Source organism: Micromonospora sp. RTGN7 (assembly GCF_033804645.1).
Taxonomy (GTDB): Bacteria; Actinomycetota; Actinomycetes; order Mycobacteriales; family Micromonosporaceae; genus Micromonospora.
In genome coordinates, this window is the sequence record NZ_JAPZLF010000008.1 from 1 (window position 1) to 57054 (window position 57054).

The window sequence follows — 57054 nt, forward strand, 5'->3', positions numbered from 1 at the left end:
GCCGGCGGCATCGTCAACAACGACGGCAAAGTCCGCCTCGACGACGAAACCATCGTCATCGACAACGACCCCACCAACTGCACCGGCCACATCCCCAACTGCTTCGCCTGACGGCAGGTAGGGCTGGTAGCCGGCAACGGTGACACCTGCCAACGGGGTAGTCCGCCGGCCGTCGCGGTGCGGACGGGCTGGACACCGGCCGGCCCCCTTCCGCCAGTGGCGGAAGGGGGCCGGCCGGTCGACGGCTACCTCTGGACGAAGACCGCCACGCTGCGCGCCGGAACGGTGAACGTGCCGGTGCTCGGGTCGAACGAGGCGGTGCGCAGCACCGGGTCGGCCGAGTCGCGCAGCACCGGGTGCAGCGCCACGTCCGCACCGCGCAGCCCGGTTACCCGCTGCTCCGCCGTCTGCGGGCTGGCGTTGAAGACGACGGTCACCGACTTCCACGTCCCGTCGAGCCCGTGGGCGTCGAGGGCCATGGTGAGCACGCCCGGGGTCTCGGCGGTGCCGGAGAGCGGGAAGGTCACCCGCTTCTGCACCTGTTCGGCGCTGCTCAGCCCGAACACCGGCGAGGAGCCGCGGATCCGCAGCAACTCCGCGTACCGGGCGTTCGCCAGGTCGATCGCCGTGCAGTCCGGCACCAGCTTCGGGTCGGCCAGCAGCGGCTTCGCGTACGACCACTTGTCCTGGTTGTCCGTCGCCGGCGGGAGGCCGGCGCCAAAGCCGTTGCCCCGGGCGCAGTCCCAGCGGATCTGGTTGAACCAGTCACCGGAGTTGTACGAGTTGCGGTCCAGCGACTTGGAGCGCAGCCGCTCCGAGCCGGCCGTCACGAACCCGGCCCCCTGGCCCATCACCACCGTGCTCAGCGCGAGCACCTGCATCCGGGCCCGGTCCGCCGCCGAGGTGGCCTGCGGCAGCTTGTACGCCAGCGCGTCGTAGAGGATCTCATTGTCGTGCGCGTCGACGTAGGTGACCGCCTCCCCCGGCGCGGCGGTGTAGCCGGCCGGCGAGCCGTTGTAGTCGACCTGCCCGCCGGTGACCTGCCGGCCGGACGAGTCGGTGAACCGGTAGCCGCGCAGGTTGCCGGTCAGCCCGACCTTGATCTGGTCGTGGGCGTGCAGCAGCCGGGCCTTCTGCTCGGCCGCCGACCCGTTCACCGCGTCACCGTTGGGGTCGGTGAAGAGGCCGGACGCGAAGCCCTGCACCCGCGGGTTGCCGTCGAACGGGCCGCCGCCGCGCACCGCGTCGCGGAGCCGGTCGTTGAACGTGCCGATCCCGGTGCCGGCCATGTTGGCCTGGGTGGCCTGGACGAACCGGGCGTCGTCGGCGACCTCGCCGAAGTTCCAGCCCTCGCCGTACAGCAGGATCTTTCTGCCGTCGACGCCGTCGCGGGCGACGGTGAGCCTGTCCAGCGCGGCCCGCACGGCCAGGATGTTCGCCTTCGGGTGGTGGCCCATCAGGTCGAACCGGAACCCGTCCACCTTGTACTGCTTGGCCCAGGTGACCAGGGAGTCCACCACCAGCTTGCCCATCATGGCGTGCTCGGGGGCGGTGTTGGCGCAGCAGGTGGAGTTGGCGACCGCTCCGTCGTCGAGCAGCCGGTGGTAGTAGCCGGGCACCACCTGGTCGAGCACCGACTTCGCGTCCGTGCCGGCGGCCGAGGTGTGGTTGTAGACCACGTCCATGACCACCCGCAGGCCGGCGTCGTTGACCCCGGCGACCATCTGCCGGAACTCGGTGGTGCGCTTCGCCCCGGCCGGGTCGACGGCGTAGCCGCCCTCCGGCACGGTGTAGTGCAGCGGGTCGTACCCCCAGTTGTAGCCGTCGGACTCCGCCACCGCCGCGACGCACTTCTGCTGCTCCTCCGAGTCCGGCGGCAGCTTGGCCAGGTCGCAGGCCGGCTGCTTCTGGTCGGCGCGGCGCTCGGGGATGGTGGCGAAGTCGAACACCGGCAGCAGGTGCAGGTAGTTCACGCCGGCGGCGCCGAGTGCCCTGAGGTGCCGCATGCCTGCGGTGTTCGGGTCGGTGAAGGCGAGGTAGGTGCCCCGCCGCTCGGCCGACACGGTGGTGTCGGCGATGGAGAAGTCCCGGACGGAGACCTCCTGGATCTGCGCCTTCGACGCCGACGGGGCGGCCGGCTTGCGCAGGTTCGCCCAGCCCTTCGGCGCGAGCGCCGGGTCGGCCAGGTCGACGATCTGACTGTGCGTGGAGTCAGGCGCGAGCGCCACCGAGTACGGGTCGGTAACCGAGGCGGTGACCACCTTCTGCGCGGCCGGCTGCCACGCCTCGACCCGGTACCGGTAGTACTTCCCGGTCCAGCCCCGCGCGCCGCGCACCGACCAGACTCCGGTGCGGTCGTCGCGGCGCATGGTCACCGCGCGCGGCACGGCGGTCGGGGAGTCGAACAGCTCCAACGACACGCTGCGCGCCGTGGGGGCCCAGACCGCGAGGGTGGGCGTTGCACCGGCGAAGGTCGCGCCGAGCAGCGCGCCGGTGGCGGCGCGGTAGACGTCGTCGAGCACGCCCGGGATCTGCACCCCGGTCGCGCCGAGCAGCGCACCCCGCGCGTCCCGCGCGGTCACCACGAGCTGCCCGCGCAGCGCCGCCGGCACCTTCGCCAGGTCGTCGAGGGCGAATGCCTGGTACGCCCACAGGTGCGGGTGCTTCGCGCGCTGGGCCTCGGTGAGCCCGTTGCGCCGCGCCCGCAGCGGCAGCGTGGTGTACGTCCCGGACAGCTCCCCGTCGACGACGCTCAGCCCGCCGGCCGGGGCGGCCACCAGGGCGTACGTCCGGCCGTCGGTGGCGCCGACCTGCCAGGCGACGGTGGACCGGTCGATCCACTGTGCCTTCTGTGTGGTGATGTCCAGGTCCCTGGACACCCCGGACGAGGTCGACGGCAGCAACCGGCCCGGGGTGGCGGCGAGCAGCCACACCTCCCGGCCTGCGGTGGCGAAGTCGAGGCGCTGGTCGTCCGGCAGGTCTTTGGCGTCTGCCTTGTGGATGATGTAGTTCAGCCCGGTCGCCCCGGCGGCCAGCGGCACCCGGAAGACCGCGCCGAAGGAGTCGACCCGCTCCGGCCTCAGCGGGGCGGACCAGTCGGTCGGGTTGGCCGCACCGTCCCACAGGTGCAGGCCCCAGCCGTCGTAGTCGTTGTCGGCCTTGCGCCAGTGGATGAGCGCGGTGGCCTCGTCGACCGGCGGGTCCGGCTCGCCGGTGGCTGCCTGCCGGGTCGGATAGAGCGCGGCGTCGCCCTGCTTCACCCACACCTCGCCGGTCTGCGTCACGTCGATGGTGCGGTCGTTCGCCACGTCCTTGTTCCCGTCGGAGTCCACGATCAGGAAGCCGACCGACGTCGCGCCCGGCTTCAGTTTCACCCAGGCGAACCGGCCGAAGGAGTCCTCGCCGGCGAACGGCTGCCCCTGCGGCCACTCGGTGGCGTACGCGGGGTCGATGTCGCCCCAGGCGTAGAGGCCCCAGTCGTCGTACCCGCCGGCCGGGCGCTGGTAGTGCACCACCGCCCAGTCCCGCGACGCGCCCTGCGCCGGGGTGCCGACGGTGGCGGTGGAGCGGGTGCTCGCGGTGCGCCCCCGGCCGTCGCGGACGACCGCCTTGTACTCGACCCGCGTTCCGCCGGCCAGGCCGGCCAGGTCGTGGTGCACGGTGTACGGCGCGGCGTGGGCGCTGCCCAGCAGGGTCCACTTCCCGCCGGCGACCCGGGCGGCGACGGTGACGGTGGCCAGCGGGTCGCCGGTGACCCGGGCGGTGACGGCAGCGCGGGTGGCGACCGGGACGTCCGGGGCGGGGGCGGTGATGCCGATCGACGGCTTCGCGTCGGCCTGCGGGATCGCCCGACCGGCCCGGTACACCACGGCGGACATCGCCGGCACTGTCACGGCCAGCTTGCCGTCCGCCCCGGCGGTCGCGGTCGCCGCGCCGCCGTAGATCCCGGCGAAGGTCGCGCCGGGTGACCAGGTGTCCACTTCGACGGTCTGCGCGGTGCCGGCGTTGTTGACCGCGACGACGTACTCGGTGCGCCGCTTCGGGTCGATCCGGGAGAAGGCGAAGACCCCGGCGGCGTCGGCCGCGTACCGGGTGACCTGGATGCCGTCGCGCAGCGCCGGGTGGGCCCGGCGCAGCGCGCCCAGCTCGGCGATCGTGCGGTAGAGCGGGTGCCGGGTGTCGTACTGGGCGTCGGCGTGGGTGCGGTCGGTGCCGATCAGGTCGTCGTCGAGGTAGTCGGGGACCTTGGAGGGGAACATGTCCTGACGGGCGTCCTTGTCACCGCCGGGGCCGGTGAAGCCCTGCTCGTCGCCGGAGTACACCACCGGCTGTCCCCGGGTGAGGAACATCAGCTGGTGGGCGAGCTGGTCGCGGCGCAGCTGGGTGGCGTCGTCCCCGCCCGCGGCGGCGATGAACGAGCCGATCCGGCCCATGTCGTGGTTGCCGAGGAAGGTGGTCAGCCGGTTGGCGTCGGTGTCCCGGGCGGCGTACAGGTCGTCGCGGGCGTACACGTCGGCGAGGGCCTTGGCGGAGCCGCCGGCGGCGGTGAAGCCGCGGGCGGCCTCCTGGAACGCGAAGTCGAGGGTGGCTGGCAGGCCGCCGCGCCGCACGTAGCTGGAGGTGATCTCCGGGTCGGCGCTGTAGACCTCGCCGAACATGAAGAAGTCCTTCTTTCCGGCCTTCTCGGCGGCGCGTTCGATGCCCCGGCTGAACTGCGGCCAGAACTCCAGGTTGGTGTGCTTGACGGTGTCCAGCCGGAACCCGTCGACGCCGGTGCCGCCGATCCAGTCGCCGTAGACCTTGGTCAGGCCCTCGACCACCTCGGGGCGCTCGGTCCACAGGTCGTCCAGGCCGTAGAAGTCGCCGTACTCGCTGTTCTCACCGGAGAAGGTCGAGTCGCCCCGGTTGTGGTAGAGGGTGGCGTCGTTGAGCCACGCCGGGACCTTTGCCTTCGCGTCGGCCGGGGTGTCGAAGGTCGGGGTGTACGGGAAGGAGCCCGCGTTCACCGTCGGGAAGTCCCGGCTGCCGTCGGCGTAGTTGCGGTCCTCGAACTCCCGCCCCTGCGCGTCGGTGTACGGCGCGGTCTTCTTGTCGATGTACGCGTACTTGCCCTCGGCGTACTTGATGACGTCGGCGGTGTGGTTGACGATGACGTCGAGGTACACCTTGATGCCCCGCTGGTGCGAGAGCTGGACCAGTCTCTTCAGCTCCTCATTGGTGCCGAAGTGCGGGTCGACCTGGGTGAAGTCGGTGATCCAGTACCCGTGGTACCCGGCCGAGACGTCCGCGCCGGTGCCCTGCACCGGCCGGTTCTTGAAGATCGGGGCGAGCCAGATGGCCGTGGTGCCGAGCCCCTGGATGTAGTCGAGCTTGTCGAGGACGCCCTTGAGGTCGCCGCCGTGGTAGAAGCCCTTGTCCAACGGGTCGAGGCCGGTGGCCAGCCGGTCCCCGGCGAGCCCACCGGAGTCGTTGCGCGGGTTGCCGTTGGCGAACCGGTCCGGCAGGACGAAGTAGAACTGCTCCGCGCGGGCGTCGCCGGAGCCCGCCTTCAGCAGGGCCTCGACGGAGGGTTCGGAGCGCCACTGCACCGCGCCGGCGGCGGCGAGGGGATCGGTGTCGGCGGTGCGTCCGGCGGCCCCGGCGGGCTGTTGGACGGCGACGGGGGCTCCGACGAGGGTGAGGGTGAGGGTGGAGACCAAGGCGAGCAACGCCTTACGGGACATCGGCGGGGGTTTCATCGACGGCCTTCCTCTGGTCGTGATTCGCCCGCACGCTAGCCCTTGCCGAAACATTCTGCAATGCCTTGCAAACCAAGCCGCAACAAGGCAGCTGCCTTGCAAGAAGCCGATCAGACGATGTGGACGGCCGCACCGATGGCGGGGCCGGTCAGCGTTGCGGGATGTGCACCTCGATCTCGGTGCCGAGCTGGGCGCCGGCTGCCAGGCCGAGGTCGTCGCCGCTCCAGAACCGGCCCGGGTCGTACCAGTTCGGCCGGCGGCCGGCGGGCAGCAGGCCCATCGCCTCGTAGGTCACCGCGACCACCTCGGCGCAGTACGCCGTCTCCAGCGCCCGGTCCCGCACGGCGGGCCCGCCCGTCGGTTGCCGGGTGGCGTCGTCCGGCCGCTCTCCCCGGGCGTCGTCCGGCCGCGCGACCAACCGACGCAGGCCGGGCAGCCGCACCTGCGGCACCCGGCCCTGCGCCCACCGCAGGGCGAGCTGGGCGGTGGACGGGAAGGGGGTGCCGTCGAGGCGGGCGACGGTGCGCAGCACCGCCTTCTCCATCTCCGCCTCGGCGGACGGTTCGAGCTGGCGCAGCCAGGCCCGCTGGCCGTACCGGTTGGCCCAGACGCAGACCGCGTCCCGCAGGTCGTGCAGCTGCACCCCGCGCTGGTGGGTGCCGGTCCACATGTCCCGCAACGACCGGCCCAGCTCTGCGTGCCACATCAACGGCGGCATGTCGTCCAGCACCACCGCCATGCCCACGTGGTTGACGGGGCTGTTGGTGGTGAACTGGATGGCGCGGTCGGGTGCGCTGCGGCCACGGAACACCCACACGTCACCGGTGCGGGTCAATTCCACGGCCTCGTCCAGGCCGATACTCATGCCCTCACCCCGTCGCCGCCGACGCTCTGCTCGCTCATGGGGGTCTACCCTAGGCGGATGCGGCAACGGATGCGGTGGTGGAAGGTGCTCGGGCTGGCCGGTCTCGCGGGGGTGGCCGCGACCGGGGTGGTCGTCGCCCGGGCCGAACGGCGACGGCGGGCGTACACCCCGGAGGAGATCCGGGCCCGACTGCGCGACCGGCACGCGGAGGCCAGCACCCCCGGCCCCGACTCCCCCGCCTGAGCCCTCCGACCGGCGTTGCAGACCGCAGCGCGGCTGCCGGTGATCGGCGTCGACTTCGGCGAGTACCAGCGGTTCGATGCGCTCATCCCCCACCTCCGATCACCCCGGGCGGCACGCGAGGGCTCGCCGGAGCCGCCCCGCTCAGAACGTCGTCCGCGGCTTCTCGCCCGGGTGGGAGACGAGCGGCTGGAGTGGGAGCGAAGCCAGGAAGGCCACTGCCGCCAGGCAAGTGGCCTTCCTGGCTTCGCTGGGTTGCTTGTCCGTGTCGCCGAGAGCCCCGTGGTGAAGGAGAGCGTCAGTCGACGCGGCGACGGGGGGTGGGTTGGTGTCCGGTCTGGGGGCGGTGGGCGGTTTGGGATGGGGTGTCTGGTGGTCGGGGTCACTGCGGTGGTGGAATCGGTGGGGGGTCGGGGGCGTTGTACATAGTTCACCCGGGCGAGACCGGCCCGGGGTAGCGCCCGGAACCGAAGCTCCCGTGGAATGCGGGGCCGGCCGGGGTCGTTACACCCCCCGGACAACCCGAGCAGGTCCCCCGACCGCCGGGTTCGTCCCCCCCGATCTGATCCCCCCTTCGCGGCACACAACACTGCCGCGTGTCCCCCGACCAGAGGAGCACGCTCATGCGTACCGATCTGATCCGTAGGACCGCCCTCACCGCCGGCGTTCTCGCCGCCACCGCAGGCGGCATCGCCGCCCCCGCCATCGCCGCGCAGGCCGCACCCACCACCAGCACCCCCGTCGCGTCGGTGCAGGCCGACCGTAAGGCCGGCGGGGAGCGGCAGCTCGATGTGCGGTACGAGGCTCAGCCGAATTTCTACTTCTGTGGTCCGGCCGCCGCGCGTAACGCCCTATCGGTGCAGGGTAAGGCCATCAGCGTCGACGCCATGGCCAAGGAGATGGGCACCACCGAGGACGGCACCGATTCGATCAACGACATCACCCCCGTCCTGAACAAGGAGACCGGCAAGACTGACGCGTACCGCAGCGTCGAGATCAAGAGCAGCAAGGCCGACGACGGTCAGACCGACAAGCTGCGCGCCGACGTTGTGCGCACCGTCGACAACGGCCGGGCCGTCGTCGCCAACATCGCCGGCACCACTTCCGACATCGACGGCGCCGTCCACTCGTTCGAGGGTGGCCACTACATCAGCGTCGTCGGCTACCGCGACAACGGTGGCATCGTGAAGATCGCCGACTCCGCCAACCCCGACCAGGCCAGCTACGAGATCACTGTCGACAACCTCGCCGACTGGATCGCCACCCGCGGCTACGCCGCCTCCTGACCCGACAACGACAAGGGCCGGCCCTCACCGGGGCCGGCCCTTTCGTCGTACGAGGGGGACGTGGCCCCGGTCCAGGAGGGTCAGCGGTCGGTGCCCGCGCGGACCGGCTCGGCGGCGGCGTCCGCATCGGCCGGCCCCACCGGCTCCAGCCGCCGGGCCCGCCGCCGCAGCCACCAGGTGCTGCCCAGGCCGGCGAGGACCGCGAGGACCAGCCCGGCCCAGGAGATGTCCTTGAGCCAGTGCTCGGCGGCCCGGCCGACGCTGTACAGCAGGTAGGTGGTGCCGAAGGCCCAGACCAGGCCGCCGGCCGCGTTGGCCAGCAGGAACCGGCGGTACGGCACGTGCAGCGCACCGGCCAGGGGGCCGGCGAGGATCCGCAGCAGCGCCACGAACCGGCCGAAGAAGACCGCCCACACCCCGTGCCGGGCGAAGCTCTGCTCGGCGCGGGCGAGGTGTGCGGGGCCGAGGTGTTTGGGGAAGCGTCGGCCCAGCCGGGCCAGCAGCGGACGGCCGCCCCGGCGACCCACCGCGTACCCGATCGAGTCGCCCGCGATGGCGCCGAAGGCCGCGGCGGTGGCCACCCACTCCGGCTCCACCACACCGGTGGCCGCGAGCAGGGCGGAGCTGACCAGGACGATCTCGCCGGGCAGCGGGACGCCCATGCTCTCCACGCCGATCACCCCGGCGACGATCAGGTAGACCGCGACCGGGGGCAGCGCGGACAGCCAGTGCGACACATCGATCACGGCCCCCCCCTCTCAGGTCCGGGCCTCGAACCCTACCCGCGCCGCCGGGGCACCGCGCCCCCTCTCCGCCGGCACCACCCACTCGGGCGGCCCGGCGGCTGGTCAGAGCGGGGTGACGAACTCCAGACGGTTGCCGTGGGCGTCCTCGGTGTGGAAGCGCCGCATCCCGGGCAGCTCGTCCTCGCCGCCCCAGTCGACCGGGTGGCCGGCGGCGGCCAGCCGGGCGGCGAGGTCGTCGAGGTCGGGGCGGAGCAGGGCGACGTGGGCCTTGCGGGCGGGGCGGAAGTCGTCGGCGACGCCGAGGTGCAGCTCGGCGCCGTACCCGGTGAACCAGCAACCACCGCGGGCGGCGAGAACCGGGGGTTTGGGCTTCTCGGTCATGCCGAGCAGCCCGTCATAGAACGCCCGGGAAGCGGCCTCGGAGCCGGGTGGGCAGGCGAGCAGAACGTGATGGATCATGGCGGGACTCCTCGTCCCGGAGCCTGGCACGAGGTTGCGCCGATAGCAAGACGGACGTACGGTTTTGTAGGAAACGGGAATCACGGTAAGTGTCACCTAACCGGGGCGTCGTCCCGGCCGGTGCGACAGACTGCTCAGGACTACTCACGGTCGCTGGTGTGAAGGAGTACGACGTGGCGAGCCTCGACACCTTCGGTGCGAAGACCCAGCTACGCGTCGGAGACGCGAGCTACGAGATTTTCAAGATCAGTAAGGTGGAGGGGCAGGAGCGGCTGCCATACAGCCTCAAGATTCTGCTGGAGAACCTGCTGCGGACCGAGGACGGCGCGAACATCACCGCTGACCACATCCGCCAGCTCGGTGCCTGGGAGGCGACCGCCGTCCCGAGCGTGGAGATCCAGTTCACCCCGGCGCGGGTGCTCATGCAGGACTTCACCGGCGTGCCCTGCGTGGTCGACCTGGCCACTATGCGCGAGGCGGTCCGCCACCTCGGCGGCGACGCCACCAAGGTCAACCCACTCGCCCCGGCCGAGCTGGTCATCGACCACTCGGTGATCGCCGATCTGTTCGGCCGTGCGGACGCCTTCGAGCGCAACGTCGAGCTGGAGTACGAGCGCAACAAGGAGCGCTACCAGTTCCTGCGCTGGGGCCAGAGCGCGTTCAACGAGTTCAAGGTCGTCCCGCCGGGCACCGGTATCGTGCACCAGGTCAACATCGAGTACCTGGCCCGCACGATCATGGAACGCGAAGGACAGGCGTACCCGGACACCGTCGTCGGCACCGACTCACACACCACCATGGTCAACGGCCTGGGCGTGCTGGGCTGGGGCGTCGGCGGCATCGAGGCCGAGGCCGCGATGCTCGGCCAGCCGGTCAGCATGCTGATCCCCCGGGTCGTCGGCTTCAAGCTGCACGGCGAGATGCCGGCCGGCACCACCGCCACCGACCTGGTGCTCACCATCACCGAGATGCTGCGCAAGCACGGAGTGGTCGGCAAGTTCGTCGAGTTCTACGGCCCCGGCGTGGGCGCGGTGCCGCTGGCCAACCGGGCCACCATCGGCAACATGTCCCCGGAGTACGGCTCCACCGTCGCGATCTTCCCGATCGACGCCGAGACCATCCGCTACCTGGAGCTGACCGGCCGCGACTCCCAGCAGGTGGCGCTCGTCGAGGCGTACGCCAAGGAGCAGGGCCTCTGGCACGACCCGGCCGCCGAGCCGGAGTACTCCGAGCGCCTGGAGCTCGATCTGGGCACCATCGAGCCGTCCCTGGCCGGCCCGAAGCGCCCGCAGGACCGGGTGCCGCTGGGCAGCGCCAAGACGCTGTTCCGCGCCGCGCTGACCGACTACGTGGCCGACGACTCCGCCGTCAAGCGTGACCTCAAGCCGGGCGTCGCCCGCGAGCAGCTCCCCGTGGGCGCCAACGGCCCGGCCGACGAGGCCAGCGCCGAGTCCTTCCCGGCCAGCGACCCGCCGGCCAACGACTTCAGCGACCCGGCCGACGAGCCGCGCGACCTGGCGACCGCGGCCATGGGCTCCGGGGGCCGGGCCAGCAACCCCGTCCAGGTCACCGGCGCCGACGGCGTCTCCTACGAGCTGGACCACGGCGCCGTCGTGATCGCGGCGATCACCTCCTGCACCAACACCTCCAACCCGCAGGTGATGATCGGCGCGGCGCTGCTGGCCCGCAACGCCGTCGACAAGGGCCTGAACCGCAAGCCGTGGGTGAAGACCACCCTGGCACCGGGCTCCAAGGTCGTCATGGACTACTACGAGCGCGCCGGCCTCACGCCCTACCTGGACAAGCTCGGCTTCAACCTGGTCGGCTACGGCTGCACCACCTGCATCGGCAACTCCGGCCCGCTGCCGGAGGAGGTCTCCACCGCCGTCAACTCCGGCGACCTCGCCGTGGTCTCGGTGCTGTCGGGCAACCGGAACTTCGAGGGCCGGATCAACCCCGACGTCAAGATGAACTACCTGGCGTCCCCGCCGCTGGTGGTGGCGTACGCGCTCGCCGGCACGATGGACATCGACCTGGCCAACGAGCCCCTCGGCGAGGACGCCCAGGGCCAGCCCGTGTTCCTGCGTGACATCTGGCCGAACAGCGCCGAGATCCAGGACGTCATCGCCCAGGCGATCGGCGCCACCGGGTTCAGCGCCGCGTACGCCGACGTCTTCGCCGGCGACGAGCGGTGGCAGTCACTGCCCACCCCGACCGGCGACACCTTCGCCTGGGAGAACGACTCCACCTACGTGCGCAAGCCCCCGTACTTCGAGGGCATGCAGCGGGACCCCGCGCCGGTTTCCGACATCGGTCCGGCTCGGGTGCTGGCCAAGCTGGGTGACTCGGTGACCACCGACCACATCTCCCCGGCCGGCTCGATCAAGGCCGACTCCCCCGCCGGGGCGTACCTCGCCGAGCACGGCGTGCCGCGCCACGAATTCAACTCGTACGGCTCCCGCCGGGGCAACCACGAGGTGATGATCCGGGGCACGTTCGCCAACATCCGGCTGCGCAACCAGCTCGTCCCGGGCGTGGAGGGCGGCTTCACGGTCAACCACCTGACCGGCGAGCAGAGCTCGATCTACGACGCCTCCACCGCGTACCAGGAGGCGGGCATTCCGCTGGTCATCCTGGCCGGCAAGGAATACGGTTCCGGCTCGTCGCGGGACTGGGCGGCCAAGGGCACCATGCTGCTCGGCGTCCGGGCGGTCATCGCCGAGTCGTACGAGCGGATCCACCGGTCGAACCTGATCGGCATGGGCGTCCTGCCGTTGCAGTTCCCGGTCGACACCACCGCCGAGTCGCTCGGCCTCACCGGCACCGAGACCTTCTCGTTCACCGGGGTGACCGCGCTGAACGACGGCGAGACCCCGCGTACCGTGAAGGTCACCACCGACACCGGCGTGGAGTTCGACGCCGTGGTCCGGATCGACACTCCCGGCGAGGCGGACTACTACCGCCACGGCGGCATCCTGCAGTACGTCCTGCGTCGCATGATCGCCAACTGACGCAACACCCGGACGACGAGGGGCCCCCTGCCACGCAGGGGGCCCCTCGAGCGTTCGGTCAGCTGTTGTTGGAGCGGGCGCTGCGAATCTTCATGGCGTGCTCCATCAGCGTGATGAGCACCTCCTTGCTCGACTCCCGCTGCCGGGCGTCGCAGAGCAGCACCGGCACCCCCGGGTCGAGGTTGAGCGCAGCCTGCACCTCGTCGAGCCGGTACTTACGGGCGTCATCGAAGCAGTTCACCGCCACCACGAACGGGGTGCCCCGCCCCTCGAAGTAGTCGATCGAGGGGAAGCAGTCGGCGAGTCGGCGGGTGTCGGCGAGCACCACCGCGCCGAGCGCGCCGAGCGCCAACTCGTCCCAGACGAACCAGAAGCGATCCTGCCCGGGTGTGCCGAACAGGTAGAGCACCAGGTCGTCGCCGATGCTGATCCGGCCGAAGTCCATCGCCACGGTGGTGGTGGTCTTGCCCTCCACCCCGGAGAGGTCGTCGATCCCGATCCCCGTCTCGGTCAGCACCTCCTCGGTCCGCAGCGGCCGGGTCTCGCTGACGGCGCCGACCATGGTGGTCTTGCCGACGCCGAAACCGCCCGCGATCAGGATCTTGATCGCGGTGGGCAGCGGCACGGCTCCCGCCGGCCGCTCAGAGTGCCCGTAGTCCATTGATAACCGCCTCGAAAATACTGTCGTCGGGAAGTCCCGCGGTGACCCGCGGCTCGCGCACCTCGACCAGTTCGCGCGCCACCAGGTCGCCGAGGAGGACCCTGATGGTGCCCACCGGCAGGTCCAGGTGGGCGGCGACCTCGGCGACGGACTGGATCCGCTGGCAGAGCGCGACGATCGCCAGGTGCTCAGGGCCAAGCCCGACCTCCGGTGACGCCTCCACGCGGGTGGCCGTCACCAGGGAGATCAGGTCGAACGTGCCGGTGCCGGTGACGGGCCGGGCCCGGCCACGCGTCACCGCGTACGGGCGGACCACCGGGCCGGCGTGGTCGTCGACCCACTGTTCCTCCGCGGACTCCCCTGCGACCGTCATCGCGGCTACTTCTCGCCGACCGGCTGCTCGATGAGCCGGGTCGGGGAGGCCACGTACTTGCCCACCCGGGTGACCAACATGGCCATCTCATACGCGATGAGGCCGACGTCAGCATCCTCGGAGGCCAGCACCGCGAGACAGGCGTTGCGTCCAGCCGCTGTGACGAAGAGGAACGACGACTGCATCTCGATGATGGTCTGCTGGACCTGCCCGCCGCCGAACCGCTTCCCCGCGCCCCGGGCCAGGCTCTGGATCCCGGCCGCCATCGCCGCAAGGTGCTCGCCGTCGTCCTGGCACAGCCCCCGCGACGACGCCATCAGCAGGCCGTCTGTGGAGAGCGCGACAGCGTGCTCGGCCTGCTTCACCCGGCCGACCAGATCATCCAGCAACCACGTCAGGTCGGCACTCGATGCCGTCTTCTGCCCCACTCGTCGCCCTCTTCTTCCCGGCTGGTGTCGCCGTTGTCGTCTGGGACCTGCCGTCCCGCCATGGCCGCGGGTTCCTCCGCGCCACCTCTCAGGTCGCCTCGTGCTCGCCGATGTCAGTCCCGTCGCCGGTCTCCGTCCCGTCGGCACCGTCGAGCAACCGGGCCGCGTCGGTGCGGCCACGCTTGGTGCCGGTCTGGTAGGAGCTCATCATCCGGCGAACCTGCTCCGGCGGCCGGATGGCGTCCTCGTCGTGGTCCGCCTGCTGTGCCGCCGCCTCGTCGCGCAACTCGGGCACAATGTTGGCCTGCCGTACCCGCACGGGCAGCCCGGTACCGGTCCGCTGGACCGGTACCGGCGACGCCACCGGCGTCGGACCGGCCGGCGCGTCCGAAGCCGGCGCGTCGGCCGCAACGGTCTCCTGCGCGGTCGGTCGGGGCGCGGCCACCGGGAACCCGCTCGGCACCGTCGGCGCCTCCAGCGCAGACTGCCCGGCCGGGCGGCGAGGGCGTACCGGCAGCCCGGTGCCATCCCCGATCGGTGCGTTCGGGACCGAACGGGGGCGGCCCCTGGTCGGCAGGGCCGACACGCCGTCGCTCGCACCGGAGTCCGGGGTCGGTGCCGGCGCGGCGGGGGCCGCCCGGAGTTCCGCCAACGCGACCGGCGCGGACAGCGCGGCGGTCGGCTGGCCGGCGGTCGGCGGGGCCACCGCGACCGGGACGAGCGGAGCGGGGGCCGTCGGGGCACCCGGACTACGCGGGGTGTCCGCTCCGCCCGCGTCAGCGACCAGTTCCGTCGGGATCAGCACGACCGCGGTGGTGCCCCCGTACGCCGACTCCTTGAGCTGCACCCGGACGCCGTGCCGTTCGGTGAGCCGACTGACCACGTACAGGCCGAGCCGGGCGGCGTCGGCCAGGTTCAGCTCAGAACGGTCCACGATCCGGTGGTTGGCGGCGGCGAGGTCCTCCTCGCTCATCCCGAGGCCACGGTCCTCGACCTCGATGACGAAGCCGTTGGCCACCCGCTGGCCGCGGACCTCGACGCTGGTGTGCGGGGGCGAGAACGACAGGCCGTTCTCGATCAGCTCGGCCAGCAGGTGGATGACGTCACCGACGGCCCGACCAGCCAGCGACACCTCGCCCAGCGGCAGCACGTTGACCCGGGTGTAGTCCTCCACCTCGGCGACCGCGCCGCGCACCACGTCGACCATCGGGACGTTGCGTCGCCAGGCCCGACCCGGGGTGGAGCCGGAGAGCACGATCAGGTTCTCGGCGTTGCGCCGCATCCGGGTGGCAAGGTGGTCGACCCGGAACAGGTCCTCCAGCTCCTCGGCGTCGTGCTCGCGCCGTTCCATCGCGTCGAGCAGGGTGAGCTGGCGGTGCACCAGGGCCTGGGTGCGCCGGGCCAGGCTGAGGAAGACCTCGCGGACGCTGCGGCGCAGCTCCGCCTGCTCGACGGCGGTGCGCAGCGCGGTCTCCTGGACCGCGTTGAACGCCTTGCCCACTTGGCCGACCTCGTCGTCGCCGAACTCGAGCGGTGGAGCCTCGGTGGCGACGTCCACCTCCTCGCCGTGACCCAACCGCTCCACCACGCTGGGCAGCTGGTCGTTGGCGAGCGTGAAGGCCGCCTCGCGCAGCCGCTCCAGTTGCTGCAGCAGCCCGCGGGCGGTGGTGATCGACACGACGATCGCACCGACGACGGCGAGCAGGCCCAGGCCGGTGGCGAGCACCAGCCGGACGATCACCATGATCCCGATCGGGAGGGCCCGATCCAACAAGTCATCGCCCCCGGCGGAGACCACCTCGTTCCACCGGGCCAGCGCTGGCGTCACGGCCTGCTCCCACTCGGCGGGCTGGAAGCCCGGCCGGGGGTCGCTGGCCCGATTCTGGAGAATGCCGTCCTCCAGGGCGCGCAGCTTCTCGAACGCCTCGCTGCCCACCAGGGCGTCGTAGCGCTTGCGGTCGGCGTCGGGCAGCCGGCTCACCGCGAGGTCGGCGGCGAACCGCTGCGCGCCGATGAGCTGGGCGATCTGGGTCCGCTCCGCCGTGGTCACCCGACCGGCCGCGAGCACGCCGGTGATCAGGGAATCCTCCTGAGCGAGCAACTCACGGGCGCGGTTGAGCTCGATCAACGCGGTGGTGTCCTCGGCGACCTGCTCGTCGTCGAGCAGGCCAAGGGCGGTGAAGACGTTGAAGACGGAGCCCACCACCGCGTCGTACGCGGCGAAGGTGCTCGCCCGGTCCACGCTGCGGACGTCCACCTCGGAGCGAATCTGCCTCAACCGGTCGAGCTGGGCATACACCACATCGATGCGCCGGTTGAGGGTGTCGCTGGCGGCCAGGTCGGTGCGCCATTCGCTGGCGGAGCTGCGCAGTGTCGCCGCCATCTCGTCGGTGCTGCGGCGTTCCGCGCTGAGCGCGTCGCGCCGGGCCTCGTCCGGCCGGCCGAGATAGGCCAGCGACACCTTGCGTTCCCGCTGGAGCTGATGCACCAGCTTCTCGCTCGGCTCGGAGACCGACTCGTTGAGCTTCTGCACCCCGAGAAGGTTGTAGCCATCCCGAATCGTCACCCACGCGGCGAAGGCCCAGAGCGCGACGAGCGACGCCAGCAAAGCGACGATTTTGGTACGGAGATTCGTACTGCGGGAACGCATCACACCGTCCTGGCCGGGTGTTCGATAGGGTGCCGGAGCGCATGTGGCCGGTACACCGTCGACCACGGGCGCACGCTAGCAGCGTCGGATTGTTCACTCAAGCGACACTGATCAGGGGGGTTGTCCGGATCGCGGCCTCCTCGGTGACGTCACCCCCAAAACGGGCGCGGACTAGGTGGCGGGCGGCACAAACCGCCGCGCGGACGATCACATCCGGTCGGTACAGGTCCTTGTCGTGCCAGAGGGCGGGCTCGCCGTCGCGTCCCTCCATGGTGGCCAGGTAGCGCCGGGCGCGACCGAGCGCCGGGCGCACACCGGCCGGCGCGGCGGGCCCGGCGGCGCAGAGGGTCTGCACGGCGTACGCGGTCTCCTCGACCGTGCCGCCCCACCGGCCCCAGGAGCCGTCGGCGCGCTGCCCGGCCAGCACCCAGCCGGCCGCCCGAGCCACCGCCTGCGCGGCGCCCGGCCCCGGGCCGTAGCCGGTCAGGGCGAGCGTCGCGCAGCTCGTGGCGTAGTACGGCGAGGCGTGCCAGCGGTCGGACCATCGCCCGTCGGGTCGCTGCCGGTCGATAAGCCAACCGGTGAGCCGCCGCACCACCTCGGCGAGCCGGGCGTCGGACGGCGCGCGGTAGGTCCGGTGCCAGCCGAACGCGTCGAGCACGTGGGCGTTGGTGGTGACCGAGGCCCCGTCCTCCCCCTGCCAGGTGCAGAAGTGCTCGCCGGTGTCGTAGCCCCAGAGGCTCTCCGGGGTGACCGAACGGCCGAGCCGGGCCAGCGCGTACAGGGTCACCGCAGTGGTGTCGGCGTCGGGCGGCAGGCCCGGGGCGGTCGGCGTGCCGGCGGGCCCGACCGTCGCCACCAGGCCGGCCAGCAGCCGGGGCGGGACGGGCAGCGCCATACCGGCCCGGCTCATGGTGCTCAGCGCCCAGGCCCGCTCGAAGACGGTGATCCCGGTGGCGCAGGGCACCGGCCCGCCATGCCGGCGGGCCACCTCCTCCAGGTAGGCGACCGCTTCGGCGGCTCCCACCCCGGAATCGGGCTTGCCGAGCCAGGCTGCGGTGGCCGCCGGGGAGGCCCCGACGGTGCCCGGCCCCACCGGACGCACCCCGACGGCGCGGTGGGCGGCCGGACCGGCGACCTCCAGGGCGTGCAGCAGCTTCTCGGGCAGCGGCCGGCCGGCGGCGAGCAGCGCGCGGACCCGGTCCAGTCGGGTGCCGTCCATCCCGGCCGGCAGTGGCAGCGCGCGTGCCCCGAGCCACGGCGTCAGGCCGGGCAGCGGGTCGACGCGCAGCGCGTCGAGGTGCGCGTTGAGCGAGCCGACCAGCGCCGGGACGGTCAGGTCGGTGGCCGGCAGGTCGGGCAACGCCGGGCCGGTCGGGGCGGTGAGCCGGGCGTGCAGGAAGCGCAGTCCGGCGTCGACGGCACCGACCAGGCGCTCGGCGGCGCGGGCCTCGCCCGGCCGGACGGCGTCGCCCCGGCGCAGGGCGGTCAGCAGCGCCTCGGTGGCGCTCAGGGTGGGCACCAGGGCATACCCTTGCGGCCCGCCCCATGCGCCGTCCGGGCCCTGGGTGGCGAGCAGGTGCCCGATCCGCTCGGCGTGGTGGGTCAGCCACGGCGCGAGGGTGACCAGGCGGGCGGTCTCGTAGACCGACGCGGAGGACTGCCCCGAGGGGGTGAGGGTCATCGCGGCGACCAGCTCGCGGGCGTCGGCTGCGGACTCCGGGTCACGCCGGGGCCGCTGGACGACGCCGGTGGCCCGCGGCGACCGGGGGACGCAACCGGCCGACCCGCCGTCGCCGACGACCCGCTGGCGGACGGCCGTCACCGCTGCCCCCAGAAGTCCGTCGAGCGGTAGAAGCCACTACTGAAGCCGATCTGTCGGGCCAGGTACGCCGCCTGGAGCGAGCAGGTGCCGGCCAGCGGGGCGAGCAGTTCGGTGCACCGCTCGACCAGCTCGACGATGCGCTGGTCGACCTCGGCCCGGTCGGCGACGAGCAGCAGGGCGTTGAGGTCGCCCCATTCGAGGTCACGCTCGTGGGTGGCCAGGTCGTTGACCAGCCGCAGCACCCGCTGCACCTCGTCGCTGACCGTGACGAGCCGGTCGAGATGCCGGTGGGTCTCGGCGTCACCGGTCCAGATCCAGTGCGTCACGTTGACCACGGTGCAGGCGAGGTTGTCGGCGTTGTCGAGGTATTCGGGGAGGCCGGGCAGGGGTGCATCGTGCCGTTCCCGGGCGGTCTTCCAGTCCCACTCGCGGGCCATCGCGGTCACCGTCCGGCGTACCGCCGCCCGCCACGCCTCGCCCAGCTCGGCGAAGGCCGCCACGCCGGCAAGTTCGTCGCGGAGCTCGGCGAGCAGGCGGCCGAGCGGGTCGTCGGCGTCCGGCGCGGCGCCGTCGGCGACCGCGAGGGCGCCGGCGACGACGCGGTCCACGTCCGCCCGGGTCTTCGCCAGGTAGTCGACCTGCCAGTCCAGGGCGAACCCCCACAGCACCGCCCGGTTCGTCAGCCGCAACTGCTCGGGCGTGCACCAGGGCGCCCCGAACGCGATGGCCATCGCGATGTTGCCCAGGAGCGCGCCGTCGAAGGGTGGGCCGGTGAAGAGGTCGGGGTAGCGGGCGGCCTGCCGTTGCAGGTCCCGCTGCCCCTTCGCGGCGAGCGCGCAGATCCGGCCCTGTTCGGCGGCGGCGGACATCTGGTCGGGCAGCACCGAGGGGCGGGTGGAGACGTTCATGCGACGGCCACCTCGTGGGCGAGGCGCAGGTCCAGCTCCACCCGGTCCCGGGGGCGCAGCGCGGCGGCGAGTTGCAGGGCGGGTATCTCAGGGCGGCGCACCCGCATCCGGTAGCGGCTCAGCAGGTTGGCCACGACCAGTTGGGCCTCCAGATAGAACAGGTGCATCCCCAGGCACTGGTGCGGACCGCCGCCGAAGGGGAAGAACGCGTACCGGTGCCGGGAGCGGACCCGCTCCGGGGTGAACCGGTCGGGGTCGAAGACCTCGGGCTGGTCCCAGTAGCGGGGCAGGCGCTGGGTGATCAGCGGGCTGATTAGCACCGTTGCCCCGGCTTCCAGCTCCACCTCGCCGAGGGTGACCGGCCGGATGACCTGCCGGGGCACCAGCCAGCCCACCGGGTAGAGTCGGATCAGCTCGTCGAGCACCATCCGGGTGTAGCCCAGCCTCGGCAGGTGTTGCGGGCCGACCGGGCCGGCGCCCACCACCTCGTCGATTTCCTCCTGGAGCCGGGCGGCGACCGCAGGCGAGCGTTCCAGGTGCGGCCAGAGCCAGGTCAGCACGTTGACGGTCGTCTCGGTGCTCACCGCGACCATCGCGACGGTGTCGTTGCGGACCTGCCGCTCGTCGGTCGGCCGCCCGTCCCGGGTGGTGCCCCGCCACAGGGTCGAGATGACGTCGTCGCCCTGGGCGGCCGTGGCCCGGGCCGACCGGACGATGGGCACCAGCACCTCGTCGATGCGTCGGACGGCGTTGCGGAACGTTCGGTCGCCCGGCATGGGCAGCGCCAGCGGGACGTACGGCACCAGCACCCGGGGGATGACCGAGGTGGCGATCGACTCCTGGGCCTCGATGATGCGCAGCGCGTCGGCCACCGAAATGCGGTCCGCGAAGAACGCCTTCATGATCGCCTGGCAGATGATCCGGGTTTGCTCGGCACCGATGTCCACCGGCCGGCCGGCCCGGGCGGGGGCGTCCAACTCGGCGACCGCGTCGGCGATCGTCTCGGCGATCCCGCCCAGCATCGCCTCGACCCGCCGGGCGGTGAAGATCGGCTGGAGAACGCGCCGGCTGTCGGACCACACCGGACCGTCGCTGAGGATGCCGTCGCCGAAGAACCGGCGCAGCGGCCCCCAGAACGGGCCGTCGCCGGCGCGGCCGAAGTTGTCGGCCCGATCCCCGAGCACCTGCTGCACGTGGACGGGATCGGTCACCAGGTAGGGCCGGAACGAGCCGAGGTTGAGCCGGACGACCTCGCCGTCGGCCTGTTGGCCGAAGCCGATCAGGGCCCGGGCGGGGTCTCGGGCGAGGGCCGGCAGCACGTGCCACAGCGGAACGGTTTTCGCTCGGCGGGGGCGGGTCTGGGCGATGGGTGGGGTTACCACAGGCGGTTGAGCTCCCCTTATCGACAGTGCGTCGCGGGACGACTGTGCAAAGTCACGGTCAGCCCGAGCATGCCATTGAGCAGGTCAACTTCTCCAGAGGCAAGCGGAGGAAATTTCGCGAACGAAATTTGTAAATTCCACAAGGGATTTTCTCTGGGTCTCCCACCAGCGAAGATCCCGCCGGTGGCGCCACTGGCGGCCGGCCGGCCGGTAATCGAACTCGGCGTTGAGCCCGGACGTCGCGTCGTTGTCGGTGACGGCGTGGCGTAAACCGGCCGCCCGGAGCACCTCGACCGCGGCGACGGCGTCGGCGAACGGCCGGACGGTGGGCGTCATGGCGTCGCAACGTACCGGAGTCGGCCGGCGCGCCCGACGCTTTCCGCCGGCCCGGCCCACGGGAGAACCCGACGCGTGCCGGGCCGCTGTGCCAGGCTCAGGGGCATGGACGACAAGGCCATCCTGAACCGGATCTCCGAGCTGGTCGACGAGGAGCACCGACTCCGCTCGACCGCACAGGCCCACGAGTCCGGCACCGAGGACGAAGGGGACCGGCTGCGCACGCTGGAGGAGTCCCTGGACCAGTGCTGGGACCTGCTGCGTCGGCGGCGGGCCGCGCGTGAGACCCACGGCGACCCCGACGCCCAGGGCGAACGCCCCAGGCCTGCGGTGGAGCGTTACCTGCAATAGCCGGCGTCGGGGACGGGCCGCAGCCCGCCCGCCCCCCGACGCGCCGGTTCAGCGGATGCCCGCCTCGCGCAGCAGCATCCCGGTCAGGGCCTGCGGATCGGCCCGGTCGACCGGCAGGCCACGCGCCGTGAACCAGGCCGCCACCACCCGGACGTCCCGGGCCAGGAACTCCGGGCCCTGCGGGTTGGCCACCACGTCGACCACCTGCGGCAGGTCGATCATCACCAGCCGCCCGGAGTGCACCAGCAGGTTGTACGGGGACAGGTCTCCGTGGGCGTGGCCGGCCCGGGCCAGCACCACCAGGGCGTCGACCAACTGCTCCCACAGGGAGAGCAGCTCGGCCGGCTCGGGTCGGCACTGGGCCAGCCGGGGCGCGGCCAGCCCCTCGTCCGGGTCACCCACGAACTCCAGCATCAGCTCGGTGCCGAGCAACTGCACCGGGTACGGCACGGCGATCCGGCCGTGCGCCGCGCCGATCTCCCAGAGCCGGGACAGGGCGGCGAACTCGGCGGCGGCCCACTGCCCGGCGATCATCTGCTGGCCGAAGGCGGACCGCCCGGCCATCGCCCGGTTCTCCCGGGAGCGGCGCACCCGCCGGCCCTCCAGGTATCCGGCGTCGCGGTGGAACAGCCGGTGCTGGTCGTCCCGGTAGCGCTTGACCGCCAGCAGGCAGGACCGGTCAGTCTCCGGCACCCCCCGGCGGACCAGGTGGACGTCGGCCTCCTTGCCGGTCTTGAGCACGCCGAGCTCGGTGTCCCGGGCGGCCAACTCGGTGACCAGCCAGGCGGGGTACGGCTCGGGGCCGTGGACGGCCCGGCCCCAGCTGGACCAGGCGTCGCCGTTGGCGTCGCCCGGGTCGCGGTCGGGATCCGGATCGGTCAGGACCAGCCTGGCGGGCCGGCCACGCTTCAGGAACTGTGGTTCGTCGCCGCCGAAGCGGCCCTTGCCGCGGGTCCGGCGCTCGCGCGCCGGAAAGTCGTCGTCACGCACTGTGCTGGTGATCCTTTGATCGAGGCTGGTGAAGGCAGGTGGCAACGCCCTGCGAAAACGGCCATGACCGACCTCCTTTTCCTCGACCGGGAACGCCCGGTTACGCACTCGCGCGGCATCATGCTCTGCCGGCCCGGCCCGGTGCCGCAACCCATTTACCGCCCGGGGAGCTGGACGGTGACGGGTGGGGGTTCAGGCCGCGAGCACCGTGGCGACGGCCGCGATCAGGCCGTCGGCGGTGCGCGTCGGGGCGAACCGGGAATCGGTCCAGGCCCGACCCCGGTGCAGCCAGACGCTGGGCAGGCCCGCCGCCGCGGCCCCGCCGACGTCCGCCTCCGGGCCGTCCCCCACCACCCACGCCCCGTGCAACGGCATCCGGACCCGCTGGGCGGCCAGCGCGAAGATCCGCGCATCGGGCTTGCCGATCCCGGCCTCCTCGGAGATCACCCAGTCGGCGACGTAGCGGTCCAGGCCGGTGCGGCGGATCTTCGCGTCCTCCTGGCGCAGGATGCCGTTGCTGATCACCACCGGCATCCAGCCTGCGTTGTCGGCGATCCGTAGCGCGCAGGCCACCAGCGGGTCGAGCCGAGTGTTGGCCAGCACTCCCTCGTACAACTCCTCGACCAGGTCGAGCGAGGAGATGAGCAGCCCGTACCGGTCGCGGATCGCGTCCGCCACGTCCCAGCGGTCGGCCAGCCCGTCGGCGTCCATCGAGAGCAGCCAGTCGATGTCGGCGCCCTGGGCGCCGACATCGGCCAGGAAGCGCTCGCCCCAGGCACGGAACGGCCCGGCCCGGTCGAGCAGAGTGTTGTCCAAGTCCAGCAGGAGCAACGGCACTCGGGAACCTTAAGGGAGACGGACCGCCGGCCGACAGAGCCGGCCGGCGCGGACCTGGGCGGAGTCAGCCGCGCAGCGACGCACGGCTCGCCCCGGAATCGGCGGGGCGGTCGGCCAGCATGGAGTGCTCCGCCCGGGTGTCCGCGAGCACCGCCGGGTCCAGGACGGCCACCAGCACGTCCTCGCCGGTGTCCGCGCCGCGGGCCAGCGGTCGGCCCTCTGGGTCGTAGACCGCCGCGCCGCCGTTGAACCGCCACGGGTCCGCGCCGTCGACGACGTTGGCGAATACGACGAACATGGTGTTGTCCAGCGCCCGGGCCGCGTAGTAGAGGTCCCGCCGGTGCGCGGAGCCGACGAGGTAGCCGCTCGGGCAGAGGTAGCCGTGTGCCCCGTCGGCGGCGGCGGCCCGGGCGTGCTCGGGGAAGCAGCCGTCGTAGCAGATGCCGAGGCCGAACCGCCAGTCGTCGACCAGCAGGGTCGCCCCACGCTGGCCGGGCTGGAACAGCTCGCGCTCGTCGTCCCAGAGCTGCTGCTTGTCGTACGCCGCGTGGGCCACGCCGGCGCGGTCGACGACCAGGGCGGAGATGGTCCGCCGACCGTCCGGGTGCCGGAGCGCCGCCCCGACCACCACGACCGCTGCGCCGTCGCGGGCGGCGGCGCGCAGCGGGTCAAGGCGGGCGTCGTCCACGGTGCCGTCCCCGGCCGCCGCGAGATCGGTGCCGGCCGGGTCGGCGGCCAGCGTCGGCAGGTGGTACGCGGGCAGGAACAGTTCCGGCAGCACCAGCAGCCGTGCGCCCTCGTCGACGCCTCGGCGGGTGAGGCGGGCGGCGGCGAGCACGTTGCCGGCGACGTCGCCGGGCACGGGATCCGCCTGGACGGCCGCCACGATCAGCGACGCGGCAGGGGTATCGGGGGTGGCAGCGGGGGTGGGAGTGGCAGCGGGGGCAGGAGTGGCGACAGTGGCAAGGGGCGTCACCGGGCGATCGTAACCGGCCCGCCAGCCGCCCAACACCGCTCGCGGCACCGCCGGCACCGACCGTGATCACTGCGAACGCCGTACCGTCGTCGCCCTGCAAGCCGTACGTACGGTTTGCAGAGCATCCGGGTACCTGACACGATCGTGCTGTGCCCAGAGTAAGTCAGGACCAGCTCGACGCCCGCAGGCAGGAGATTCTCTCGGCCGCCCGGGCGTGTTTCGCCCGACACGGGTACGAGGGTGCCACGGTCCGGCGGCTCGAGGAGGCGACCGGATTGTCCCGGGGCGCCATCTTCCACCACTTCCGAGACAAGGACTCGCTCTTCCTGGCCGTGGCCGAGGACGACGCGGCGGCCATGGTGGCGACGGTCGCCCGCCACGGCCTGGTCCAGGTGATGCGGGACCTGCTGGCCCGGGCCGTCTCGCCCGACACCACCGGCTGGCTGGGCAGTCAGTTGGAGGTCTCCCGGCGGCTGCGCACCGACCCGGCATTCGCCCGCCGCTGGGCCGAGCGCTCCGCAGCCATCGCCGAGGCCACCCGGGAGCGGTTGGTTCGGCAGCGGGAGGCCGGCGTGCTCCGCGAGGACGTGCCGATCGACGTGCTGGCCCAGTTCCTCGAACTCGCCTACGACGGCCTGGTGCTGCACCTGGCGATGGGCCGCCCGGCCGGCGACCTGGGGCCGGTACTCGACCTGGTCGAGGAGGCCGTGCGCCGCCGCTGACGAGCGCGCCCGGCCCGTCGAGTCTCGGTCCGGTAACTCGCCCTGCGGGCCATACGGACGTGGCGGACCTCCACCACAATGGAGGCCCGCCGTCCCCTCGCCGACAGGAGTAGGAGCATGACCGTCCTCGCGGCATCCGGCGACACCTGGGGCATCGCCGGCCCCACCTTCCTCCGGCTCTACCTGCTGGCCGCCCTCATGGTCGTCGTCGGCTCGATCGTGCACCGCCGCAGCCTGCTCGCCGGGCCACCGATCACCGACGTCGGCCAGCTCGGCCCGCAGCAGGTGGCCTTCCTCAACGGCGGCGACGAACTCGCGATCTGGACCGCGCTGGGCGGCCTGCGCGGCACCGGCGTCGTCGGTGTGCGGCCCGACCGGCGGCTGGCGACCGGCGGCCCCCTGCCGGCCGGTTCCACCCCGCTGGACCACGCGGTCTACCACGCCGCCAAGCGCAACCTGTACGCCCGCGAGCTGGGCCGCGACGACTGGGTGCTGCGGGCCCTCGAACAGCTGCGCCAGAGCCTCCAGCGGCAGGGCCTGGCGCTCACCCCGGAGCGGCGCAGCGCCGCCCGCAAAGGGTCGGTCCTGCTGCTCGCGCTCGCCCTGCTCGGCGTCTTCCGGATCTTCGCCGGGCTCTCCAACAACCGGCCGGTCGGTTTCCTGAGCCTCGCCCTGGTTCCCGTCGTCATCGCGGCCGTGCTGTTGGCCCGGGTGCCGTGGCGGACCCGGGCCGCGACCGCCGCGCTGCGCGACCTACGCCGGCGCCACGTCCACCTCGCCCCGACCTCGTCCCCGGCGTTCGCCACCTACGGCGCGGCCGGCGCGGCCATGGGAGTCGCCCTCTTCGGCACCGCCTCGCTCTGGGCGATGGACCCCGGCTTCGCCGAGCAGGCCCAGATCCAGCGGCAGGCGCTCTCCGGCAGCGGCAACTCCTCGGTCGGCGGGTGCAGCGGGGGCGGCTCGGACGGCGGTGGCGGCTCGGACGGCGGTGGCAGCGGGTGCGGTGGCGGCGGGTGCGGCGGCGGTGGCGGGTGCGGGGGATGACCGCCCCGGCGGGCGTCGGCATCGGCTGGCGGCCGGAGATCGCCGGTTTCGTCGCCGAGCTGCCCGGGCTACGGTTCGTCGAGGTGGTGGCCGAGGCGGTCGCCCCGCACGGGCCGCCGCCGGCCGGGCTCGCCGAGCTGGTCGAGCGGGGCGTCGCGGTCGTACCGCACGGGGTGCGGCTCTCCCTCGGCGGCGCGGAGCCGGTCGACCCGACCCGGGTGGCCCACCTGGCGCGGGTGGCCGAACTGGTCGGGGCACCGCTGGTCAGTGAGCACATCGCGTTCGTTCGGGCGGGCGGTCTGGAGGCCGGGCATCTGCTGCCGCTGCCACGCAGCCGGGAGGCCGTCGCCGTGGTGGTCGCCAACGTACGCCGGGTGCAGGCCGAGCTGCCGGTGCCGATCGCGCTGGAGCCGATCGCGGCGCTGTTCGACTGGCCCGACGACGAACTGGACGAGGCGGACTTCCTCACCGAGATCCTGGACGCCACCGGCGCGACGCTGCTGCTGGACATCGCCAACGTGCACGCCAACGCCCGTAACCGGGGCACCGACCCGCTCGACCTGCTGGACCGGCTGCCACTGGACCGGGTGTCCTACGTGCACGTCGCCGGGGGTGCCGAGCAGGGCGGGTTCTACCACGACACGCACACCGATCCGGTGCCACCGGCCGTGCTCGACCTGATCGGCGAGCTGTGCGCCCGCCATCGCCCGCCGGCCCTGCTGCTGGAGCGCGACGGCCACTGGCCGCCCGCGCCGGAGCTGCGCGCCGAGTTGGACGCGATCGCCGGCGCGTCCGGGTATCCGGTGGTGACGTGAGCGCCACCCCGCCATCGGGCCCGGCGGGCGCCGGCGACCTGGCCGCCCGGCAGGCTGAGCTGGTGGCGACGCTGGTCGCCGGGGGGCCGCTTCCGTCCGGGTTCGCCCCGGCCCCGGTCGACGCCACCCGCCGCGCCCTGCTGCGCAAGCGGGCCGGCGACGTGGCCCGGCACTGGCCGCTGCTCGCCGCCGGCCTCGCCCCGGACTGGCCGGCCACATTCGCCCGGTGGGCTGCGGGTCGACCCACCAACGGCTCCCTGCGCGACGGCTGGGACCTGGCCCGAGAGCTGCGCGAACGGGGCGAGCTGCCCCCGCTGGGCGCGGAGGAACTGGCCGCCCGGGAGGCCGCCGCCCGCTACGACGGGGCCGCGGCGCCCCGGCCGCGCCGGCTGCCGGCCCTGGCCCGTACCGGCGGTGCCATCGCGGTGCAGCTCGCCGGCCGGGTACGCCTGCTGCGCCCGGCCCGCCGGTAGCCGCCTGAATCGCCTACGGCAGGATCGGCTCATGGATCTGGGACTCACCGACCGGGTGTACGTGCTGACCGGTGCCTCGCGCGGGCTGGGCTTCGCCACTGCTGAATGTCTCGTCGCCGACGGGGCACGGGTGGTCGTCTCCGCCCGGGCCCCGGAGCGGGTGGCCGAGGCGGTCGAGCGGCTCGGCGGCCCGGATCGGGCGATCGGGCTCGCCGCCGACCTGGCCGATCCCGCCACCCCGGAGCGGCTGGTCGTCGCGGCCCGGGAACACTTCGGCCGGCTCGACGGCGCACTGGTCTCGGTCGGCGGCCCACCGCAGGGCACCGCCGCCGGGGCGACCGACGCTCAGTGGCGGGAGTCGTTCGAGACCCTCTTCCTCGGCACCGTCCGCACTGCCCGGACGGTCGCCGCCGGCCTGTCCGACGGGGGCGCGATCGGGCTGGTCCTGTCCACTTCGGTGCGCAGCCCGCTGGCCGGGCTGGGCATCTCCAACGGCCTGCGGCCCGGCCTGGCCGGGGTGGCCAAGGACATGTCCGACGAGTACGGGCCCCGGGGTGTCCGGGTGATCGGCCTGCTCCCGGGGCGGATCATGACCGACCGCAATCGCGAGCTGCTGGCCGCCTCCGGGGACGCCGAGCGGGCCCGGGCTGAGGCGGAGGCCGAAATCCCACTGCGCCGCATCGGCGAGCCGGCGGAGTTCGGCCGGGTCGCCGCGTTCGTCCTCTCCCCCGCCGCCGGCTACCTGACCGGGATCACCCTCCCGGTCGACGGCGGCGCGCTGCGCGGCCTCTGACGGCGCGTAGCCCGCCGGGGGCCGACCTGGAAGCCGACCCCGAGCGGGCTGAACGCCCACTTCACCGCAGAGACGCTGGGCGCGCCGTTCGGCAAGCTACGCGCCACGACCGGGGGCGGTGCCGGCCTGACCAGGCCCGCCGCTTCAGTTGGCGGCGGCGGGTGGCATCGCCTCGTCGGCGACGAAGCCTGCCATCGGCAGGTTGATCATGGTCTCGGGGCCGGTCGCGTCCACGTACGGGGTGGGCGAGTCGGCCACCGCGAACTGCGTGCGGTACAGCTCGGCGTAGAGGCCGCCGACGGCGACCAGCTCCTCGTGGCGGCCCCGCTCGACGATCCGCCCCTCGTCGAGGACCAGGATCTGGTCGGCGTCACGGACGGTGGAGAGCCGGTGCGCGATCACCAGCGCCGTACGCCCCGTCAACGCCACCGACAGGGCCCGCTGCACCGCCGCCTCGCTCTCCGAGTCCAGGTGTGCCGTCGCCTCGTCGAGGATCACGATCGACGGGGCCTTGAGCAGCAGCCGGGCGATGGCGATGCGCTGCTTCTCGCCGCCGGAGAAGCGATACCCCCGCTCGCCGACGGTGGTCTCCAACCCGTCCGGCAGCGAACGGACCAGGTCGGCGACCTGCGCGCCTGCGAGGGCCGCCCAGATCTCGTCGTCGGTGGCGTCCGGTCGGGCGTAGCGCAGGTTCTCGGCGATGGTCTCGTGGAACAGGTGGGAGTCCTGGGTGACCACGCCGATCTCGTCACGCAGCGAGGCGAGCGTGGCGTCCCGCACGTCGACGCCGCCGACCAGCACCTGCCCGTCGCTGACGTCGTAGACCCGGGGGATCAGCATTGACAGGGTGGACTTGCCCGCGCCGGACGGGCCGACCAGGGCGATCATCTGCCCCGGCTCGACGCCGAACGACACCCCCCGCAGCACCGGCTCGTTCACGGTCCGGTCGAGGGTGGTGACGTCCTCCAACGAGGCCAGCGACACCTCGGAGGCGGCCGGGTAGCGGAACCGGACGTCGCGGAACTCCACCCGCCCGTTGCCCCGGGGGACGGTCACCGCCTCGGACCGCTCCTCGATGCCGGGGCGCAGGTCGAGCACCTCGAAGACCCGGTCGAAGGAGACCAGCGCGCTCATCACGTCCACCCGGACGTTGGAGAGCGCGGTCAGCGGGCCGTAGAGCCGGGTGAGCAGCAGCGCCAGGGTCACCACGGTGCCGGCGCTGACGCTGCCGGTGACCGCGAGCCAGCCGCCGAGGCCATACGTGAGCGCCTGGGCCAGCGAGGCGACCAGCAGCATCGCCACGAAGAACGTCCGCGAGTACATCGCCGACTGGATGCCGATGTCGCGGACCCGCTCGGCCCGGCCGGCGAACCGGCGGGCCTCCTCATCGGGCGCGCCGAAGAGCTTGACCAGCAACGCGCCGGCCACCCCGAACCGCTCCGTCATCCCAGCGTTCATGCTGGCGTTCAGGTTGTACGACTCGCGGGTGATCTCGGCCAGCCGCCGCCCGACCCGGCGGGCCGGGACGATGAAGATCGGCAGCAGGACCAGTGACAGCACGGTGATCTGCCAGGAGAGGGTGAACATCACCGCGGCGGTGAGCACCAGTTGGATGACGTTGCTGACCACCCCGGAGAGGGTGGAGGTGAACGCCCGCTGGGCCCCCATCACGTCGTTGTTGAGCCGGCTGACCAGCGCGCCGGTCTGGGTGCGGGTGAAGAACTGCAACGGCATGCGCTGGACGTGGTCGTAGACCCGGGTCCGCAGGTCGAGGATGATCCCCTCGCCGATCCGCGCCGAGTACCACCGCTGGGCCAGGGAGAAGAGCGCATCGGCGACCGAGAGGGCGGCGATGACGAAGGCGATCCGGACCACGGTCGACCCGGCCGCGGGACCGCCCCGGCTGATCGCGTTGATCACGTCACCGGCGAGCACCGGGGTGGCGACGCCGATCACGGCGGCAATCACCACGGTGACCAGGAAGACGATGATGTCCCGCCGGTACGGGCGGGCGAACTCGATGATCCGTCGCGCGGTGCCGCCCTTGAGCCGGTGGGCGGAGACCTCGTCCCGGCTGCGCATTGACCGGATCATGCTCCAGCCCGCCATGCCACCGTCAGGCATCATGCGTCACCTCCGGGTCGTGGACGGTTTCGTGCCGTCGGTTCGATTCTCCCGACGGCTACGACAACCTCGGTCGTCACCCGGTTCTTCCCGGACAGGTATGTACCGTTCTTCCCGGACATCTGCGTACCGTTCTTACCGGCCGGCGAGATCGACTACTCCCCCCGGCCGGCGAGGTCGCGGAGCCGGCGGGTCTGCGCCTCGCGTTCGGCTCGCTGCTGCTCGGCGTGGGACCGGTCGCCGGCACCGGCGAGCAGCGCCTTGATCTCCACCACGGCATCGCGGTTGTTGGCGAGCAGGCCGGCGGTCAGGTCGCGCACCGCGACGTCCAGCTCGTCGGTGGGCACCACCAGCGTGGCCAGCCCGATCCGGTCGGCTTCGGCGGCGTCCATCCGCCGGCCGGTGGCACAGATCTCCAGCGCGCGGGCGTAGCCGACCAGCTCGACCAGCCGCTTGGTGCCGGCCAGGTCGGGAACCAGACCGAGGGTCACCTCGGCCATGGAGAGCCTGGCGTCGGCGGCCAACACTCGCAGGTCACAGGCGAGCGCGAGTTGAAAGCCGGCGCCGATGGCGTGCCCCTGCACGGCCGCCACCGAGATGACGTCCGGCCGGTGCAGCCAGGTGAAGGCGCCCTGGAGTTCCGCGATCCGGTTGGCGCACTCCTGCTCGGGCAGGGCGGCCAGCTCGGCGAACGAGCCCGGGCCGGAGGCCCCGGCAACCGAGAGATCGAGGCCTGCCGAGAACGCCCGCCCCTCGCCGCGCACGACGACGACACGCACGTCGCCCGGCAGATCCCGGGAGAATTCGCTCAGCGCGCGCCACATCGCCGGCGTCTGGGCGTTGAGCACGTCGGGCCGGCACAACGTGACCGTCGCGACCGGCCCGTCGCAGTCGAGTCGTACCCCGGCCGAGCCGGGGGTCACCCGGCGGCCCGGGCAGCTGCGCTGGTGGACGACGCCAGCGGGCGGGTCACGCCTTCTTGCGGCGCCGAGCGCCGCCGCGCTGACGCAGCTGCACGCCGGACTCGGTGAGCACTCGGTGGATGAAGCCGTAGGATCGGCCGGTGGAGGCCGCGAGCGCGCGGATACTCTCCCCGGAGGTGTACCGCTTTACCAGGTCCTTGGCGAGCGTCTGACGCTCGGCTCCGACGATCCGGCGACCCTTCTCAGTGCTGGTGGCTGTGCCAGTGGCTGCCATGCTGATTCCTCACGTCCCAGACTGTGCGGTTCGGATACGGTCCCACCTATTAGACCGCCTCGAACGATCATGCGCCAGATATCAACTATTCGCCAACCGACACGCTATGCAGTGTCGGCTACCCGATAGAGTGACGAAGACGGTCGCGGGCCGGGCGGCCGGGGCCCCCGGCGGCGGGCCGGGCCCGGTGATCGCGCCCTCCCTGGCACCGGCCGTCTTCGTCGCGATCGGCGTGGTGATCCTGGTCAGCTCCGGGTGAAGCGTCAGGCCAGCTCGACCAGCTCGAGCAGGTCGTCGCTCCAGGCGTCCTCGTCGCCGTCGGGGAGCAGGATCGCCCGGTCCGGCTTGAGCGCCAGCACCGCGCCGGGGTCGTGGGTGACCAGCACGATCGCTCCCGGGTAGTTCGCGATGGCGTCGAGCACCTGTTCCCGGCTGACCGGGTCGAGGTTGTTCGTCGGCTCGTCGAGCAGCAGCACGTTCGCGCCCGAGCAGACCAGGGTGGACAGGGCCAGTCGGGTCTTCTCCCCGCCGGAGAGCACCCCGGCCGGCTTTTCCACGTCCTCGCCGGAGAAGAGGAACGCCCCGAGGATCTTGCGCAGCTCGGTGTCGGTCTGCTCGATCGCGGCGGCGCGCATGTTCTCCAGCACCGTCCGACTTACGTCCAGGGTCTCGTGCTCCTGGGCGTAGTAGCCCAGCCGCAGCCCGTGCCCGGCGTGCACCTCCCCGGTGTCCGGCTTCAGCAGGCCACCGAGCATCCGCAGCAGGGTGGTCTTGCCAGCACCGTTGAGGCCGAGGATGGCCACCCGGGAGCCCCGGTCCACCGCCACGTTCACGTCGGTGAAGATCTCCAGCGACCCGTACGACTTGGACAGGCCGGACGCGGTGAGTGGCGTCTTTCCGCACGGCGCGGGGTTCGGGAAGCGGACCTTGGCCACCCGGTCGGAGACCCGCACCTCCTCCAGCCCGGAGATCAGCTTCTCGGCCCGGCGGGCCATGTTCTGCGCGGCGACGGTCTTGGTGGCCTTGGCCCGCATCTTGTCGGCCTGAGCCATCAGCGCGCCGGCCTTCTTCTCTGCGTTGGCCCGCTCCCGACGGCGGCGCCGCTCGTCGGTCTCCCGCGCCTCCAGGTACGCCTTCCAGCCCAGGTTGTAGACGTCGACCACGGAACGGGTGGCATCGAGGAACCAGACCTTGTTGACCACCGACTCCAGCAGTGCGCCGTCGTGGGAGATCACGATGAGCCCGCCCTTGTGGTTGGCGAGGAAGCCGCGCAGCCAGGTGATCGAGTCCGCGTCGAGGTGGTTGGTCGGCTCGTCGAGCAGCAGGATGCCGCCGCCGTTCTCCCCGGCGTCGCGGAACAGGATCCGGGCCAGCTCGATGCGGCGGCGCTGGCCGCCGGAGAGGGTGCCGATGGTCTGGGCGAGAGCCCGGTCGGGCAGTCCGAGGTTGGCGCAGATCCGGGCGGCCTCGGCCTCGGCCGCATACCCACCGAGGGAGGCGAACTGGTCCTCCAGGGTGCCGTAGCGGCGGACCAGCTTGTCGTCAACGTGCTCGGCGAGCCTGGCCTCGACCTCCTGCATCTGGGCCATCAGCACGTCCAGCCCCCGGGCCGAGAGCACCCGGTCCCGGCCGGTGACCTCCAGGTCGCCGGTGCGCGGGTCCTGGGGGAGATAGCCGATGGCGCTGCGCCGGTCGAGCTGGCCGGTGTACGGCTGCCCCTCCCCCGCCAGCACCTTCAGGGTGGTGGTCTTGCCGGCGCCGTTGCGGCCGACCAGGCCGATGCGGTCGCCCGGCTGCACCCGCAGGGTGGTGTCGGACAGCAGGATCCGGGAGCCGGCGCGCAGTTCCAGGCCGGTGGCAGTGATCATCTAGGGGGCTCGCTCTCGGGAATCTCGAAGGGCTGACTCATGGGCACGCGAAAGCGCCGGCGGGTCGTTGGTTCCCGTCGGCGCGGGGCGGTTCAGCCTTCGCAGAGCAGCACCCGACAAGTGTACCGGGCCGCGCCGAGAGCCCACCCGGATTACCAAGCAAGATCATCGGGTACCGAATCGTCGTCCGGACCCGGTCCGGTACCGCAACCGCCATAACGTGATGAATCGGTGATCGGGGTCAACATGGAGCTGAACGAGAACGCACAGGTCGACACCAATCAGGTGGACGACCGGCGAGGGTCCGGCGGGGGCGGAGGGCTGGGCGGAATACCCATCCCGATCGGCGGCGGACGCGGCGGCATCATCGGCATCATCGTCGCCGTGCTGGTCGCCCTGGTCGGTGGCGGTTTCGGGTTGAACGCGGCCACCAACGGCGGCGGCGGCGACTCGACGCAGGGCGACAACACCTCGCTGGAGCAGAAGTGCTCGGCCGACGACGCCCTGAAGCAGCTCGACTGCCGCAACGCCCTCTACGTCAACTCGATCCAGGCATACTGGCGCACCGCGCTGCCGGAGGCCTTCGGCGAGCAGTACCAGCCGTCCAAGACGGTCTTCTTCAGCCAGGGCGTCAACACCGCCTGCGGCCAGGCCGACTCCGGCGTCGGGCCGTTCTACTGCCCGGCCGACGACCTGGTCTACATCGACCTGACCTTCTACCAGCTACTTGCCGACCAACTCGGTGCCAAGGGCGAGTTCGCCCAGCCGTACGTGCTGGCCCACGAGTACGGCCACCACGTGCAGGACCTGCTCGGCACCGAGGCGCAGATGCGCCGTCAGCAGCAGCGCGACCCGAACAACGCCAACGCGCTGTCGGTGAAGCTGGAACTCCAGGCCGACTGCTACGCCGGTGCCTGGGCCAAGAACGCCACCGGCACCGCCGACGAAAAGGGCCAGAAGATCTTCAAGAGCATCAGCGAGCAGGACATCCGGGAGGCCATCGACACCGCGGAGAAGATCGGTGACGACGCCATCCAGAAGCGCTCCGGCCGCCCGGTGAACCCGGACGAGTTCACCCACGGCACGTCCGAGCAACGCAGGCAGTGGTTCACCAAGGGGTACGACACCGGCGACCCGAAGTCCTGCGACACCTTCGGCGGCAGCCTCTGACCGGGCCGCCCCGGAACCCCCGCGACACGGCGGACGGGCCCGGTCGCCACTACGGCGACCGGGCCCGTCCGTCCTTTGGGAGGGCTCAGACCTGCTGCCACAGGGCGGGAACGTTCGGCGGCTCCCAGCCCACCTGGGCCGTGTGCCCCTGCAGGCACCGATACGACTGGCCGGCGTAGGTCACCGTCGCCCCGGTGGCGTACCCGGTGCCCGCCTGCCAGGTGGTGCCGCCCGGCGGAGTGCCGGTCGCGGTGGGCGTCGGCGTCGGCCCCGGGCCGGAGGTGATCAGGCTCAGCCCGTACGCGGCCAGGATCGGGTTCACCGGCTGGAAGTACATGGTGGCACCGCTGGTGCAGTTGCCCGAGCCGCCGGAGGTGACCCCCTGGGCTTGGTTGCCGGCCAGCCAGGAACCACCGGAGTCACCCGGCTCGGCGCAGGCGTTGCTGCGGGTCAACCCGGAGACGGTGCCCTCGGGGTAGGTGACGGAGGCGTTCTTCTGTTGGATGGTGCCGCAGCGCCAGCCGGTGGTGGACCCGGACCGGCAGACCGCCGCGCCGACGGCTGCCTCGGTGCTGCCGGCCACGGCGACCGTACTGCCGCCGCTGTAGGCGTTCACCAGCCCGCGCGGGGTGTTGCCGGCGTCCACCTGCACCCAGGCGTAGTCCCGGCCGGGGAAGGTGGAGCCCCGGAACGTGCCGCCAGGCTGGGAGGTCCGGGCGCCCGTGCTGCCGCAGTGTCCGGCGGTGACGAACCCGCCCTGCACGGAGAAGCCGATCGAGCAACGGCTGCTCCCGATGTAGTACGCGTTGCCGCCGATCACGTCGGCGTACGGCCGGGGGTCCTCCGTGGTGGTCTGGACCCGGACCGTGCCGGCCGGCGTGCCGGTGGCGAACGCCTCGGCCTCGGCCTCGGCGTCGGGGCGAGCCAGCACCACGACTCTGTTCGTGGGCAGATCGGCGTACCAGCCGGCCACCCCGTCGGGCGCGTCGCTGGCCCTCCGGTCCAGCCGGTCCACCACCGCCGCCAGGGCCTGCTCGACGTGCCGCACCCGCACCGGGACCGCGCCGAGACCACGCGCCGTCGCGGCGTCGGCGGCGGTGGTGACGCCGACGGTCACGGCGGTGCCGTCGGGTGCCACCCAGGCACCCCCGTAGCGGCTGCCGAGGGTGGCCCGCAGCACCTGCTGGACCCGGCCGGCCCGGGCGTCGGTGTCGAGCCGGGCGCGGGCCTGCGTCGGGGTCAGCCGCAGGTCCCGCTGGAGCGCGGCGAACATCTCCGGCGCGACGCCGTCGGGGGCCGCGACGCCGGCCGGGCCGCCGGAGGCCGAACCGGCGCCGGGGTCGGCCTGCGCGGTCAGGGTGAAGGTGAGCACCGTGGCGGCGGTGCCCAGGAGGGCTACGGCCATGGTGGCTGATCGTCGGCGCATGGGATCTCCTCGCGGACGGGGGAGGGACCGGGTGGGCGGCGGGCGTGGTGGACCGCCCACCCGCCGCGCTACCGGCGAGCTAACTTTTGTTGTTAACTCTGTTGCCAGTACGGTAAGTGAGGCATGCGGATGCGTCAATACATTCCCCGATCGGCTGCATCCGGCTGCCGCGACCGCCTGGAGTGGCCGTTGTCCACCTCGTCCCGCCCCGCCCCGGCCCGCCGCCGGGCAGCCCCCGGCCCGCCGCCGGCTCTGCCCCGGCACGAGCTGGACGTCCCCGCGCCCGACGAACTCCCGTTCGCCGTCGGCTCCTTCGCCGAGATCGGGCCGCTGTCCCGCGCCGGCTTCCCGCACCGGCACACCTTCTACGAGCTGGCGTACGTGACCCACGGGCACGCCACCCACGTCATCGACCTCGTCACGTACGCCGTCCGGCCGCCCCAGCTCTTCCTCGTCGCCCCCGGCCAGGTGCACCACTGGCGCGACGCGGACGACCTGCGGGGACACGTCGTGCTGTGCACCCCCGAGTTTCTGCTGGCCAACCCGGCCGACCGGGACGCGCTGCACCGCTCGGGCCACCGTTCGTGGCACCCCCGCGACGCCGCGCACGCGGCCCGGATCCGGTCGGTGCTGGAACGGATGGCCGGGGAGCAACGCCGGGCCGAGCCGGGCTGCCGCAGCGTGCTGCGGGCGTACCTGCACATCCTCGTCGTCGAGGTGGGCCGCTCGACGCCGGCCGGACCGGCGGGCCACCTGTCCGGCGACACCCCGGCGCACGCGGGCCGGGCCGCGACGGTCGCCCGCCGCTTCGACGAGCTGCTCGCCAAGCCGGCCCTGCTCGGCGAACCGATCCACGCCTACGCGCGACGCCTCGGCATCTCGGTGCGACACCTCAACGAGGCGGTCCCCCGGGCCACCGGCGCCACCCCGGCCCAGCTCATCCGCCGGGCCCGGGTGCTGGAGGCGAAGCGGCTGCTGGTCCAGACCGACCTCACCGTGGCCCGGATCGCCGCCCGGCTGGGCTTCGCCGACGCAGCCTACTTCTGCCGGTTCTTCCGCCGCGAGGTCGGCGACACCCCCGGCGGCTTCCGCCGGCACGGCGGAAAACACCACGACCCAGGCACCGATCACATCGACGCCGACGGATAGTCATCCCTAGGGTCGATGGCAGCGGCCGGCCCGACCGGGTCGGCTCGGAAGGTCACCACCGAGCGACAAGGAGCTGCCATGACCGGCACATCCACCGGCGCGGACGAGCCCCGCGACACCAACGGTGTCACCCGCAAGACCGTGCTGAGGGCAGTGGCCCTCACCCTGCCAGCCCCGCTGCTCCTCGGCGGCGCGGCACGGGCTCTGGCGACGGGCGGCGGCCCCGCCGGGCCGGCGCTGACGCCCACCCCGATGTGCGACGACGGCGACGACCCGACGCCGGCGCAGATGGAGGGCCCCTACTTCAAGCCCAACTCGCCGCGCCGCACCTCGCTGATCGAGGCCGGCACGATCGGCACCCGGCTGACCGTCAGCGGCTACGTCTTCGGGCTGGGCTGCCAGGCGATCCCCAACGTGCTGCTGGACTTCTGGCAGGCCGACGCGAACGGCGGCTACGACAACGCCAGCTACCGGATGCGCGGACACCAGTTCACTGACGCGTCCGGCGCGTACCGGCTGACCACGATCGTGCCGGGCCTCTACCCCGGACGGACCCGGCACATCCACGTCAAGGTCCAGGCCCCCGGCCGGCCGGTGCTCACCACCCAGCTCTACTTCCCCGGCGAGCCCCGCAACAACACCGACTCGCTGTTCAACCCGGCCCTGCTGATGACCGTGCGCGCGGTGGACGGCGGCCGGGAGGCCACCTTCGACTTCGTGCTCAACGTGTCGCAGACCCCCGGGCCCACCACCAGCCCCACCGGCACCACGCCGCCGACGGGCACCTGGGCGGTGGGGACCGCGTACCGGGCCGGCGACCGGGTGACGTACGGCGGTGCCGGCTACCGCTGCCTCCAGGCGCACACCGCCCAGGCAGGCTGGGAGCCGCCGAACACACCGGCGCTCTGGGCCCGCGACTGAGCGGCCGGCCCAGGCTGCCGTAACGGGGCGATGCCCGGCGGGCTGCCAGCCACACGCGGCAGCGGACGGGCACCCGGCAGCCCCGGGGTAGGACGGCGGGCCGGCGTCAGGTGGCCGGGCGCACCGCCGAGGGCGGGCGCTCGCCGAGCCGCTCCACCGTGCGCAACCCCTCACGCATCAGGTCCAGCGCCTCGGCGGGACGGCCGGCGGAGGCGAGGTGGTCGGCCAGCGCCAGCACGGTGCCCGCCAGCTCGCGCCGCCGGCCGGCAGCGCGGAACCCCTCGACCGCCGCCCGCAGGTAGCGTTCCGCCCCGGGCCGGTCGCCGGCGTCCGCGCGGAGCAGTCCGCGCACCCGCGCCGCACGGGCCACGCCGGGGCCCTGCCCACCGCGGTCCAGCACCTCCCCCACCAGCGCGTCCGCCGTCGTCGGCCGACCGAGCGCCCGGTACGCCTCGGCCAGCTCTACCGCGACTTCCCCGGCCAGCCCCGGCTGGCCGGCCGCGCGCAGCGCGTCGTACGCGGTGGTGAGGTCGGCCAGCGCGCCCGGGACGTCCCCGGCAGCCCACCGGCCGCGCCCACGCGCCCGGTGGCACAACGCCAACTGCACGTCCAGGGTGGTCTGCCGGGCGGCCTGCCGGGCCTGTTCCGCCGCCGTGGCCGCCTCCGCCGTGCGGCCCGCCGCCAGTAGGCTGCCCGCCACCGCCAGGTGCAGCCCGGCCACCCGGATCGGCTCGGCCAACACCGCCAGGTCCAGTGCCCGCGCCGCCGCCTCCGCCGCCGACGGCTCGTCGTCGAGCTGGAGGTGGCAGACCGCCAGCTCCGCGTACAGGGTCAGCAGCGCCGCGGGATCCGGATAACCGTCCCGCACCAGCCCGTCCCGGGCCGACGCCAGCAGGTACGTCGCGTACCGAAGATCGCCACTGCGGCCCACCAGCACCGCGCGGACGGCAGTCGCCTCGGCGCAGACGTGCGGCGGCGCCGCCGCCAACAGCTCCTCGGCCCGGTCGAGCTGCGCCGCCGCCTCGCCGGTGTCCGCCCGCCGCAGGGCGAGGCCGGCGAGACCGAGCCAGGCCCGGGCGACCAGGACCGGGGCCTCCAGCGGCGCGGCGGCCGAGATCACCTCCCGGTAGCCCGCGCCCGCCCCGGCGGGATCGGCCGGCGCGGCGCAGTCGGCCTCGGCCAGCCGCAGGTGAAGGCGCACCACCTCGGCCGGGGAGCGGCCGGTGGTCAGGTCGACCGGGGTGACTCCGAGCCGCTCGGCGAAGTGGGCGACGGCGTCGGCCGAGGGGGTACGCCGGCCACTCTCCACCGCGGAGACGTAGGCCGCGGCGTAGCGTGGCTCGGCCAGGGCGCGCTGGGTGAGCCCCCGTGCGGCGCGCAGCCGCTGGAGGCGGGCACCCACCTGGTCACGTTGCTGCGTCACCGCAGCCGCCCCGTCGCGCGCCGGCCGCTCACGTCAGCCGCTCCGCCGCGCGCAGGCCCCGGCGCAGCACCTCGACCGCCCCCGCGCGGTCCCCCTCGGCGAGCAGCGACTCGCCGAGGTGCCGGCAGGCGACGACGACCTCCCCCATCAGCCCGGCCTGCTCGTACCGGTCGGCAGCGCGGGACAGCAACCGGCGGGCGTCGGCGGCGTCGCCCCGGGCCACGCGTACCAGGCCGAGCACGAGGTCGGCCTCCGCCACCAGCTCCCGGTGCCGGCACTCGGCCGCCGTCCGGGCGGCCTCCCCGGCCAGTTCCTCCGCCTCGTCCAGCGCGCCCTCCCGGCGGCGGGACTCGGCCAGCTCCAGGGTCGCCCCCGCGTGGTCGAGCACCGCGCCGACCGCGCCGAGCATCTCCCGGGCCCGACGCAGCTCCGGACCTGCCTCGGCGGGACGCCCGGCCCGGCGCAGAACGTACCCCCGGGCCCAGTGGCACAGCGCGATCTCCCGGGTGAGCCCCAGCTCGGCGTAGCGGCGGCCTGCCTCGCGCAGGTAGCGGTCGGCCTCATCCAGCTCGCCGTCGCGCCGGAGCTGGCCCGCGACGGCGTAGAACTGGGCCACCCACTCCGGCCGGGTGGCCCGGCTCAGCAGTGGCAGCACGTCCCGCTCCAGACAGCGGGCCCGGTGCCGCCAGCTCAACTCCAGAAACGTGTACATCAACGCGTTGGTCAGCCGCAGCTCGGCGTCGGGATTCACCGGCGCCGCCGCCCGCAGCGCCCGCAGCCCGTCCTCCAGGACGGCCACCGCGCGGGGGGCGTCCCCGTCGACGAGCAGGCAGTAGGACTGCCGGGCGAGCACCGCCGCGCGCAGCGCGGGGCAGTCCGCCGGTGGCTGCGCCGCCAGCCGCGCGTAGCCCGCCGCAGCGGCCGGTGCTCTGCCCCGGTGCAGGTCCGCCTCCGCCGCGTAGTACCGCGCCCAGCCGCCCAGCTCCGGCAGGTGGTAGTCGTCGGCCCGACGACCGATGTCGGCGAGCGCACGGTCGGCGGCGTCGAGGTCACCGGCCGACAGTGCCCGCCGGGCCGCCGCCAGCTCCCCGGCCAGCCGGGCCGCCGAGTCGGCCGGCCGCCCGTAGCGCAGGTCGTCGACCGGGAGCCCGAGCCGGTCCGCGACGTGAGCCAGCGCCTCCGGGCTGGGGGTACGGGTGCCGGACTCGATCGCGCCGAGGAACGCCCGGGTGTACCGGGGCACGGCGACCTGCTGCTGGGTCAGCCCCCGGGCGGTGCGCAGGCGGCGGATCCGGTCGCCGAGACGCTCCCCGCCCAGGCCGGCACCACCGGCGACGCCGTCCGTCGCCTCCATCCCGCCCCCCTTCGCGCGCTGCCGCCAGCCTAGTGGCCCGTACACGCGCGTCGATCGGTCAGGGGGTGGCTGGTCCGGGATCCCGGACCAGGACCCGCACGGCACGGGCCGCGTCCACCGCGGCGACCAGCACCACGTGCCGGGGCTCCGGCACGTCGAGCAGCCGTTCGGCGCGCAGCGCCGCGAGCGGCACCAGCCGCCGGTCGGCAAGCACGGTGTCCACGGCCCGGCGGTCGCCGCCGCAGACCAGGGCCGCCAGGGTCGCCGCCTCCGGCAGCAGCAGCCGTACGGCCAGGTCAGCCGCGTCGCCGAGGGCCGCCTTCGCCTGGTTGTCCCGCCGCCGGGCGAACCGCTGCTGCGACCAGCCCCCGGCGGCGGTGCGTCCCTGCACGTACCGGGTGTCGACCTTCGAGACCGCGATGTCGGCGCCCTCGGCGATGCCGACCGCCACCGCGCCCTTGCGGGCGAGCAGCAGGCCGATCCGGCGCGGCGCGACGGCGGCGGCCACGAACCCGGCAAGGTCGTCGGCCGGGGGCGCGCCCGGCGGGGAGTGCAGCTCGGCGGTGGCACCGTCCGAGGCGGCGAGGAGTAGGCCGTATTCCTGGGGGATGGTCGTCGGCGGGCCGTGCCGATCGGCGAAGCCGGAGACCCAGCGCGCGACGCGGGCCGGGTCGACCTCGACCCATCGGCCGCCGCCGGCTGCGGGACGACTGCTCATGCGCCGACCGTACGGCACGTCGAGCGCGACCGGCACCGGTGCCGTCGCCGGCGCGATGACCAGCGCGGCCACGATCCGTGGGCGCTGCCCCGGTCGTCCCGTGATCTGGGGGGCGGATGACGTACGAGGCCGAGCCTCACGTCTCCTCTCTGCTTCGTGCGTGGTGCGTCGTCGGGACCGTGAGCCGGTGAGCAGCCCGTTCCGAGCGGCCCCGCGCTCAGCGCACCAGCAGCATGACGGCCGTAAGGGCCGCGATGATTACGCTGGAGAGCAGGGCGGTCACCAGCCGGCCCCGGGGCTCGGTCAGCGTCAGCACCCCGGCGAAGGCCCGTCCGGGTGTTCCGAGGCCCCGGCCGTCGCCCGGTCGAAACGCCATTGGGTGAGGTCCACTGTCGGGGCGCGGCGTCGGCCGCGCGGACAGCGACCTACTTCGGGTACGCCTCGATCATGGCCTCATCGTCGGCCCCGACCCTTCGGCTCGCGAACGATTTCCCGGCTCCCGCACCCCTGGCTCCCGCATTCCCGGCTCCCGCACCGCCGGCGGCACCGCCCCCTTGCACACGGTCACGCTGCGTCAACCCGCCGCTTCGGACATCGAGACGGTCTAGTCCCTTTGCTCTGCTGCCGTCAGCGCAACATGCGCATTGAGCAGCCGCTTCACATCGCAGGCCAGCACGAGCGGACGACAGAGATCGTCACACTCCGCGAGCGTTGCATGGGGTGCAGCAGAGCAAAGGCGGCCTTGCGGGTGTCGCCCGCAGGACGGCGACCGTGGGGCGCGAGGGTGGCGCGATCTGGGCCCAGGCGGGTCAGCCGCCCAGGCGGGTGGGGAACTGGGAACCGGGGCGTGCTGCAAGTGGGTGGGCCGCCCCGGAAGGGGGCGACGCGGAGCATACGGCCGGGCGAACAAAGCGCCGCGAGCGTCCCCTGGGCGGGGAGACGCTCGCGGCGCGATGCGTGAGTGCGGGCCGACTTCAGACGTTGAAGCCGAGGGTACGTAGCTGGTCGCGTCCCTCGTCGGTGATCTTGTCGGGGCCCCATGGCGGCAGCCAGACCCAGTTGATCCGGATGTCGTCAACCAGTCCCCCGCCGGGGCCGGTGGTCAACGCCTGCCGGGTCTGGTCCTCGATCACGTCGGTCAGCGGGCAGGCCGCCGAGGTCAGCGTCATGTCCAGGGTGGCGACGTTGTCGTCGTCGACGTGCACGCCGTACACCAGGCCGAGGTCAACCACGTTGATGCCCAGCTCCGGGTCGACGACGTCCTTCATCGCCTCCTCGACGTCGGCAGCGGCGGCCTTACCGCGGCCGGTCGGAGCGACCGCGCCCCCGGCGGGCGAAGCCGAATCGTCGGTGGCCACGGCACCGACCTCCGGCGTGGTGATGGGTTCCTCGCTGTTCATGCCGTCCCCTCGTTTCGCTCGACTCCGGCGTGAGCTGCGCCGGCACTGTGCCGTTGATTGGCTCGCTGACGCTCGCTCATGCCTGCACCTGCGGGCTTGCGCCCGCCCCGGCGCGTGCTGCGGCGTCCTTGAACGCCATCCACGGCAGCAGCGCGCACTTGACCCGGGCTGGGTAGCGCGCCACACCCGCGAACGCCACCCCGTCACCGAGGACGTCCTCGTCCGGCGTGACCTGGCCACGGCCGGACATCAACTCGACGAACGCCTCGTGCACCGTGAACGCCTCACCCGCGCCCCGACCGCGTAGCAGCTCGTGCAGCACGCTCGCCGACGCCTGGCTGATCGAGCAGCCCGCGCCGTCGTACGAGATGTCGTGCAGCACGTCGCCGTCGGTGGCCACCCGGACGGTCACCTCGTCGCCGCAGGTCGGGTTGACGTGGTGCGCCTCGGCGACCCGGTCGCCCGGGTCGTCGGCGTCGCGCAGGCCACGGCCGTGCGGGCGCTTGTAGTGGTCCAGGATGATCTCCTGGTAGAGCTGGTCCAGCTGCATCACTCGAACACCTTCCGCGCCTGCTCCAGGCCACCCACCAGGGCGTCGATCTCGTCCGTGGTGGTGTACAGGTAGAACGAGGCGCGCGTCATGGCCGGCACACCGAACCGGGTGCACACCGGCTTGGCGCAGTGGTGGCCGACGCGCACCTGCACGCCGAGCGAGTCGAGCACCTGCCCGACGTCGTGCGGGTGGACGTCGCCGAGGGCGAACGAGATCGTCCCGCCCCGACCCACCGGCACCGTTGGTCCGAAGATCCGCAGGTCGGGCACGGTGGCGAGGGCGTCCAGCGCGTACGCCGTCAGCTCCTTCTCGTGCCACTGGATCGCCCGCATGCCGATCCCGGTCAGGTAGTCCACGGCCGCGCCGAGCGCCACGGCATCGGCGATCGGCGGGGTGCCCGCCTCGAACCGGGCCGGCGGGGCGGCGAACGTCGACCGGGCCATGGTGACCGTTTCGATCATCGAGCCGCCGCCGAACACCGGGGGCATCACCGCGAGCAGTTCGCCCCGGCCCCAGAGCACGCCGATGCCGGTGGGGCCGCACATCTTGTGCCCGGTGAAGACGATGAAGTCGGCGTCGAGGTCGACCACGTCGATCGGCATGTGCGGCACCGACTGGGAGCAGTCGAGCAGCAGCAGCGCGCCCACCTCGCGGACCCGCGCGGCAATCCGGGAGGTCGCGTTGACGGTGCCGAGGATGTTCGACATGTGCACCAACGAGACGATCTTCGTCCGCTCGGTGACCAGGGCTTCCAGCCCCGACTCGTCCAGCCGCCCCTGGTCGGTGACCGGGAACCAGCGCAGGGTCGCGCCGGTGCGCTCGGCCAGCAACTGCCACGGGACGATGTTCGAGTGGTGCTCCATCTCGGAGATCACGATCTCGTCGCCGGGGCCCAGCCGGAAGCGGGGGTCGGCGTCGGCACGCGGCGAGGCGTTGGAGAAGGCGTACGCCACGATGTTGATCGCCTCGGTGGAGTTCTTGGTGAACACCACCTCGTCGACGCTCGGCGCGTTGATGAACGCGGCGATCTTCGCCCGCGCGCCGTCGTACGCCTCGGTCGCCTCGGTGCCCAGGGTGTGCACCGAGCGCGACACGTTGGCGTTGTGCATCGCGAAGTGCTCGGTGAGCGCGTCGAGCACCTGGCGCGGCTTGTGCGAGGTGTTCGCGCTGTCGAGGTAGACCAGCGGGTGCCCGTTGACCTCCCGGCCCAGGATCGGAAAGTCCGCGCGCACCGCCGCCACGTCGAAGCGCGGCACGTCGTCGAACTGCGGCATCCCCGCAGGGATCGTGATGGTGGTCATCTGCGTGACCGGCCCCTTCCTCAGGCCCGCGCCGAGCCGGCTCCGGCGCTGTACCGCTCGTAGCCCTCGTCCTCGAGCTTGTCGGCCAGCTCCGAGCCGCCCTGCTCGACGATCCGGCCCGCGACGAAGACGTGTACGAAGTCCGGCTTGATGTAGCGCAGGATGCGGGTGTAGTGGGTGATCAGCAGCAGGCCGGTGTCCCCGTTGTCGCGGACCCGGTTGACTCCCTCGCTGACCACGCGCAGCGCGTCCACGTCGAGGCCGGAGTCGGTCTCGTCGAGGATGGCGATCTTCGGCTTGAGCAGCTCCAACTGGACGATCTCGTGGCGCTTCTTCTCGCCGCCGGAGAAGCCCTCGTTGACGTTGCGATGGGCCATCGCCGGGTCCATCTGGAGCAGCTCCATCGCCCCCCGCAGCTCGCCGCCCCAGGTGCGCAGCTTCGGCGCCTCGCCGTCGATCGCGGTCTTCGCGGTACGCAGGAAGTTGGCCACCGAGACGCCGGGGACCTCGACCGGGTACTGCATGGCCAGGAAGAGCCCGGCGCGGGCCCGCTCGTCGACGGACATGGCCAACACGTCGGTACCGTCGAGGGTCACCGAGCCGCCGGTGATCTCGTACTTCGGGTGGCCGGCGATGGAGTACGCCAGCGTGGACTTGCCGGAGCCGTTGGGGCCCATGATGGCGTGGGTCTCGCCCGACCGCACGGTCAGGTCGACACCGGCCAGGATCGGCTTGAGCTCACCCTCGGGCAGCTTGACCGACACCTTCAGGTCGCGGATCTCCAGGGTGCTCATTATCGGGTCACTCCATTGCTCGGCGTCAGACTGACGTAGATGTCGCCGTCGCGGACTTCGACGGGGTATACGGGTACGGGTTCGGTGGCGGGGAGCCCGCTGGGCTCGCCCGTCCGCAGGTCGAAACGGGATCCGTGCAGCCAGCATTCCAGCGTGCAGCCCTCGACCTCCCCCTCGGAGAGGGCGACGGAGGCGTGCGAGCACTCGTCGTAGGCGGCGTAGAACTCGCCGTCCTCGCCGTGCACCAACGCGAGGGGAGTGCCGTCGACCTCGGCCCGGATCACGCTGCCCTTCGACACGTCCTCGGCGGAGCAGATCCGGATCATCAGGCGCCCGCCTTGGTCAGCCGGGCCTCGATCGCGTCCCCCAGGCGCTCCCGCAGCTCCTCGACCGGGATCTTGTTGATCAGCTCGGCGAAGAAGCCGCGCACCACCAGGCGGCGGGCCTCGCCCTCCGGGATGCCCCGGGCCATCAGGTAGAAGAGCTGCTCGTCGTCGAACCGGCCGGTCGCGCTGGCGTGCCCGGCACCGGCGATCTCGCCGGTCTCGATCTCCAGGTTGGGCACGGAGTCCGCCCGGGCACCCTCGGAGAGCAACAGGTTGCGGTTGATCTCGTACGTGTCGGTGCCGGTCGCCTCGGCCCGGATCAGCACGTCGCCCACCCAGACCGTGTGCGCGTCGGCGCCCTGCAACGCGCCCCGGTAGCCGACGTAGCTGCGGCAGTCGGGCACGTTGTGGTCGACGAGCTGGCGGTGCTCCAGGTGCTGGCCACCATCGGCGAAGTAGACGCCGTACAGCTCGGCCTCGCCACCGCGGCCGGTGTACTCCACCGAGGTGAACTGCCGGACCAGGTCGCCGCCGAGGCTGACCTGGATGTGCACCACCCGGGCGTCCCGACCAAGTTTGATCTTGATGTGCTGGGCCTGCACCGTGTCGGGTGCCCAGTCGGCCACGGTGACCAGGGTCAGCTTGGCCCCGTCGGCGACCGTCACCTCGACGTTGTCGGCCAGCGTGGCCGAGCCCTCCTGGGAGAACACCACGGTCGCCTCGGCGAACCGACCCACCTGGACCTGGGTCCGGGCGAAGGAGAGCTCCTCGGGGTACGCGCCCAGCAGCCGGACCACCACCGGCTCCGACACCACGGCCTCGGCCGCCACCTCGACCACCGCGACCCGCGCCGCCCCGCCATGGGCCAGCGCGCTGATCCGGTCGATCGGCACGAGCACCGACGCGACGCCGGCGTCGGTCGGCTCGACGAACCGCAGCGACACCCCGGCCGGCAGGCGCGGGTGCTCCACGGTGAGGCCCCGACCGGTGGCGGCCGAGGTGTCCGCCGTGGCCAGGCCGCGAAGGCGCTTGAGCGGGGTGAAACGCCACTCCTCCTCCAGGCCGGTGAGGGCCGGGAAGTCGGCGACGTCGTACGAGCGGAGCGCCTGCGATTTGGTGCTGGGGGGCGCGGAAGCCTGGGTAGTCATCTCTTCCTTGGTGTGTTCTGCGACGACGGTGTCTGAGACGGGGGGACGGGCCGGTGTGACCGGCCCGTCCGGGACGGGCGGCGTCAGCCGACCGCGCCCTCCATCTGGAGTTCGATCAGGCGGTTGAGCTCCAGGGCGTACTCCATCGGGAGCTCCTTGGCGACCGGCTCGATGAAGCCGCGCACGATCATCGCCATCGCCTCGTCCTCGCTCAGGCCCCGGCTCATCAGGTAGAAGAGCTGGTCGTCACTGATCTTGGAGACGGTCGCCTCGTGCCCCATCGACACATCGTCCTCACGGATGTCGACGTACGGGTAGGTGTCCGAGCGGGAGATGGTGTCGACCAGCAGCGCGTCGCACTTGACGGTGCTACGGCTGTGGTGCGAACCCTCCAGCACCTGCACCAGACCCCGGTACGAGGTGCGGCCGCCGCCCCGGGCGATCGACTTGGAGATGATGGTGGAGGAGGTGTGCGGCGCGGCGTGCACCATCTTGGCGCCGGCATCCTGGTGCTGGCCCTCGCCGGCCATCGCCACCGAGAGCACCTCGCCCTTGGCGTACGGGCCGGTCATGTAGACCGCCGGGTACTTCATGGTGACCTTGGAGCCGATGTTGCCGTCGACCCACTCCATCGTCGCGCCCTCGTGGCACACGGCGCGCTTGGTGACCAGGTTGTAGACGTTGTTCGACCAGTTCTGGATGGTCGTGTACCGGCACCGGGCGTTCTTCTTGACGATGATCTCCACGACCGCGCTGTGCAGCGAGTCCGAGGAGTACAGCGGCGCGGTGCAGCCTTCGACGTAGTGCACGTACGCGCCCTCGTCGACGATGATCAGCGTCCGCTCGAACTGGCCCATGTTCTCGGTGTTGATCCGGAAGTACGCCTGCAGCGGGATCTCGACCTGCACGCCCTTCGGCACGTAGATGAACGAGCCGCCGGACCACACGGAGGTGTTCAGGGCGGCGAACTTGTTGTCGCCGACCGGGATCACCGTGCCGAAGTACTCCTTGAAGACGTCCTCGTGCTCCTTGAGCGCGGTGTCGGTGTCCAGGAACAGGACGCCCTGCTCCTCGAGGTCCTCGCGGATCTTGTGGTAGACGACCTCGGACTCGTACTGCGCCGCGACGCCGGCGACCAGCCGCTGCTTCTCCGCCTCGGGGATGCCCAGCCGGTCGTACGTGTTCTTGATGTCCTCGGGCAGGTCCTCCCAGCTGGTGGCCTGCTTCTCGGTGGACCGGACGAAGTACTTGATGTTGTCGAAGTCGATCCCGGTGAGGTCGGCGCCCCAGGCCGGCATGGGCTTGCGGCCGAACAGCCGCAGGCCCTTCAGGCGCAGGTCGAGCATCCAGGCCGGCTCGCTCTTCTTCGCGGAGATGTCCCGCACCACCGCCTCGTTGATGCCGCGCTGGGCGGTCGCGCCGGCGACGTCGGAGTCGGACCAGCCGTACTCGTAGCGACCGAGGGCGGCGAGCTGCTCCTCCTGGGTCAGGGGCTGGACGATCTGCTCGGTCATTTAGCTGTCCTCACAGTGGTGACGGTTCTACCGGACGTGGCCCGCGACGGCTGGGCGGGAATGTGCGTGGTGCACACCCCGTCGCCGTGCGCGATGGTGGCCAGGCGCTGCACGTGGGTGCCGACCAGGCGGGAAATCACCGCGGTCTCGGCCTCGCACAGCTGGGGGAACTCGGCGGCCACATGAGCCACCGGGCAGTGGTGCTGACAGAGCTGGCCGCCGGAGGCGATCGTGGAGGCGTTGGCAGCGTATCCCTCGGCGGTGAGCGCCCCGGCGAGCGCCTCGGCGCGCGCCAGGGGGTCGTCGCCGGCGTCCTCCATCGCCGCCTGGCAGCGGTCCTCCAGGGCGGCGACCTGGTCGGTCGCGAACGCCTCCACCGCACCGGAACCGCCGTTGCGGGCGATCCAGCGCAGCGCGGCGGTGGCGATGTTGTCGTAGTGGTGGGTGCCGCAGCGGCCCCGGGCCGCGTCCGTCAGCACGAACACCTTCGCCGGGCGGCCCCGCCCCCGGCTGCCCCGAACGGTCTGCTCGCGGGACACCACGTCGCCGTCGGCGAGCATCGCGTCGAGGTGGCGGCGGATCGCCGCCGGGCTGAGCCCGAGCACCGCGCCGAGCTGCGCGGCAGTGGTCGCGCCCCGCTCCAGCAGCAGCTGGGTCACCCGGTCCCGGGTGGAGATGTCGGTCCCGGCGGTCCCGGCCGGCCGGGAGACGGCGGACGGGGACCCGCCGGCGACCGGACCGGTCGTCAGCTGCCTCCCGTCGAGCGCCGCCGCGTATTTCACAACGCCAACGTTACGTAATTCGCCGGAGGGTGGCAAACCCAGATGCCGGTGATCCGAAGCACCGGTGCGGCAGAGTCACCCGATCGCGCTCCACTACGTTGCGTAGGATTCGCCCCGTGAAGCCATCCGCCCGGTTCCCGGTCTCCACCGCTCTGCTGCGCCGCCTGGCGCTCGCCTCGATCGTTGCGAACGTGGCCATCGTCATCACCGGCGGGGCGGTCCGGTTGACCGCGTCCGGTCTCGGCTGCCCCACCTGGCCCAGGTGCACCGACGAGTCGTACACGACGACGTCGGAGATGGGCGTGCACGGCGTCATCGAGTTCGGTAACCGACTGCTCACCTTCGCCGTCGGCGTGATCGCCCTGGCCGTGGTGGTCGGCGTGCTGCTGCACGGGGCGCGGCGGCGGGCCCTGCTGCCGCTCGCGGTGGGGGTGCTGTTCGGCATCCCGGCGCAGGCGGTCATCGGCGGGATCACCGTGCTCACCGACCTCAACCCGTGGGTGGTCGGGCTGCACTTCCTCGCCTCGATGGCGGTGATCGCGGTCGCGTACGCGCTCTGGCGGCGCATCGGCGACCCGGACGGCCCGACGGCGCCCACCGTGCCGGGGCCGCTGCGGACGCTGGCTCTGATCACCACCGTGGTGAGCGTCGCGGTGCTGGTGATCGGCACCTGGGTCACCGGCAGCGGCCCGCACGCGGGCGACCAGGGCGCGGCCCGCAACGGCCTCGACCCGGAGTCGATCTCCCAGGTGCACGCCGACGGCGTGTTCCTGCTGATCGGGCTCTCGGTGGCGCTGGTCTTCGCGTTCCGCGCGGTCGGCGCCCGGCGCGCCGAGCGGGCCGCCCTGGTGCTGGTCGCGGTGGAGCTGAGTCAGGGCCTGATCGGCTTCGTCCAGTACTTCACCCACCTGCCTGGGGTGCTGGTCGCCGCACACATGCTGGGCTCGTGCCTGGTGTTGCTGGCCACCCTGGCGGTGCTCTGGTCGACCCGGGAGCGCCGCCCGGCGTCAGCGGGGGCGGGGCAGGTGGGCGAGGACGGCGTCCGCGAAGCGGTCGGGGGCGCCGTCGGCGTACCCGACGAACAGCGACGGCTCGGTCAGCTCCAGCTCGACCAGCACCGGTGACCCGTCGGGGCCGTCGATGAGGTCGACCCGGGCGTAGAGCAGCCGCTCCGGCCCACCGGGGACCGCCGCCAGGGTCCGCTCGGCGACGGCGAGCTGGTCGGGGGTGGCCGTCCGGGCGCTGATGTCCAGGACCTTGCGCAGGCCGTCGGGGCCCAGGTCCGGCCCGGTCAGCATCGGGCCCTTGCGGATCGCGTGGCTGAACCGGAGCCCGTCCGGGCCGGTCAGGAAGAGCAGCGAGGTCTCCCCTGCGGTGTCCACCGCCGCCAGGTACGGCTGGACCATGGCGGCCCGGCCGGCGTCGGAGAGCCGACGCAGGTGGGCGGCGGCCAGCTCCCGGTGCTCCGGGTCGGCCAGGTCGTACCGGCCGGTGTCCCGGCTGCTGGAGCTGACCGCCGGCTTGATCACGTACTCCCCGTGGGTGGCGGGTGGCGTCCAGCTCTCCCCCGGCTCCACCCAGCCGGACGGCACGGTGGGCACCCCGGCGGCCGAGAGCTCGCCGAGGTAGCTCTTGTCGGTGTTCCAGCGCACCACGTCGGCCGGGTTGACCAGCCGGGCGATGGTGTCGACCCAGGCCATGAACTCGTCGCGGCGCAGCGGGTAGTCCCAGGGCGAGCGGAGCACGACCAGGTCGTACCCGGCCCAGTCGACGGCCGGGTCGTCCCAGGCGGCGACGGTGACCGCGACGCCCCGCCCGGCCAGCGGGGCGAGCAGTAGCTGGTCGTCCGGCTCGAGGTCGCGGTGCCCGGCGTAGGTGACGAGGGCGACCCGAGGTTTCCCCCGGGTCGACTGGTGGTGGTGATCGGTCATCGGGGTCAGCGGGACATGGCCCGCCGGGCCATTGACCGCCAGAGGTCGTTGCTCGGGCGCATCTCGTCCATCAGCTCTCGCTCCCAGGCGTTCTCGACGGTGACTCCCGCCGTGGCGCACGCCTGCCGCGCGATGTCGGTGCCTTCCGCGAACTGGTCGGCCCACGCCCCGTCGGAACCGACGAGGACGATGCGCGCGCCGCGCTTGCCGACGTACTCGATGACCGCCTTCGCCCCGCCGTGCCCCGCGGCGAACGACTGGATGCCCGCGACCAGGCCGTGGGGAGTCTGCGCGGGAACGGCCTCCTGGGCCGTCAGCGTCGTATCGGAACCATCTGCCATGACGCGAAGCCTAAGCAGGGTTCCCTCCCGGGGTGCGAGAACCATCAACTATTTGTGATGCCCATTACCCCATGGTTTACCGAGGGCCGAGGGCGATCCGCCTAGCTATATCCACAGATGGGGTGCCAAATCAACCCGACAAGATCACACATTGTGCCGCAGGTTGAGCGCACCCGACTCACGATGAAATCGTTTCCGATTAGCCGCCAAACGCGGACAATCTATCAATGATCGTGATTTTTGACCCTGAGTTGGCCGGGGTCGGTCCGCAGGTCGGCCGGTGGACGGTCCAGGAACCGGCGCGAGCCGGAGCCCGAAGGCCCCGGCCCGCATTCGCTTCGGGTTCAGACCAGCGCGTCGACGGCGACGGCCGCGAAGAGGATGGTCAGGTAGACGTACGACCAGTGGAACAGCCGCATCGGCGTAACCGCACCGCCCCGGGCCACCTGGCGGCCCAGTTTGTGCGCCTCGTACACGAAGACCCCGCCGGACACCAGCGCGGTGACGCCGTAGATCGCGCTCATCCCGAACGGCCAGACGGCCAACGAGGCGAGCAGGGTCACCCACGCGAAGCCGATGATCTCGGCGTTGACCCGGCGGGCCGAGGCGACCACCGGCAGCATCGGGATGCCGGCGCGGGCGTAGTCGGCCTTGTACTTCATCGCGAGGGGGTAGAAGTGCGGCATCTGCCAGAAGAAGACCACCGCGAACAACGCCCACGCCGCCGGGGCCAGCGAGCCGGTCACCGCGGCCCAGCCGATCAGCACCGGGGCCGCCCCGCACGCGCCACCCCAGAAGGTGTTCTGCGGCGTGGTCCGCTTCAGCCACAGCGTGTAGACCAGGTCGTAGTAGGCGATCGCGGCCAGCGTCAACCCGGCGGCCAGCCAGTTGGTGAACGCGGCCATCAGGGCCACCGAGATCACCGCCAGCACCAGCCCGAAGACCAGGGCGCTGCGCGGCGAGACGGTGTGCGTCGGCAGCGGGCGGCGCTTGGTGCGCCGCATGAGCTGGTCGATGTCCCGGTCGATGTAGCAGTTGAGCACGCTGGCCGCGCCGGCGGCGAGCGAGCCGCCCACCAGCACCACCGCCATCAGCCAGAACGACGGCAGGCCGCCCTGGGCCAGCATCATCGCCGGGATGGTGGTGACCAGCAGCAACTCCACGATGCGCGGCTTGGTCAGCGAGATGTACGCCGAGACCACCGCCCGGACGTTCCGCTGCGGCCTGACCGGCGCCTCGGTCACCGTGCGCACCGGCGGCTGCCCGGCAGAGTTGCTGACGGGGCGCTCGGTGATCATGCTCACGGATTGCCACCTTCCGGCGTCGGCAGGGGAGGTCGGGGCGGTCGAACCCATCGGGGCTCACACACGTCCATCACACTACGCGTCGTCGTTTTGGCTGCCCGAGGGACCCGACAACGGTGCGGGCGGTCACACCTACGGTGGAGTGGCCGATCCGGTCGCCCGGGTGGGAACAGCATCAGAGATCCCTGGGCGTGCGTTTAGAGCCGCTCGATAGGGTCATCACTGAGGGTTCCGCCCAACTGCCGAGGAGCACAACCATCGTGGCTGCCAACCGACCCGAGCAACCCGCACTCAACTGGTCCGACCTCGACCGCCGGGCCGTCGACCTCGTCCGCGTGCTGGCCATGGACGCCGTGGAGAAATCCGGCAACGGCCACCCCGGCACCGCGATGAGCCTCGCTCCCGCGGCGTACCTCCTCTTCAACCGGGTGATGCGACACAACCCGGCCGACCCGAACTGGCCCGGCCGGGACCGGTTCGTGCTCTCCGCCGGGCACTCCAGTCTGACCCTCTACATCCAGCTCTTCCTCTCCGGCTACCCGCTGGCCCTGGACGACCTGAAGTCGCTGCGGCAGTGGGGCTCGCTCACCCCGGGCCACCCGGAGCACGGCCACACCCCGGGCGTGGAGACCACCACCGGCCCGCTCGGCCAGGGCCTGGGCAACGCGGTCGGGATGGCGATGGCGGCCCGCCGCGAGCGCGGCCTGTTCGACCCGGAGACCGAGGCCGGCGAGTCGATCTTCGAGCACGATGTCTGGTGCATCGCCTCCGACGGCGACATCGAGGAGGGCATCAGCCACGAGGTCAGCGCGCTCGCCGGGCACCAGCAACTGGGCAACCTCACGCTGATCTACGACGACAACGAGATTTCGATCGAGGACGACACCCGGATCGCCAAGAGCGAGGACGTCGCGGCCCGCTACGAGGCGTACGGCTGGCACGTGCAGACCGTCGACTGGCGCACCGGCGACGCCGACCAGGGCGACTACCACGAGGACGTCGAGGCGCTGCACCGGGCGCTGCTGGCGGCGAAGGCCGAGACCGGCCGTCCCTCGTTCATCGCGCTGCGCACCATCATCGGCTGGCCCGCGCCGAACAAGAAGAACACCGGCAAGATCCACGGCTCGGCGCTCGGCGCCGACGAGGTGGCCGCCACCAAGGAGCTCCTCGGCTTCGACCCGGCGCAGAGCTTCGAGGTCGCCGAGGAGGTCCTCGGCCACGCCCGCCTGGTGCTCGAGCGCGGTGCGCAGGCCCAGCAGGAGTGGGAGAAGGCGTACAAGGCCTGGGCGAAGGCCAACCCGGAGCGCAAGGCGCTCTGGGACCGGATGGCGTCCCGGGTGCTGCCGCAGGGCTGGACCGACGCGCTGCCGACCTTCCCGGCCGACGCCAAGGGCGTCGCCACCCGTGCCGCGTCCGGCAAGGTGCTGGAGGCCCTCGCCCCGGTGCTGCCGGAGCTGTGGGGCGGTTCCGCCGACCTGGCGGAGAGCAACAACACCACGATGAAGGGCGAGCCGTCGTTCATCCCGGCGGTGCACGCCACCAAGGACTTCCCGGGCCACGAGTACGGCCGCACCCTGCACTTCGGCATCCGCGAGCACGCCATGGGCGCGATCCTCAACGGCATCGCCCTGCACGGCGGCACCCGCCCCTACGGTGGCACGTTCCTGGTGTTCAGCGACTACATGCGCCCGTCGGTGCGGCTCGCCGCGCTGATGAAGCTGCCGGTGACCTACGTCTGGACGCACGACTCGATCGGCCTCGGCGAGGACGGCCCGACCCACCAGCCGGTGGAGCACCTGACCGCGCTGCGGGCCATCCCCGGCCTGGACGTGGTCCGCCCGGCCGACGCCAACGAGACCGCGTGGGCCTGGCGGCAGGCCCTGGAGCACACCGACCGGCCGACGGCGATGGCGCTGAGCCGGCAGGCCCTGCCGACCCTGGACCGCACGACGCTGGGCGGCGCCGAGGGCGTCACCAAGGGCGGCTACGTGCTGGCCGAGGCGTCCAACGGCAAGCCGCAGGTGATCATCGTCGGTACCGGCTCCGAGGTGCAGCTCTGCCTCACCGCCCGGGAGCGGCTGGAGGCCGACGGCACCCCCACCCGGGTGGTGTCGATGCCGTGCCAGGAGTGGTTCCACGAGCAGGACGAGGCGTACCGGGAGTCGGTGCTGCCGCGCGGGGTAAAGGCACGGGTGAGCGTGGAGGCGGGCATCGCGATGTCCTGGCGCGGGATCGTCGGCGACTCCGGCGAGAGCGTGAGCCTGGAGCACTACGGCGCGAGCGCCCCGCACACCGTGCTGTTCGAGCAGTTCGGGTTCACCCCCGACCGGATCGTGGCCGCCGCGCACGCGGCGCTGACCCGGGTGGGCGACATCACCGGTTTCACGACCGGCAACTGAGGGGAGCGTGGACGGCATGACGGACAGGCTTAGTGAACTCACCGCCGCCGGAGTGGCGGTCTGGCTCGACGATCTCTCCCGGGTACGACTGAGCTCCGGCGGGCTGGACCAGCTCCGCCGCGAGAAGCACGTGGTCGGGGTGACCACCAACCCGACGATTTTCGCCAAGGCGCTCGCCGACGCCGACACCTACGACGGGCAGCTGCGCGACCTCGCCACCCGTGGGGTGGAGGTGGAGGAGGCGGTGCGGATGCTCACCACGTACGACGTGCGGTGGGCGTGCGACGTGATGCGCCCCTCGTACGACGGCAGCCAGGGCGTCGACGGCCGGGTCTCCATCGAGGTGGACCCCCGGTTGGCGCACGAGACCGACAAGACGGTCGCCGAGGCCAAGGCGCTGTGGTGGCTGGTCGACCGGCCGAACCTCTACATCAAGATCCCGGCCACCGAGGCGGGCCTGCCGGCGATCACCGCGACCCTGGCCGAGGGGATCAGCGTCAACGTGACGCTGATCTTCGGCCTGGACCGCTACTCGCAGGTGATGGAGGCTTTCCTCGCCGGTTTGGAGCAGGCGAAGGCCAACGGCCACGACCTGTCGAAGATCGGCTCGGTGGCGTCGTTCTTCGTCTCCCGGGTTGACGCCGAGGTGGACAAGCGATTGGAGAAGCTCGGCTCCGACGAGGCCAAGGCGCTGCGCGGCAAGGCCGCCGTGGCCAACGCCCAGCTGGCGTACGAGCGCTACAGCGAGGTCTTCTCCTCCGACCGGTGGCAGGCCCTGGCCGACGCGGGTGCCCACCCGCAGCGCCCGCTCTGGGCGTCGACCTCGACGAAGAACCCGGACTACCGGGACGTGATCTACGTTGAGGAGCTGATCGCCCCCGGCACCGTCAACACGATGCCCGAGTCGGTCATCGACGCGTACGCCGACCACGGCGAGACCAACGGGGACACCATCACCGGGTCGTACGAGGCTGCGCGGCAGGTCTTCACCGACCTGGAGTCGGTCGGCGTCGATGTCTCCGACGTGATCTCCGTCCTCGAGCGGGAGGGCGTGGAGAAGTTCGAGACGAGCTGGCAGGAACTGCTCGACGGGGTCCGCAAGTCCCTCGCCGCGGCGGGCCAGGGCACGAGTCGGCCGAGCCAGGCCGCCAAGGGCAACGCGAAGGCCGCCCAGAAGGCGGGGGGCAACGCGTGACCGACGGTCGTGGGCGCGGGCCCCGGGGGGGGGCCGGCGGGGGGCGCCGCGGGGGGGGCCCGGGGCCGAGGCCGAGGCGCAGGCCCGGCTCGGCTGGCTGGACACCCATCGGCGCAGCCGGGAGCTACTCCCCCTGCTCGCGGCGCTGACCGCCGAACTGGCCGACCTGGACCACGTGGTCCTCGCCGGGATGGGCGGCTCTGCACTGGCCCCCGAGGTGATCGCCCGCACCCTGGGCCGACCGCTGACCGTGCTGGACACCACCGACCCGGGCCAGATCCGGGCGGCCCTGGCCGATCGGCTGGAACGCACGGTGGTGGTGCTGGCCAGCAAGTCCGGCTCCACCGTGGAGACCGACAGCCACCGGCGGGCGTACCTGCAGGCGTTCCTCGATGCCGGGATGACCGAGGCGGAGGCCGGTCGACACCTCGTGGTCGTCACCGACCCGGGCTCCCCACTGGAGGCCGCCGCCGTCGAACTGGGCGCGGTCACCGTGCTCGCCGACCCGCAGGTGGGCGGCCGGTACTCGGCGCTGACCGCCTTCGGGCTGGTGCCGGCGGCGCTGGCCGGGGTCGAGGTGACCGAGCTCCTCGACCAGGCTGAGGCCCTCGCCGGGTCGTACGCCCGGGACACCGACAACCCGGGGCTGGCGCTCGGCGCGGCCCTCGCCGCCGCGGCCACCGCGGGGCGGGACAAGGTCGCGCTGGTCTCCGACGGCACCGGCCTCGACGGGCTCGGCGACTGGATCGAGCAGTTGCTCGCCGAGTCGACCGGCAAGGCCGGCCTGGGCATCCTGCCCGTGGTGGT

Annotated in this window: 51 protein-coding genes and 1 pseudogene (1 of these 52 only partly in view); 17 read left to right on the top strand and 35 right to left on the bottom strand. The window is 72.6% G+C overall.

What is annotated here, in order from left to right:
- Positions 1-245: 245 nt before the first annotated feature.
- Positions 246-5738, bottom strand: a complete 5493-nt coding sequence (gene pulA, locus SNR22_RS13555; RefSeq protein ID WP_320066906.1) for a pullulanase-type alpha-1,6-glucosidase — start codon at positions 5736-5738, stop codon at positions 246-248.
- 148 nt (positions 5739-5886) lie between these two features.
- Complete coding sequence (locus tag SNR22_RS13560) at positions 5887-6603, bottom strand: hypothetical protein (protein WP_320066907.1); 717 nt, start codon at positions 6601-6603, stop codon at positions 5887-5889.
- Between the two features lie 57 nt (positions 6604-6660).
- On the opposite strand from SNR22_RS13560, the gene SNR22_RS13565 reads away from it, so the two are divergent.
- Together SNR22_RS13565 and SNR22_RS13570 are read left to right on the top strand one after the other, a co-directional pair.
- Positions 6661-6846, top strand: coding sequence for a hypothetical protein (locus SNR22_RS13565; protein ID WP_320067183.1), 186 nt, complete (start codon positions 6661-6663; stop codon positions 6844-6846).
- A 620-nt stretch (positions 6847-7466) separates the two neighbouring features.
- A complete protein-coding gene (locus tag SNR22_RS13570; RefSeq protein ID WP_320066908.1) occupies positions 7467-8129 on the top strand; it encodes a C39 family peptidase in 663 nt (220 codons plus the stop codon).
- An 80-nt stretch (positions 8130-8209) separates the two neighbouring features.
- Here SNR22_RS13570 and SNR22_RS13575 read toward each other — a convergent pair whose 3' ends face one another.
- Complete coding sequence (locus SNR22_RS13575) at positions 8210-8875, bottom strand: DedA family protein (RefSeq protein ID WP_320066909.1); 666 nt, start codon at positions 8873-8875, stop codon at positions 8210-8212.
- A gap of 102 nt (positions 8876-8977) precedes the next feature.
- Positions 8978-9334: a VOC family protein gene (locus SNR22_RS13580; protein WP_320066910.1), complete on the bottom strand. Its 357-nt coding sequence runs from the start codon at positions 9332-9334 to the stop codon at positions 8978-8980.
- Between the two features lie 158 nt (positions 9335-9492).
- Here SNR22_RS13580 and SNR22_RS13585 point away from each other — a divergent pair, with 158 nt between their 5' ends.
- Positions 9493-12345 carry an aconitate hydratase gene (locus SNR22_RS13585; RefSeq protein ID WP_320066911.1) on the top strand — a complete coding sequence of 951 codons (2853 nt, stop codon included), beginning with the start codon at positions 9493-9495 and terminating at the stop codon, positions 12343-12345.
- 58 nt (positions 12346-12403) lie between these two features.
- Here the strand turns inward: SNR22_RS13585 and SNR22_RS13590 are convergent, their stop codons facing one another.
- The 8 genes from SNR22_RS13590 to SNR22_RS13625 form a co-directional block, all read right to left on the bottom strand.
- Positions 12404-13006 (bottom strand): ATP/GTP-binding protein, encoded by a 603-nt coding sequence (locus SNR22_RS13590; protein ID WP_320066912.1) that lies wholly within the window; start codon positions 13004-13006, stop codon positions 12404-12406.
- Entirely contained in the window at positions 12987-13379 is a 393-nt protein-coding gene (locus SNR22_RS13595) for a DUF742 domain-containing protein (RefSeq protein WP_320066913.1), read from the bottom strand. The genes SNR22_RS13590 and SNR22_RS13595 overlap by 20 nt, the downstream gene beginning before the upstream one ends.
- Positions 13380-13384: 5 nt before the next feature.
- Positions 13385-13807, bottom strand: a complete 423-nt coding sequence (locus SNR22_RS13600) for a roadblock/LC7 domain-containing protein (protein WP_320066914.1) — start codon at positions 13805-13807, stop codon at positions 13385-13387.
- An 88-nt stretch (positions 13808-13895) separates the two neighbouring features.
- Positions 13896-16457: a nitrate- and nitrite sensing domain-containing protein gene (locus tag SNR22_RS13605; protein WP_413775629.1), complete on the bottom strand. Its 2562-nt coding sequence runs from the start codon at positions 16455-16457 to the stop codon at positions 13896-13898.
- Between the two features lie 97 nt (positions 16458-16554).
- Complete coding sequence (locus SNR22_RS13610; RefSeq protein ID WP_320066916.1) at positions 16555-18282, bottom strand: prenyltransferase/squalene oxidase repeat-containing protein; 1728 nt, start codon at positions 18280-18282, stop codon at positions 16555-16557.
- On the bottom strand, positions 18279-19190 hold the full coding sequence (locus SNR22_RS13615) for a terpene synthase family protein (RefSeq protein WP_320066917.1): 912 nt from the start codon (positions 19188-19190) through the stop codon (positions 18279-18281). The genes SNR22_RS13610 and SNR22_RS13615 overlap by 4 nt, the downstream gene beginning before the upstream one ends.
- Positions 19187-20572 carry a cytochrome P450 gene (locus SNR22_RS13620; RefSeq protein ID WP_320066918.1) on the bottom strand — a complete coding sequence of 462 codons (1386 nt, stop codon included), beginning with the start codon at positions 20570-20572 and terminating at the stop codon, positions 19187-19189. The genes SNR22_RS13615 and SNR22_RS13620 overlap by 4 nt, the downstream gene beginning before the upstream one ends.
- Before the next feature lie 84 nt (positions 20573-20656).
- Positions 20657-20908, bottom strand: coding sequence for a hypothetical protein (locus tag SNR22_RS13625; protein ID WP_320066919.1), 252 nt, complete (start codon positions 20906-20908; stop codon positions 20657-20659).
- Between the two features lie 105 nt (positions 20909-21013).
- Between SNR22_RS13625 and SNR22_RS13630 the strand changes: the two genes are divergently transcribed.
- A complete protein-coding gene (locus tag SNR22_RS13630) occupies positions 21014-21259 on the top strand; it encodes a DUF2630 family protein (RefSeq protein WP_320066920.1) in 246 nt (81 codons plus the stop codon).
- Between the two features lie 48 nt (positions 21260-21307).
- On the opposite strand, the gene SNR22_RS13635 is transcribed toward SNR22_RS13630, so the two are convergent.
- The 3 genes from SNR22_RS13635 to SNR22_RS13645 all read right to left on the bottom strand — a co-directional run bounded on the left by SNR22_RS13635 (position 21308) and on the right by SNR22_RS13645 (position 24062).
- Positions 21308-22249, bottom strand: coding sequence for a serine protein kinase RIO (locus SNR22_RS13635; protein ID WP_320066921.1), 942 nt, complete (start codon positions 22247-22249; stop codon positions 21308-21310).
- A 192-nt stretch (positions 22250-22441) separates the two neighbouring features.
- Complete coding sequence (locus SNR22_RS13640) at positions 22442-23086, bottom strand: HAD family hydrolase (protein ID WP_320066922.1); 645 nt, start codon at positions 23084-23086, stop codon at positions 22442-22444.
- A 64-nt stretch (positions 23087-23150) separates the two neighbouring features.
- Positions 23151-24062 (bottom strand): carbon-nitrogen hydrolase family protein, encoded by a 912-nt coding sequence (locus SNR22_RS13645; protein ID WP_320066923.1) that lies wholly within the window; start codon positions 24060-24062, stop codon positions 23151-23153.
- A 149-nt stretch (positions 24063-24211) separates the two neighbouring features.
- On the opposite strand from SNR22_RS13645, the gene SNR22_RS13650 reads away from it, so the two are divergent.
- The 5 genes from SNR22_RS13650 to SNR22_RS13670 all read left to right on the top strand — a co-directional run bounded on the left by SNR22_RS13650 (position 24212) and on the right by SNR22_RS13670 (position 27909).
- The gene (locus SNR22_RS13650) at positions 24212-24784 is read left to right on the top strand and encodes a TetR/AcrR family transcriptional regulator (RefSeq protein WP_320066924.1); all 573 of its coding nucleotides are present in this window, start codon (positions 24212-24214) and stop codon (positions 24782-24784) included.
- 117 nt (positions 24785-24901) lie between these two features.
- The gene (locus SNR22_RS13655; RefSeq protein ID WP_320066925.1) at positions 24902-25828 is read left to right on the top strand and encodes a TIGR04222 domain-containing membrane protein; all 927 of its coding nucleotides are present in this window, start codon (positions 24902-24904) and stop codon (positions 25826-25828) included.
- Positions 25825-26643, top strand: a complete 819-nt coding sequence (locus SNR22_RS13660) for a DUF692 family multinuclear iron-containing protein (protein WP_320066926.1) — start codon at positions 25825-25827, stop codon at positions 26641-26643. Before SNR22_RS13655 ends, SNR22_RS13660 begins: the two co-directional genes overlap by 4 nt.
- Complete coding sequence (locus SNR22_RS13665; protein WP_320066927.1) at positions 26640-27116, top strand: hypothetical protein; 477 nt, start codon at positions 26640-26642, stop codon at positions 27114-27116. Before SNR22_RS13660 ends, SNR22_RS13665 begins: the two co-directional genes overlap by 4 nt.
- Positions 27117-27147: 31 nt before the next feature.
- Positions 27148-27909 carry an SDR family oxidoreductase gene (locus tag SNR22_RS13670; RefSeq protein ID WP_320066928.1) on the top strand — a complete coding sequence of 254 codons (762 nt, stop codon included), beginning with the start codon at positions 27148-27150 and terminating at the stop codon, positions 27907-27909.
- Between the two features lie 144 nt (positions 27910-28053).
- On the opposite strand, the gene SNR22_RS13675 is transcribed toward SNR22_RS13670, so the two are convergent.
- The 3 genes from SNR22_RS13675 to SNR22_RS13685 all read right to left on the bottom strand — a co-directional run bounded on the left by SNR22_RS13675 (position 28054) and on the right by SNR22_RS13685 (position 31230).
- Positions 28054-30033 (bottom strand): ABC transporter ATP-binding protein, encoded by a 1980-nt coding sequence (locus SNR22_RS13675; protein ID WP_320066929.1) that lies wholly within the window; start codon positions 30031-30033, stop codon positions 28054-28056.
- Positions 30034-30188: 155 nt separating this feature from the next.
- Positions 30189-30956 carry an enoyl-CoA hydratase/isomerase family protein gene (locus SNR22_RS13680; RefSeq protein ID WP_320066930.1) on the bottom strand — a complete coding sequence of 256 codons (768 nt, stop codon included), beginning with the start codon at positions 30954-30956 and terminating at the stop codon, positions 30189-30191.
- 46 nt (positions 30957-31002) lie between these two features.
- The gene (locus SNR22_RS13685; RefSeq protein WP_007462679.1) at positions 31003-31230 is read right to left on the bottom strand and encodes a helix-turn-helix domain-containing protein; all 228 of its coding nucleotides are present in this window, start codon (positions 31228-31230) and stop codon (positions 31003-31005) included.
- Between the two features lie 130 nt (positions 31231-31360).
- Here SNR22_RS13685 and SNR22_RS13690 point away from each other — a divergent pair, with 130 nt between their 5' ends.
- A complete protein-coding gene (locus tag SNR22_RS13690) occupies positions 31361-31489 on the top strand; it encodes a hypothetical protein (RefSeq protein ID WP_320066931.1) in 129 nt (42 codons plus the stop codon).
- Positions 31490-31493: 4 nt separating this feature from the next.
- Here SNR22_RS13690 and SNR22_RS13695 read toward each other — a convergent pair whose 3' ends face one another.
- A complete protein-coding gene (locus SNR22_RS13695) occupies positions 31494-33098 on the bottom strand; it encodes an ABC-F family ATP-binding cassette domain-containing protein (RefSeq protein ID WP_320066932.1) in 1605 nt (534 codons plus the stop codon).
- Between the two features lie 246 nt (positions 33099-33344).
- Between SNR22_RS13695 and SNR22_RS13700 the strand changes: the two genes are divergently transcribed.
- Positions 33345-34268 (top strand): neutral zinc metallopeptidase, encoded by a 924-nt coding sequence (locus SNR22_RS13700; protein WP_320067159.1) that lies wholly within the window; start codon positions 33345-33347, stop codon positions 34266-34268.
- Positions 34269-34353: 85 nt separating this feature from the next.
- On the opposite strand, the gene SNR22_RS13705 is transcribed toward SNR22_RS13700, so the two are convergent.
- Positions 34354-35694 (bottom strand): carbohydrate-binding protein, encoded by a 1341-nt coding sequence (locus SNR22_RS13705; RefSeq protein WP_320066933.1) that lies wholly within the window; start codon positions 35692-35694, stop codon positions 34354-34356.
- 189 nt (positions 35695-35883) lie between these two features.
- On the opposite strand from SNR22_RS13705, the gene SNR22_RS13710 reads away from it, so the two are divergent.
- Both SNR22_RS13710 and SNR22_RS13715 read left to right on the top strand, forming a co-directional pair.
- Positions 35884-36843 carry a helix-turn-helix domain-containing protein gene (locus tag SNR22_RS13710; RefSeq protein WP_320066934.1) on the top strand — a complete coding sequence of 320 codons (960 nt, stop codon included), beginning with the start codon at positions 35884-35886 and terminating at the stop codon, positions 36841-36843.
- A gap of 78 nt (positions 36844-36921) precedes the next feature.
- Positions 36922-37764 carry a carbohydrate-binding protein gene (locus SNR22_RS13715; RefSeq protein WP_320066935.1) on the top strand — a complete coding sequence of 281 codons (843 nt, stop codon included), beginning with the start codon at positions 36922-36924 and terminating at the stop codon, positions 37762-37764.
- Between the two features lie 106 nt (positions 37765-37870).
- On the opposite strand, the gene SNR22_RS13720 is transcribed toward SNR22_RS13715, so the two are convergent.
- The 12 genes from SNR22_RS13720 to SNR22_RS13775 form a co-directional block, all read right to left on the bottom strand.
- The gene (locus SNR22_RS13720; RefSeq protein WP_320066936.1) at positions 37871-39187 is read right to left on the bottom strand and encodes a helix-turn-helix domain-containing protein; all 1317 of its coding nucleotides are present in this window, start codon (positions 39185-39187) and stop codon (positions 37871-37873) included.
- 28 nt (positions 39188-39215) lie between these two features.
- Complete coding sequence (locus tag SNR22_RS13725; protein ID WP_320066937.1) at positions 39216-40541, bottom strand: helix-turn-helix transcriptional regulator; 1326 nt, start codon at positions 40539-40541, stop codon at positions 39216-39218.
- Positions 40542-40599: 58 nt separating this feature from the next.
- Entirely contained in the window at positions 40600-41259 is a 660-nt protein-coding gene (locus SNR22_RS13730; RefSeq protein ID WP_320066938.1) for an acVLRF1 family peptidyl-tRNA hydrolase, read from the bottom strand.
- Positions 41260-41476: 217 nt separating this feature from the next.
- The gene (locus SNR22_RS13735; protein ID WP_320066939.1) at positions 41477-41635 is read right to left on the bottom strand and encodes a hypothetical protein; all 159 of its coding nucleotides are present in this window, start codon (positions 41633-41635) and stop codon (positions 41477-41479) included.
- Positions 41636-42233: 598 nt separating this feature from the next.
- Positions 42234-42659, bottom strand: a complete 426-nt coding sequence (locus SNR22_RS13740) for a metal-sulfur cluster assembly factor (protein ID WP_320066940.1) — start codon at positions 42657-42659, stop codon at positions 42234-42236.
- 76 nt (positions 42660-42735) lie between these two features.
- Positions 42736-43209 carry a Fe-S cluster assembly sulfur transfer protein SufU gene (gene sufU / locus SNR22_RS13745; protein ID WP_320067160.1) on the bottom strand — a complete coding sequence of 158 codons (474 nt, stop codon included), beginning with the start codon at positions 43207-43209 and terminating at the stop codon, positions 42736-42738.
- Positions 43209-44513 carry a cysteine desulfurase gene (locus SNR22_RS13750; protein ID WP_320066941.1) on the bottom strand — a complete coding sequence of 435 codons (1305 nt, stop codon included), beginning with the start codon at positions 44511-44513 and terminating at the stop codon, positions 43209-43211. Before SNR22_RS13750 ends, sufU begins: the two co-directional genes overlap by 1 nt.
- Positions 44514-44533: 20 nt before the next feature.
- Entirely contained in the window at positions 44534-45307 is a 774-nt protein-coding gene (gene sufC, locus SNR22_RS13755; RefSeq protein ID WP_320066942.1) for a Fe-S cluster assembly ATPase SufC, read from the bottom strand.
- Entirely contained in the window at positions 45307-45633 is a 327-nt protein-coding gene (locus tag SNR22_RS13760; protein WP_320066943.1) for a non-heme iron oxygenase ferredoxin subunit, read from the bottom strand. Before SNR22_RS13760 ends, sufC begins: the two co-directional genes overlap by 1 nt.
- A complete protein-coding gene (gene sufD, locus SNR22_RS13765; protein WP_320066944.1) occupies positions 45633-46781 on the bottom strand; it encodes a Fe-S cluster assembly protein SufD in 1149 nt (382 codons plus the stop codon). Before sufD ends, SNR22_RS13760 begins: the two co-directional genes overlap by 1 nt.
- Positions 46782-46864: 83 nt before the next feature.
- Entirely contained in the window at positions 46865-48295 is a 1431-nt protein-coding gene (gene sufB / locus SNR22_RS13770; protein ID WP_320066945.1) for a Fe-S cluster assembly protein SufB, read from the bottom strand.
- Positions 48292-48972 carry a transcriptional regulator gene (locus tag SNR22_RS13775; RefSeq protein WP_320067161.1) on the bottom strand — a complete coding sequence of 227 codons (681 nt, stop codon included), beginning with the start codon at positions 48970-48972 and terminating at the stop codon, positions 48292-48294. The genes sufB and SNR22_RS13775 overlap by 4 nt, the downstream gene beginning before the upstream one ends.
- A gap of 203 nt (positions 48973-49175) precedes the next feature.
- Between SNR22_RS13775 and SNR22_RS13780 the strand changes: the two genes are divergently transcribed.
- Positions 49176-50201, top strand: coding sequence for a COX15/CtaA family protein (locus SNR22_RS13780; RefSeq protein ID WP_320066946.1), 1026 nt, complete (start codon positions 49176-49178; stop codon positions 50199-50201).
- Here SNR22_RS13780 and SNR22_RS13785 read toward each other — a convergent pair.
- From SNR22_RS13785 to SNR22_RS13795, 3 genes are all read right to left on the bottom strand, one after another.
- Positions 50085-51008, bottom strand: a complete 924-nt coding sequence (locus SNR22_RS13785) for a hypothetical protein (RefSeq protein WP_320066947.1) — start codon at positions 51006-51008, stop codon at positions 50085-50087. The two genes, SNR22_RS13780 and SNR22_RS13785, sit on opposite strands and share 117 nt — an antisense overlap.
- A gap of 5 nt (positions 51009-51013) precedes the next feature.
- Positions 51014-51349: a hypothetical protein gene (locus SNR22_RS13790; RefSeq protein WP_320066948.1), complete on the bottom strand. Its 336-nt coding sequence runs from the start codon at positions 51347-51349 to the stop codon at positions 51014-51016.
- 344 nt (positions 51350-51693) lie between these two features.
- Entirely contained in the window at positions 51694-52653 is a 960-nt protein-coding gene (locus SNR22_RS13795) for a heme o synthase (protein WP_320066949.1), read from the bottom strand.
- Positions 52654-52913: 260 nt separating this feature from the next.
- Here SNR22_RS13795 and tkt point away from each other — a divergent pair, with 260 nt between their 5' ends.
- The 3 genes and pseudogenes from tkt to SNR22_RS13810 form a co-directional block, all read left to right on the top strand.
- Entirely contained in the window at positions 52914-55052 is a 2139-nt protein-coding gene (tkt, locus tag SNR22_RS13800; protein ID WP_320066950.1) for a transketolase, read from the top strand.
- A 16-nt stretch (positions 55053-55068) separates the two neighbouring features.
- Positions 55069-56247: a transaldolase gene (tal, locus tag SNR22_RS13805; RefSeq protein WP_320066951.1), complete on the top strand. Its 1179-nt coding sequence runs from the start codon at positions 55069-55071 to the stop codon at positions 56245-56247.
- 55 nt (positions 56248-56302) lie between these two features.
- A pseudogene (locus tag SNR22_RS13810) lies at positions 56303-57054 on the top strand (glucose-6-phosphate isomerase); its annotated part runs 742 nt beyond the window's last position; the annotation flags it as partial.

Excerpts from the sequence above, each read along its gene's own strand:
- SNR22_RS13695 (WP_320066932.1), bottom strand. The coding sequence starts at position 33,098 with ATGATCACTGCCACCGGCCTGGAACTGCGCGCCGGCTCCCGGATCCTG.
- SNR22_RS13655 (WP_320066925.1), top strand. The coding sequence starts at position 24,902 with ATGACCGTCCTCGCGGCATCCGGCGACACCTGGGGCATCGCCGGCCCC.
- SNR22_RS13790 (WP_320066948.1), bottom strand. The coding sequence starts at position 51,349 with ATGGCAGATGGTTCCGATACGACGCTGACGGCCCAGGAGGCCGTTCCC.
- SNR22_RS13785 (WP_320066947.1), bottom strand. The coding sequence starts at position 51,008 with ATGACCGATCACCACCACCAGTCGACCCGGGGGAAACCTCGGGTCGCC.
- SNR22_RS13675 (WP_320066929.1), bottom strand. The coding sequence starts at position 30,033 with ATGCCTGACGGTGGCATGGCGGGCTGGAGCATGATCCGGTCAATGCGC.
- SNR22_RS13590 (WP_320066912.1), bottom strand. The coding sequence starts at position 13,006 with ATGGACTACGGGCACTCTGAGCGGCCGGCGGGAGCCGTGCCGCTGCCC.
- SNR22_RS13715 (WP_320066935.1), top strand. The coding sequence starts at position 36,922 with ATGACCGGCACATCCACCGGCGCGGACGAGCCCCGCGACACCAACGGT.
- SNR22_RS13630 (WP_320066920.1), top strand. The coding sequence starts at position 21,014 with ATGGACGACAAGGCCATCCTGAACCGGATCTCCGAGCTGGTCGACGAG.
- SNR22_RS13565 (WP_320067183.1), top strand. The coding sequence starts at position 6,661 with ATGCGGCAACGGATGCGGTGGTGGAAGGTGCTCGGGCTGGCCGGTCTC.
- SNR22_RS13670 (WP_320066928.1), top strand. The coding sequence starts at position 27,148 with ATGGATCTGGGACTCACCGACCGGGTGTACGTGCTGACCGGTGCCTCG.
- SNR22_RS13660 (WP_320066926.1), top strand. The coding sequence starts at position 25,825 with ATGACCGCCCCGGCGGGCGTCGGCATCGGCTGGCGGCCGGAGATCGCC.
- SNR22_RS13625 (WP_320066919.1), bottom strand. The coding sequence starts at position 20,908 with ATGACGCCCACCGTCCGGCCGTTCGCCGACGCCGTCGCCGCGGTCGAG.
- SNR22_RS13560 (WP_320066907.1), bottom strand. The coding sequence starts at position 6,603 with ATGAGTATCGGCCTGGACGAGGCCGTGGAATTGACCCGCACCGGTGAC.
- SNR22_RS13580 (WP_320066910.1), bottom strand. The coding sequence starts at position 9,334 with ATGATCCATCACGTTCTGCTCGCCTGCCCACCCGGCTCCGAGGCCGCT.
- sufU (WP_320067160.1), bottom strand. The coding sequence starts at position 43,209 with ATGCAGCTGGACCAGCTCTACCAGGAGATCATCCTGGACCACTACAAG.
- SNR22_RS13735 (WP_320066939.1), bottom strand. The coding sequence starts at position 41,635 with ATGGCGTTTCGACCGGGCGACGGCCGGGGCCTCGGAACACCCGGACGG.
- SNR22_RS13595 (WP_320066913.1), bottom strand. The coding sequence starts at position 13,379 with ATGACGGTCGCAGGGGAGTCCGCGGAGGAACAGTGGGTCGACGACCAC.
- sufD (WP_320066944.1), bottom strand. The coding sequence starts at position 46,781 with ATGACTACCCAGGCTTCCGCGCCCCCCAGCACCAAATCGCAGGCGCTC.
- SNR22_RS13750 (WP_320066941.1), bottom strand. The coding sequence starts at position 44,513 with ATGACCACCATCACGATCCCTGCGGGGATGCCGCAGTTCGACGACGTG.
- SNR22_RS13705 (WP_320066933.1), bottom strand. The coding sequence starts at position 35,694 with ATGCGCCGACGATCAGCCACCATGGCCGTAGCCCTCCTGGGCACCGCC.
- SNR22_RS13605 (WP_413775629.1), bottom strand. The coding sequence starts at position 16,457 with ATGCGTTCCCGCAGTACGAATCTCCGTACCAAAATCGTCGCTTTGCTG.
- SNR22_RS13685 (WP_007462679.1), bottom strand. The coding sequence starts at position 31,230 with ATGGCAGCCACTGGCACAGCCACCAGCACTGAGAAGGGTCGCCGGATC.
- SNR22_RS13740 (WP_320066940.1), bottom strand. The coding sequence starts at position 42,659 with ATGAACAGCGAGGAACCCATCACCACGCCGGAGGTCGGTGCCGTGGCC.
- SNR22_RS13700 (WP_320067159.1), top strand. The coding sequence starts at position 33,345 with ATGGAGCTGAACGAGAACGCACAGGTCGACACCAATCAGGTGGACGAC.
- sufC (WP_320066942.1), bottom strand. The coding sequence starts at position 45,307 with ATGAGCACCCTGGAGATCCGCGACCTGAAGGTGTCGGTCAAGCTGCCC.
- SNR22_RS13725 (WP_320066937.1), bottom strand. The coding sequence starts at position 40,541 with ATGGAGGCGACGGACGGCGTCGCCGGTGGTGCCGGCCTGGGCGGGGAG.
- pulA (WP_320066906.1), bottom strand. The coding sequence starts at position 5,738 with ATGAAACCCCCGCCGATGTCCCGTAAGGCGTTGCTCGCCTTGGTCTCC.
- SNR22_RS13615 (WP_320066917.1), bottom strand. The coding sequence starts at position 19,190 with ATGAACGTCTCCACCCGCCCCTCGGTGCTGCCCGACCAGATGTCCGCC.
- SNR22_RS13570 (WP_320066908.1), top strand. The coding sequence starts at position 7,467 with ATGCGTACCGATCTGATCCGTAGGACCGCCCTCACCGCCGGCGTTCTC.
- sufB (WP_320066945.1), bottom strand. The coding sequence starts at position 48,295 with ATGACCGAGCAGATCGTCCAGCCCCTGACCCAGGAGGAGCAGCTCGCC.
- SNR22_RS13760 (WP_320066943.1), bottom strand. The coding sequence starts at position 45,633 with ATGATCCGGATCTGCTCCGCCGAGGACGTGTCGAAGGGCAGCGTGATC.
- SNR22_RS13730 (WP_320066938.1), bottom strand. The coding sequence starts at position 41,259 with ATGAGCAGTCGTCCCGCAGCCGGCGGCGGCCGATGGGTCGAGGTCGAC.
- tal (WP_320066951.1), top strand. The coding sequence starts at position 55,069 with ATGACGGACAGGCTTAGTGAACTCACCGCCGCCGGAGTGGCGGTCTGG.